Origin of the sequence: Spiroplasma endosymbiont of Panorpa germanica, from assembly GCF_964019765.1 — a bacterium.
GTDB lineage: Bacteria > Bacillota_I > Bacilli_A > Mycoplasmatales > Mycoplasmataceae > Spiroplasma_B.
The window spans coordinates 692,056-749,726 of record NZ_OZ026461.1; the positions used below are offsets into that span (position 1 = coordinate 692,056).

Genomic DNA, 57,671 nt, shown 5'->3' on the forward strand with positions numbered 1-57,671 from the left:
TAATATTAGCACTATTATTGTATTGCATTTTTCAGACATCATACATCGGATTTCTAAAAACACTGCGGATTTGTAAAATTGAAAAAAGTGGATTTAAGCAAAAAAGTGATAAAATTCCTATTGAAACTTTTTTACGAGCTTCAAAATCACTCAGATAAGCTCTTTTTGAATTAGCCATAACATAAACAGTTAGCGGGATAAGAAATGGCACTAAAATAACTGAGATACAACCACTGATAATCAAAAAGACATGTCAGGTAATATTATTTTTATTATGAAAGTTGTCATCAGTAATGATTATGCTAGCAATGTTTTCTCCTTCATTCTCCAAACTTGTTATTTTAATTAATTGAGGAATTATAAAAAAGTTGATTGAAAAAATTGCTATCATTATTAATGCATCTCGATTTTTCTTCAACATTTCAGTTGAGGAGAAAGCCAATATTAATCATAGACTGGCTCAAAAACCTAATAAAAACATCATTGGAGCTGTTAGTTTTACTCAAACAAAATTACGATGACGCAAATCTAAATTATCAAAATTAATTCATCAGTTGGCTAGGGAGGCAATTAGAACAAAAAAGCAGGCAAACGATAAAATAAGCATCAGCATTCCGATCATCGTAAAGACTTTGTCTGAATAAGTATTTTTAAAGATCATCGATTCTTTTTTTCTTAAGAAATTATTTCTAACCATTACTTACCTCCTTTAAATATCTTTTAAAATTTTCTCAACCTCGATGTCATTAAGTGGGAAATGACGAACATTCTTCATAATTTTAAAATTAAGATTACTAAAATTTGCTATTTTTTTTGCTATTTTTTTTGGATTAACGAGTCTATCACTATCACCTTGAATAACTTCCACCTTATCTGAATTTTTACTCAAAGCTTTTCAAAACCTTCTTTGTAAAGTATTGAATTGATAAAACTCTCTAACACTAATAAAACCTGAGTCAGCAAGACTTTTCTTATAATTTTGCATCCCCACATTGTTTTCCATTAAGTCTAAGGGTTCATAATTTAACGGTATAAGTTTTTGAGAATTAAAAATTGTTCCTCAAAAAATTCTAGAATTTGCTTTTGATAAACTTTGATAAAATATTTTATTACTTAAACTAGCTAATATAACTTTTTCAACATTCACTAGTCCCATGACTTCTTGAGTTAATAGCGATCCCAAACCGGTTCCCAAAATAATTAACTTCTGATCTGGATATTTATTTATCAAGTAAGTCACAACTTGTTTGACATCAAATAAGTGTTTACCTAGGTTATGATACTTTTCAATCTCATTTTTACCATGACCTCTTAAATCAAAACTGACCACTGAGGTGGCAGGATTTTTCTTTAACATATATTCTTCAATGTTATCGAATTGTCGTGATGAAAATCCTAGATCGTGAATACACAAAATAATTTTATCCCCTTTTGGATTAATTTCTCCAAACCAGTTTAATTTAAAGTTATCTATATTGATAAATCATTTCTTTTTAATCAGTTCTGGGGCATGGTTTTTTTGATATCGATATTTTAAGCTATTGAAAATAAATAATTTGATAACTAAACCTAAAATTATTATGAATAAAAGGAAACCTAAAGCGGCAAATAAGAATATTGTTATAACTTGAATGAATGTCAATTTAAAGCTCCGTTCTGTACTATTTTTTTAAAATAATATTTTATTCTCTTACAAAAACTCGGTTTAAAGCTAAAACCTCATTATTGTCATTAATATTAATAATAACTCCACAAAATTGACCAGCACCCTTAGCTGGCTTAAAGCGACTCGGAAGACCTGTTTTTTCTTTTCTAATAACATCTTCAGGTTCGACTCCAATAATTGAGTTTATTGGACCTGTCATTCCCAAGTCAGTTATGTATCCAGTTCCTTTTGGCAATATCATTTCATCTGCTGTTTGAACGTGAGTATGTGTTCCAACTAGAGCTGTAATTTTACCATCATAGTTTCAAGCAAAAGCCATTTTCTCAGCACTAGCTTCACCGTGGAAATCTACTAAATGAATATCGCAAGGAGCTGAATTTTGGATTAATTCATCAAAAGCTTGATATGGATTTTCTGCTGGATCCATGAAACTACGACCAATTAGATTTGTGACTCTCACTTTTTTATTTAAACAATTAACAACAATTGAACCTGGTCCAGGTGTGAAGGGATTCATATTTAAAGGTTTTAAAAGATTTGAGTAATTATCAATATAATCAATAACTTCACTATTTTTGAAAATATGGTTACCTGATGTGACAATGTCCACACCATTTTTAATTAATTCCAAAAAATGTTTTTCTGAAATTGACTTACCGTGAGTTACATTCTCTCCGTTACCAATTACTAAATCTATATTATTACTTTCCTTAAATTTAAGCAAATATTTTTCAATCATTTCGCGACCTTTTGAAGCATAAATATCTCCAATCATTAAAACTTTCATTTAAATCTCCTTCTCAATTTTTTTTAAAATTTCTTGGACAACCAAATTGTCATTATCCTTGTACTGATTGATGATGTTTTGTAAATTTTTGAGTAAATTCAATGAACCTATTTTTTGCTCACACTCTTCTAGTAATTTAATGGCATTTTTAATGCTATCAAAAACTGCTGCTCGTGAAATTTCGTGCTCTTCGGCAATTTCTTGTAAAGAAAAGTCCTCAAAGAAATAAAATTCAAAATATTTTTTTTGCTTTGAAGTTAAAAACTCTTTGTAAATATCAAAAAGCTCAACTACAAAATCATTTTTCTCAAAATTATTCACTATCATCATCCATAAAGTCAGCAGCTAAATAATAAACATAGTCATCAACATCAAATGGTTCAATATCATCAATTTGTTCACCAACACCAATCATTTTAACTGGAATATTTAGTAAGTCTTTGATTGCCAGTGCAATTCCACCCTTGCTAGTTCCATCCATTTTGGTTAAAATAATTCCTGTCACATTAGTGGTTTCAGAAAAAGCTTTAGCTTGAGAAACTCCATTTTGTCCCGTGGTTGCATCAATAACTAAAAGGCGTTCATGAGGTGTGTTTTTATATTTACGCTCAATGATATTTTGCATTTTTTCTAACTCTCTCATTAGATGTTCTTTATTTTGTAAACGACCCGCAGTATCAATTAATAGTAAGTCATATTTTTCATTTTCAGCTTTTTCCAGGGCATCAAAAACCACGCTAGCTGGATCTTGGTTAACTTTTTTACCTCTAATTAAATCAACACCACTTAACCTATTATCAACTCACTCTTGTAATTGTTCTCCAGCTCCAGCACGAAAAGTATCTGCTGCCGCAATTAAAACTTTATTATTGTTTTTAGCATAAAAGTTGGCGATTTTAGCTAAACTAGTGGTTTTTCCCGTACCATTAACCCCAACCATCATAAATATGTTCAAACGTCCTTTAACAAAGTTTAATTCTGATTTAAACTTCCCTGAGTCAACATAGGCATCATATAATTCTTCAATTAAAATTTCTTTAATATCTTGGAAACTGTCTTTACGTTTAACTTTCTTTTGAACCGCGTTAGATATTTTCACAACCATTCCCATTCCCATATCAGTGGAAATTAAGATATTTTCCAATTCTTCAAAGAATTCGCTATCTGCCTCTTTATATTTCTTTGAAAGTTTTTTGATGTCTTTTGAAAAACTTAAACTTTTTTTAATTTCGCGATGTTTAATTTTATCTTTTTTCTTTTGTTCTCTTTTATCCTTTAAATTCTGTCAAAAACCCATATATTAAAATACCCCTTTATCTATTTAATTGTATATTATTTTACTCTTAGTTAAAATACCATAAAAAAAACTTTAGCGAACTAAAGTTTATTTAAAATCAACATCATCCACGAAAACTTCATCAAACTTACCAGTTCTAATAAAATTCAAGATTTCCTCAATATTTACTAAGTGGTCTCCTGCACGCTCTAAATTTCTTAGCTCACGAATTGCGTTAATGAAAATTATTGATTGTTTAGGGGCATTCTTCTTAGAATTTTCAATCTCTGATACTAGCAAATCATTTAGTTCAGATAACTGAGAATCAAGGATTTTTCGTAAATCTAGCACCTTTTTTCTTTGATCATTTTCATAATTTTCAAACAAAGTTGAAATAAAGTTTAACATTTGATTCACCAAGTCAAACATTCGTGAAATATAACCAATTTCGATCTCACCGGGTTGATAGTTAATGTAAAACATGCAAACTAATTTTGCATAGTCAGCAATTCTTTCAATTTCACGACTAATTAAAATTGAACCAACAGCCAATCGCAAATCTCCGGCCACCATTTGTTGTTTGGCAATTTTTCAAAGAGCCATATTGGTGAACTTATTTTGTTGTTGGTCTATTAACTTATCCCCAATAATAACTTTATTGGCTAAATCAATATCGCGTTTTTCCATCGCTTCAAAAGCTCGAGCATATTGAGATTTAGTTGATTCAACAAGATTGCTTATATCTTTTTTGATGACATTTACGTCATTATCTAGTATTTTGTTGTATGACATCTAACTTTTATCCAAATCTACCTGAAATGTAATCTTCAGTTTTCTTATTTTTTGGGTTGGTAAATATTTTTTTGGTGCGGTCGTACTCAATCAATTCCCCTGAAAGGAAAAAGGCTGTGTAATCACTTACTCTAGTCGCTTGAGCCATTGAATGAGTTACTATTACTATTGTATATTCTTTTTTAAGTTTTAAAATCAATTCTTCAACCTTTAATGTGGCAATTGGATCTAATGCACTTGTTGGTTCATCCATTAGTAATATTTTGGGACGCATCGCAATTGCGCGAGCAATACAAAGTCGTTGTTGTTGACCCCCAGATAGTCCTAATGCTGAATCCTTTAAGTAGTCTTTAACATCATCTCAAAGGGCTGCTTTTTTCAAAGAATCTTCTACTAATTGATTAATAACTTGCTTGTCGCGAATCCCTTGACTTCTTGGTCCAAAAGCAACATTATCAAAAATTGAAATCGGGAAGGGATTAGCCTTTTGAAAAACCATTCCAACTTCTGTTCGCAAACGAGCCACATTAATTCCTGGTTCATAAATATTAACACCATTCACAATAATAGAACCATTTATGACAATGTTTTCCACCAAATCATTCATTCGATTAATCGATCTTAAAAGTGTTGATTTTCCACAACCACTTGGCCCAATAAAAGCTGTAACTGTATTCTCTTTAATTTTCATATTAATTTTTGAAAGAGCTTGTTTATTTCCCATTGAATAATAGAAATCAAGATCTTCAACTTCAATTACGTTTTCACGATCTTTTAGAGCTACTTTCTTAGGAGCATTAAAAAGCTCAGCTTCATTAATGTGCTTTACTTCAATATTATTTTTGAAGGAAGTTTTTTTAGCTTCGACTTCAGCCGCTTTAGCTTGTTTTTTCAAGTGCTTATTCTCTTTAGCATTTAATTCTTTAGTTGTTAAAACATCTTCAAAAACGTTCGTCGTTTCTGCTGTATGAGTAATATCTTTTTCTTTATTTACTATCATTTTTAGATTTTCCCTCCTTCAAAATATTTTTGATGATTTTTTTGTTGCGCTTATGATTTGCTATTATTATTTTATTCCTTTTTATGTTAAATAATAACAAGAATCGTTTAAATCTAACCGAAATTGAGTGACCAAAGCGTTTAAAGTCATTCTTATAGTTGTGTTTGAAGATTCTCCTAAACACCTCAGCCCAGTATACTCCAAATTTTACTGGTCGGTAACGTGGATCTAATTTTACTGAAATTGTTTTACTAATGTAATTTAAAAATAAAACTAATAACAATGTGACCATGGCAAGTTGGTAAGCAACTCCCATAGTTTTTCCACCACCACCTTCAGCGGCCATCATATAAATTTGTGTTGTCATTGTTGCACCCGGAGATAAAAATCCTTCTGTTGGATATCGTACGGCTGTTCCAAGTGTTAGATAAACCGGAGCTGATTCACCAATAATTCTTGAAATTGCTAAAATAGATCCAGTTAAAATTCCTTTTAATGCGTTGGGGATTACAACTTTAATTAGTGTCATTGTTTTACTTAAACCCATTCCAATTGCAGCTTCACGATAAGAAGCTGGAACAGCAATAATTGCATCCTTAAAAGAAGTAATTAGTGTGGGCAGAATTACTAGTGTCATTGTTAAGCTGGATGCAAAGATTGACATTGGTAATCCCAGGGTAACTATGAAGATTGTAAGTCCAAATACCCCGAATACAATACTTGGTGTTGAGGCTAGAACATTAATTGAAAAGTCAATTGTTTTTGTGAAACGACTTTGAGGACGAGCGTATTCTGCTAAATATATCGCCACTATTAAGGCCAGCGGAAAGGCAAATAACATCGTTGAGAGCACTAAGAATAAAGTTACTAACATGGTCGCAAAAATACCAGCTTTTTGTCCTTCAAATTCAAGGAAATAATTAAAGCCAAAGCCAATAAAACCTTTAATGATAACTGTAGTAATGATTCACAGCGTAAATGATACCACAATTGCGGTGGCTAAAATCATTAATAATTTTTTTCAAAAGCTGTAGAATTTTTTGTATCCCGTCCTCATCGCTGAAGATCTCACCAAAATTCCTAACTTCAAATCTTCATATTGATATTCATGATTTTCATTTTCTTGTTCAGCATTTTTATTAATCATTTTTGAACGACTGCGGTTATTGCGTTTTTTTGTATTAAGATTGGTGATAGCTATTATTGATAGGTTTATGATTATTACTATAATGAACAATACTAAACCAATTGCATAAAGTGCTGACTCATGAGTTGATCCGTGATTTTCAAGCATTTCCAATCCAATTGTTCCCGCTAGAGTTCTAACAGATGAGAAGATAAATCCCAAGAAACCGTCATCTGTATTTAAACCAATTGTTGAGTTACCAGCAATCAAAATTACTGCCATGGTTTCCCCAATAATACGAGCCATTCCGGTAATTATTGCTCCAATAATTCTTGGTCTAGCTGAACGTCTAACAACTTTAAATGTGGTATATTCTTTTGATAAACCCAAACCTAATGCCGCAAAACGATAACCATCAGGAACCGAGTCAATTGCATTAATTGATAAAGTAATCATTGTTGGTAGAGCCATAAAGGCTAAAGTAAATCCAGCGGTCATTAAATTTCCTGGTGAAGCTGCTCCCATTTTAACAAAAATAGTCCCAATTTGATCTAGGGCGAAAAGTCCAAAAACAACTGAAGGTATTCCTGCTAAAAGTTGAATAATAGTAATAATTGTTCTTTTCGATTTTCCTGAAAGATATTCGCAAATGAACAGTGAAGTATAAATGGTTAATGGAACTGCAAATAATAGCGCAATCCCCAACATCGCCAATGTTGAAATAATAATACTAAAAATACCATAACTGGCATCGGGGTCATTATCAGCTCCTGGGCGTCATTTACTTGTAAATATAAATTTAAAAAATCCAAATTCGCTTAAGCTGGGAACAGATTTATAAATAATGAAACTCACTAATAACACCAACATTAAAATAACCAACGAAGTAATCATTATAATAGAAAACTTTGAGGCTGCATCTAGTTTTGAAGTCTTAACTTTTGGTAAACCAGATTTGTTGGGTTTCTTAGGCTTCGGATTTAACTCTACTTTAGTATCGTCAATCTTTGTTGTCGTCATTTAAGTACCTACCTTTAATAAATTAGCGTCCAGCTAATTATCTATTTTGTGGATTTAATACCACTTTTCTAATTAATCCTTCTTGTTTAAAGATATCGATTAGTAAGCCATCGTCGCGTGATTCTTCGATAATTCAAATCAAAAATTCAGTAATGTCATTAATTTTTTTATGATAGCTGTTGAAAATTGCTATAAAAGGTCTTTGAAATTGATAAATTTTATCATGAATTGCCTCAGTGTTATTTGGCATTTCTTTAGATTCTGGATTCTTTAAATCAGTAACCGGGGCGTTTTCTCAATCATCTCCTGAATCAACTGGATTTGCTAAACGAATGTTGTCAACTGCAGTTAATCTAATTCCTGATTCTCTGGTAATTGAAGGTATAAATGCATAAGAAATATAACCAAATCCCCCTGAGGAAACCATTTGCAACATCATTCCATTTGAGTTAACAACGTTAGCAGAAGGCATTTCTTTAACACCGGTTAAACTTGAAAAGGCATCCCTTGTTCCCGAACCATCTTCTCGAGTTATCGGAAGAATTCTAGTATTTGGAACTCTGTCAACAATTTCTTGATCAATTGGTTCAAAGCTATTATCTTTAACGAATTGAGCCAACTCTCTTCATGTACTTTTGTTATCATAAATTTTTTGTAACATTTCCTTTGAACTTGCTTGATCTTTTTTGGAAAAAACAAAGTTTAAGTTTTTTGACAAAATATCATCTCACCCTGATGGGGGATTATAAATGATGGCAATGGCATCAACTGCAAATTCTAAACTAAGAGTATTGTCAAACTTTTCAATTTCCTTCAAAGACATAGCAACACTTGATTGTCCGTTTGTTATTTTATCCTCTTGGGCTGGAGTTTGATTCCACTTACCAGTTGTTAAAGTCGAATCGCTAGCCTCCTTAGAAATAAAACCAATTTCATAACTACCATTTTGAACTCCAACAACTCCTGCTTGACTTCCTGTTGAATTGTAAACAAAATCCTTTTTAGTATCCTTGTAATAAGAATTTGTTAATTTTTGCATAACTGGGTTAACACTAGTGCTACCGCCCAAAATATGGGCATTTTTTGGAATAACCAGGGTTCAAATTCATAATGCTGTTAACAATATAAAAATTGATGATAATCAGATTGCAATTTTTTTTGTCATATTACCTCCATGGGTTATTTAATTTTATTCTTCTTGATTAGTGATTAAATTTTTAGCCTCAACTAACTTAATTTGAACAATTTTAGTAATCCCTTTAGCTTCCATAGTTGCTCCAAATAAAACTTCACAATTTTCCATTGTCCCTGTTCTATGAGTTACAACAATAAATTGTGTATTGTTTGTAAATGATTTTAAGTACTTAGCAAATCTTTCCACGTTAGCTTGGTCTAACGGCGCTTCTACCTCATCTAATATTACCATTGGTATTGGACGTACTTTTAGAATTGAGAATAAAACCGATAGTGCAACCATTGATTTTTCTCCCCCAGAAAGCAAGTTAATATTATTTATTTTTTTACCTGGTGGATTAATTTTAATATCAATTCCTGAGTTTAAAAGATCTTCGGGATCTGTATAAATTATTTTAGCAGTTCCCCCTCCAAATAGAGTGGCAAAAGTTTCAGGCAATGCCAAGTTAACTTCGCTAATAACCTTTTTAAATTGGATAACCATTTGATTGTCCATGTTTAAAATAGCTTCTTGTAGGTTTTTAATACTCATTTGAACATCATTTGTTTCTTTTGAATAAAACTCATAACGATCATTTTCTTCCATAAAGGTTTCAATAGCATCAAGGTTTACATGACCTAGATTTTTTATCTCATTTGATAAGTCTAAAATTTGTCTTCTAGTGTCCTCTTCGTTGGTAATTTCAACTTGAATATTTTCACTAGCTGTTTCAAAAGTAATTCCGTAGTTTTGAACTAAACGATCTGAAGCTGAATTTAGTTTTTCACTAATTAAAGCAGCATCACGCTTTGATTCATATTCTTTTTCCTTTAAAGCACCTAAAAGTTTTCTCTTTTCATTGGCTGATTCATTTAGTGAATTTTGTCGCTCCAAAGATTTGTCTTTTAAAGAACGCGAAACATTTAACTTTTGTTGTAATTCTTCTTTTAAATTATCAGCATCAATAATTTCTTGAGTGATTTGTAGAATTTCTTCTTCTAAAGTCGACATTACACTATTTTGGTTTTCAATATCTTTACCAGTAATGATTCGATATTCCGACTTAGCGTCTTCAATGTCTTGGTTAAGAATTTCAATATTTTTACGAGATGCTCCGATAAAAGATAATTTTTGAGAAATCTCTTCACGTAATTTTTCTGAAGTTGATTTTAAGTTATTAATTGATTGAACAGTTTGATTTTGTTCTTCTCCTAGTTGTAATAACTTTTCTTCAATTTCTTTTATCATTGAAGCGTTGTTTAATGAAGTTATTTTAATTCTTCGAGAACCCCCAACGATTGCTCCGTTAGGTAAAATTCTTTCTCCATCCAAAGTTGAAATATGTAAACGGTAGTTAACCAACTTAGCCATTTCTCTAGCGGCATCAAAATTAGAAACCACAACACTAGTCCCTAAAATATAGTCAATTGCTTTTCTAAATTTATTATCGATTTTAACCAAATCACTGGCAAAACCTACAAATCCGTTAGCATTTTTAATTACAAATTTTTGATCATCTGCAATAAAGTTTGGTTTAATTGTGTCTAATGGTAAGAAGGTTGCATAACCAGCTTTGTTAACCTTTAAGAATCTAATGATTTCTTTTGCTGACTCACCTGAATCAATCACAATATTTTGTAGGGCTGCTTGAATTAGCGAACCAATTGCTTGTTCATGCATTTTTTCAACTGAAATTAAATCTTGAATTGTGCCATAAACTCCTGGCAGGTTATTTTTGTTATTTAAAACACTTTTTACTCCGTCAAATAAATCATCATTTGATGCTTGTTTTTGGCGAATTGATTCAAGCGATGATTCTAGTTTAGCAATCCCGCGATCAATTTGTCCTAGACCTTCGTTTTTAGCATCTAAATCTTTGGTAGTGCTTGAAAGTTGATTATTTAATTGTTCATTATCTAAGCTTAATTTTTCAAGTTTTGTTAATTCTGACTCTAAGTTCATTTTTAACTTTTTATTTTCGCTTAATAGTTGATCTGCTTTAAATTCTTCATTTCCTGTTGAAACGTTTTTTTGTTGATTTTCTAAAGCTAATTTTCTAACTTTTAAATTACCAATCTTTTCAATAATGCTTGTGAACTCATCGTTTAGTTTCACAATTTCTCTTTCACTTTTATAATTTTGCTTGGCTATTTGATTGAATTCGTTTTCTTCGCTTTCAGTTTTTTGCGCCAAGTCCAAAATGCTATTTTTTAATTCTAATTTTTGTTGATTTAAAGAAACTAATTTTTGTTCATAAATTTCAATATCCTTAACCAAAATTGCAATTTCAATGTTTTTTAGTTTTTCAAATTTTTCTTGATAAATTTTAGCCTTTTCTGATTGGTTTTTAAGATTAGGTAACTTTCTTTCAATTTCATTAATAATGTCATTTAGACGATCAAGATTTTCTTGAGTACGTGCTAATTTACGAATTGATTCTAATTTACGTTTTTTATATTTAGCAATCCCTGCTGCTTCATCGAATAATTCTCTTCTTTCATCAGGTTTTGATTCTACAAATTTATTAACAGTTCCCTGAGAAATAATAGCCAAACTAGACTTTGTTAATCCAGTTTCTAAAGCGATATCTTGAATATCTTTTAACCTAACACGATTCTTATTAATGAAAAATTCGCTCTCTTTTGAGATTCTAAAATAACGACGAGTAATTTCAATTTCGTTGTAATCTAAACTTGAAAACTTTCTATCTGAATTATTGAAAGTAAGGGTAACCTCGGCCATATTCAATGGGGCACGATTGGCACTACCAGAGAACACGATATCTTCCATATTATCACTTCGCAATGATTTTGAAGATTGTTCCCCTAAGCATCAACGAATCGCATCATTGATATTAGACTTACCCGATCCATTTGGACCTACAACACCAGTCATTTCATAGTCAAAATTTAGTGTAGTTGGCTCAGCAAATGATTTAAAACCAAATGCCTCAATTTTCTTTAAAAATAGCATATTCATCATCCTTTTGGTAATACCCGTTAATTAACTTTGATAATTATATATTATTTTTTGCTTCTATTAAAAAAATAATACATAATAATTTTTATTCAATATATAAAATAAAAACTATTTAAGAGAAGAAGTTTTCTTAAATAGTTTCTTAATTATTTTTTAAGTTTTAATAAACAGTCCTTAGCTGACATTTGTTCAGCTTCTTGTTTTGAGAATCCCTCTCCAACTCCATATTTTACATCTTCTAAATAAAGCGCAACTCGATAAATAGTTCGATTATGTGAGGTTTGTTTAGAGTCAATTACCTTATAAACTAAATCATGACGGTTTTCTGCTTGCAAGAGCTCTTGTAATTCTGATTTAAAATCAATGTTTTTTGCCATAAATCCAGGTTCGGAAATATATTTTAACATTGTTTGGTTAAGTCAATTATTCAAAACTTTCTCACCCTGATCTAAATAAATAGCTGCAGTAAACGATTCAAAGACATCCGCTAAAATACTGTTTTTTTCAAAACCTTTTGAATTTATTTCTCCAATTCCGAGGCGAATAATCTTACCTAAGTTAATACATCTAGATATTTCCGCTAAAGTTTCTTCTCTAACAGAATTACTTCGATATTTTGTTAAAACTCCCTCTTTTTCTGTGGGAAAGTTTTTAAAAAAATGCAGGCTGACATACATTTGCAGAATAGCGTCTCCTAGAAACTCTAAACGTTGATATGTATAACCCGCCCTTTTTTCATTTGCATAAGAATTATGCGTAATAGCTTCTTCATAAATTTTTATATTTATAGGAATTATGTTAAATTTTTTTAAAAATTCTTTAATTTCCATTGTCTAACTTCCTTTGAATTCCTTTAAAGATTTTCTTAATTTATTATCAACATCATTTTCAATTGCTTCATAAGTCATTCTTAGTGTTGCGTGAAATGAGCGTAAATCACTTGAACCGTGAGATTTAAAAGCTATTTTATTAATACCTAATAAAATGGCTCCAGCGTGATTTTTGTAATCAAATTTGCTAGCCACTTCTTTGAAAGCCGGTTTTAAGCTTAAAGCGGCGATTTTTCTAAAGAAACCTTTTGTTACAGCTTTCTTGATTTCTGAAAGTAATTTCTTACCCATTCCTTCGATTGATTTCAAAGCAATATTTCCAGTGAATCCATCAGTAACAATAATATCAACATCCCCTGAAATTATTTCACGAGGTTCAATATTACCACAAAAATTAATTTTTTTATTTTCTGACAGCAGTTTGTAGGTTTGCAGTTGCAAATCCTTACCTTTCGATTTTTCTTCACCGATGTTTAACAAAGCAACCGAGGGTTCTTTAATTCCTTTAGTTGATTGTAGGTATGCTGTTGCCATAATTGCAAAGTCGATTAGGTCTTCAGGATCATTTTCAACATTTGCTCCAACGTCTAATAATAAAACTACCTTGTCATTTATAACAGTTGGAATTGTTGGCATAAATCCTGGTCTCTTAACCCCTTCAAATTCTTTTAAAATAAAATGACATCCAGCGATGAAACTGGCAGTACTTCCTCCAGTTACTATTGCCCTTGCTTGATCTTTTTCAACCAATTCAATCGCTCTAGCCATTGATGAATCTTTTTTACGGCGTATTTCAAGAATTCCATCTGTCATATTAATAACTTCACTAGTTGGAAAAATTTCATAGCGAGATTCTAATTTCTTAGCTAATTTTTGTTTTTTTAATTCCCCTTCAATTTCAACCTCATTACCAACAAAAATAATTTTCAAGTCTGGTTTTTCGTTCAAAATTTTCATGGCAGCTCCAATTGCTGGTTGTACACCTAAATCAGATCCCATTACGTCAAATGCGATAGTTTTCATTTTGATTTTCCCTCTCGTATATTTCTAAATTGTTATTTAATAATTTTACTATTAAACTTTAAAAAATGTTAATAAAAAAACAAAAACAAGATTTATTCTTGTTTTTGCTTATTCAATTCCTATAATAAAGTCGTATATTTCTTGTCCACCTTCAACAATTTCATATTCAACATCAAAATTCTCATCTAAGAATTTTCTTAAGTCGTTAATGTCGTTGGTTGAAGCATCTAAACCAGTAAATATTGTTAGAATTTCAGTTTTGTTACTTATATTTTTGGCTAAAACCTTATCAAAGACTGATTTTATTGATGGTCCTGAGAAAACTATTTTCCCATCGATCATCCCCATTTTTTGCCCTTCTTTGATATTGATACCATCAACTAGAGAATCTCTAGCCGCTGTTGAAACTGATAAACTAATAACTTCCTTAATTACGCGGTTCAAGTTAGATTCGTTTTTTCTTGGAGTTTCACTTGGGTCGTAACTTAAGAAAGAAACCATTCCTTGAGGTATAGTCTTAGTTGGAATAACAAAAACTTTTGATTTTTTCTCGAGTTCTTTTGCTTGTTTTGCAGCCATAATAACGTTTGAATTATTTGGTAAGATAAACACAGTTTTAGCATCTACAATTTCGATGGCTTTCATAAAGTCTGTGGTTGAAGGGTTCATTTTTGAACCTCCATTTATAACATAATCCACATTTAATTCATTTTTAAAGTAATCAGCAATTCCATCAGATGGAACAACTGCAATTGTTGCAAATTCATTAACTAGATTTCTCTCATTTTTGATTTTGCTGTGATTGCTTTCTTTTTTAGCACCCTTAACTTGACGGTCTGCTTGAATACTCATATTATCAACCTTAATCGAGTTGAAATCACCAAATTGTTGCAAGAATGTTAGTACTTGACCTGGATTCAATGCGTGGGTATGAATTTTTAAAATATCTTCATCTTTTACTGCCACGATTGATGTATTACCATATTCTGAAAGTTGTTGACGAACGCTTTCAACTTTCATTTTAGTAATTCATTCACTTGTAAGCATAACAATAGCTTCAGTACAGTAACCAAATTCATCATCTTCGATATTAAGTGATAAATTTCCACCTTCATTAGTTTCTAGTTTTTTCTTACGAGCAATAACTTTTTCTTTAATTACAACATTTTGCATACCTTCAAAAAATTTGACAAGACCATAACCACCACTATCAACAACACCAACATCTTTTAAAGCTTGTAAAAGGTTGGGGGTATTATTTAAAGATATTGTAGCTGATTCAACAACAGTATTTCAAAAATCTTTGTCTGAAATATTATTATCCAATTTTTGGACTGCATCACTTGTTTCTCTTATTACTGTTAAAATTGTTCCTTCAACGGGTTTCATAACTGCTGAGTAGGCAACTTCTTTTGCTGAAACAAAACTTTTTTTTCATGTTTCAATGTTTAACTCTTCAGCATTTTCCATTCCCTTATAGAAGCCCTTCATAATTTGAGAGAAGATAACTCCTGAGTTACCTCTAGCTCCCATAATTAAACCCCTTGAAAATTTTTGCATTAATTCCCTAAAGTCGCTAAATTCAGTTTTATTTATTTCTGAATATGCATTTGATACAGTTAAATTCATATTAGTTCCAGTATCACCATCAGGCACTGGAAATACATTTAATTTGTCAATGTACGGATAATTGTTGTATAAATTGTTTGCTCCACTATTAATCATAGTTTTTAGCAGCTTTACATTTTTCATTCTATTCACCTTAATGTTTCTTTAAATTAAAAATATATTTCTTGAAATCGAAAATTAAAAGTTGTTATTTTGCCAAGGCATCAACAACAACATCAACATAATAACTATTTGTAAAGTTGGATAGTTTTTCCAACTCATACTTAACACGAATTTGGACTTCGTTTGCAACATCTTTTATGTTAACTCCATTTAATAGTATTATGTGGATTTTTAATCTATGTATTTTTTCGGTGATCGATACTTCAATAGCTTTATCAATTTCTTTAGTTCCTGAAACCAAACCACTTTCCTTGTCAACTTGTGCAAAAGACATTAGACCGGGAATTGTAATTACAGCTTCATTGATAACTTTCAAAGTCTCCTCATTCATCAAATTACTCATAAACTCACCACCAATTATACCAAAAAAAACGCAAAATGTAATTATTTAAACTTTCTTTTGATTTATAAATATATCTTACTACATTTTTTAAATAATTTAGTAAAAAATATTGTAATTATTTCTCATATCTTGTATTATATATTAGTCGTGAGGTGAAAATAATGGCGAGAAAAGATAGTTTGACAGGAAAAGGTCCACTTTCAGGGAATAAAAGATCACATGCTTTAAATGCAACTAGAAGAAAATGAAATCTTAACCTTCAAAAAGTAAAGGTTATGGATGAAAATGGAACTATGATTACATTAAAAGTTTCTGCTAGAACCTTAAGAACTTTAAAGAAAAATGAAAAATTAGTTTAAATAATAAAACCAACAAATGTTGGTTTTTTTTGACTTTAATTTAAAAAACTTGTTATAATTATTTAGGAATTGCCCTCTTGGCGGAATTGGTAGACGCAGCAGACTCAAAATCTGCCGAGGTAACTTGTATCGGTTCGACTCCGATAGAGGGCACCATTCAAAAAACAAAATCTTCTTTTTAAGAAGATTTTTTTTATTTAGTGAGGACCATAGCAATTTTATGATTATTAATAACCAACCCATCTTGGTAAGGAATAAAGCAGTTGGAAATAGCTTGTAAGCTATACGGCTCTAATTTAAGATTTTTAGCTTCATATTTTAATCCCTTAATTGATAAATCTGTTGATGTATCTGAGACAAAGGAAATATATGCATAATCTTGAAGATTTTCAAAAGATATTAAATTTTCACCAGGATTCAAGATTTCGATCAAACTTTTATCTGATAAAATTTCTACATTATACTTAAAAGCAAAATAAAGATTGGCCAAATTCATATCATGTCTTAAATTGGGATTTGAAACATAAATAATTTTGTTAAATCCTAAATCTCGAGCTTTTTTTATAGCAATTTCCCCATCAATAAAATCCTTTTCAGGATTCAAAATCTGGGTATTTAAAGCCTTTTCTTGGATTAATTTTAACTCACTCTCATCAACATGATCAAAATCAGAAATAGCTAAGTCAATTGTTATTTCTTTGGAAATTAAGTCTAAGCAACCTCTTTCGACCCCGATAAAATAACAATTTTGAAACACTTTAAAATCAAGTTTAGTTTCACAAGTAACAACTAGGGCAATTTCATTATTTTTCACTTTCAAGAATTTCCAATCTTTGTTTTATGTCAGCTTGACCAAAAAGATAACTTCCAGCAACCATGATATCAACACCAGCTTGCTTGACTAATTGAGCAGTTTCTCCGTTAATTCCCCCATCAACTTCAATGGTTAAGTTTAATTTATGTTGGTCAATTAAAATTCTCAATTGTGAAATATTTTCAACTGCTCTGTGATCAAATTTTTGACCTCCAAAACCAGGAAAAACACTCATTACCAAAACATTATCTAAAATTGGTAAATACTTTTCAATTTGAGATATTTTCTTATCTGGATTAATAGCTAAACTAGACTTAATCTTATTTCTCTGACAAATTTGCACAAATTCTCTAATTTGCTCATCTGATAAAGCTTCAAAATGCATAGTCATCATTTGAGGCTTACAATCAATAAATGGCTTCAAGAACTCTAGTAGATTTTTCTGCTTGTTTTTTATCATAAAATGAATATCAACATTTATATCAATATTGCTTTTAATATCTTCTAGAATCTTTGGTCCAAAAGTTAAATTAGGGACAAAATCAAAGTCCATTACATCATAGTGAATTCAATTAACTCCTAATTCTTTGATTCTGTTAAGATCTGTTTTTAAATCTCAAAAGTTTGCACTTAAAACACTTGGTGCGATAATATATTTTTTCATTAGTATTTTTTACCACCTTCTATAAGCTTGATTTCCTCAAGCATTTTTAAGTAATCTAAGTAAATAAATTCAGGAAATTGCAATTGACTCACCATTTCTCTAATAAAACATCCTGGAGCTGTTACAAGATGCAAGCAGTCCCGGAATTTACATTTTCCCAGATTTTGCTTAAAAAAGTTATAGCTTTGAGATAATTCCACAGCTGCAACCTCTTTCAACTCAAATGAAGAAAAACCTGGAGTATCAGCAATATAACCTCCATCAACTGGAAAAAGTTCGTTTTTAGTTGTTGTATGTTTCCCTCGGTTTAAAGCTTTTGAAATTTCTTGGGTTTTTTCAGTAAGTCCTGGAATTAAATGATTCAAGGTTGTTGACTTGCCAGCTCCTGTTTGACCTGTAAATACTGAAATCTTATCTTTAAAAATAGTTTTAAATTTATTTCATTCTTGATCGCCCTTAATTTTATTGTTAATTAAAAATACTTCATAACCAATCTTCTCATAACTTCTAATTTGTTCAATAACTAAACTATCTGAATCAATTAAATCAGTTTTGGTAAATGCTAAAATCGGCTTAATTTCTGCGATTTCAATAAAAGCTAAATACTTATTGAGAATATAGCTGGCAAATGTCGGATTTGCCACAGATGTGATGATTACAACTTGATCAATATTTGCAATTCTTGGTCGATGGAGCTCGTTCTTACGTTTTTTAAATCCAACGATTGACCCCTTGAGATTAATTTCGTCAAGAATTTCAAATTCAGCTAAATCACCTACTGTTAGTTTTAATTTTTGATGCCTTAAAATACCAATGGCTTTACATTCATAAATTTTGTCTTCATTTAAAACATAACAATATTCACTAACAATTTTTACAATTAAACCCTGCAAATCATTAACCTCGGCCTTCTTATAATATATTATAAATTGATTTTGTCCATATTTAAAAATAAAAAAAACTAATTAAAAATTAGTTTAAATGAGTGCGAATGTAATGATCAAAGCAATTAGTAGCGCTAAAATGGTTAGAATATAGAAAGTTAAAAATTGGGGTTTAAGGTACTTGGGTAAGCGATCATAATTATTACCAATCTTAATTACTTTTTTTGGCGATTTGTTAGTCTTTATTAAGACGTTACGATTAGATTTTCAAAGTTTGGTCTTATTGTCAGCTTCAGTTCCGATTTCCATTAAATGATCTCTAAACTCTGATATATTAGCCAAGCGGTCTCCGGGATTTTTTTCAATTGCTTGAAGAATTAAATTATTAAGTGATACAGGGATGTTGCTATTAATATTTATCGGAGGAGTTGGGATTTCTTTCACATGTTTGGCTGCTATTATTTCTGGGGTTTTTCCTAAAAATGGCGCTTGCCCTGTTGTTAATTCATAAAGCATAACTCCCAAAGAATACATATCACTTAAAGGGGTTGGTTTTTGGTGGGCTATTATTTCTGGGGGCATATATTTTGGGGTTCCAATTGCTTTAGAAGTTTCTTGACTTTCTTCATCCATCATAATTGAAATTCCAAAATCTCCTAGCTTAACCTGACCAGATTTTGTTAGCAAAACATTGTCTGGCTTAATATCACGGTGAATAATACCAATTTGGTGAGCTTCAATTAGAGCATTACAAATTTGAGAGAAGTTATGTTTAATTTCAGGCAATGTCATTGGTCCAAAATCTAAAAGTCGGTCTTTTAAGGTTCCCCCATTTATCAGTTCTAGAACAATAAATCAGTCTGCTCCATTTTGGATAACATCGTATAATTTTACAACATTGGGGTTTTGCCCCAGCTTTGCAAAGGCCTCTTTTTCGATATCAAAACGCATTTGTGCAGTATCTTTAACAACCATCGCCTCTGCAATAGCCTTAACTGCCACATGTTCCTTGGTGAAAACATCTTCAGCTTCAAAAACAGAAGCCATTCCACCCTTACCGATTGGTCTAACAACATTATAGCGTCCAGCAATTAGGTCGCCTTTTTTGTATTCCTTCATAAATCCTCCTTAAATTATAAAAAGTAGACCTACTATTCTACCTCTATTATTAGAATCGACAGATTATCTGTTGACATATTATCTTTGGCATCCTCAACAATTAAGTGAGCTTTTTCCTTCATTTTCTGTTTAGGATTCATTAAAGTGCTAACAACAATATCTTCGTCCATATAGTCATGAACTCCGTCAGTTGTTAAAATGTATATTCCTTGAGGTTCTTCAATAAAGTATGTATCTATTCTCAATGTTTTAGCTGGTCCTAGAGCACTTGTTAAAACCTTCCAGAAAGTAACTTCTGTTGCTTTATCATACATCCCACTCATTTGAATATCTTTTCTTTCAGCTTCAGGAGTTGAATTTCATAAGTTTTGGTCCTGAGAAACTTGAAACAATCTATTATCAACAACTTTATAAGTTCTTGAGTCCCCGACATTTATTACATATGCTGAGCCATTGGCAAATAAAATTGCTGTTAAAGTTGTTCCCATATCTTTTGTTGTTAAATCTTGATCTGCATAATCAATCATATCATTTAAAATATCAGTAACCGAATTTCTTAATCAACGGTTAATTTGGTTATTATCTAAACCTTCAAAGTTTTGTCCTTGGAATAATTTGGCAAATTTATCTACAGCCATTTTACTGGCTATTTCACCATGAGCGTGTCCACCCATTCCGTCACAAACTATTCCAAAAGCCTGACCTGCTGAATTTTCAAAGAAATCCAAATTATCTTGGTTCATTTTTCGATAGTTACCAATATCTGTTAGTTTTGCGTGTTTATATTTCATTATTTTAAAATCCCTTCTCTGATTGCGCGAAGTTGACCACAAGCGGCATCAATATCTGCTCCAAACTCTTTCCTTACGATGCAATTAATTTTCTTTGATTTCAATGCCTTGAAGAAGTTATCAATATTTGTTGATTTTCTAAAAGGATTCTCATGCACTTCGTTGTAAGGTATTAAGTTAACATAGGCGTTTTTACCTTTAATTAACGCTGCTAGTTGGTGAGCGTTTTCCACGGAGTCATTAACCTTATCTATTAAAATATACTCAAAAGTTATTCTTCGGTTTGTTTTCTCAATATAATAATCAACCGCTTCCATCAATTTAACTAGTGGGAATGCCTTATTAATTGGCATTATTTGATTTCTAATCTCATCATTTGGGGCGTGAAGCGAAATAGCTAGGTTAGCTTGCAGTTGTAAGTCAGCAAAAGCCTTAATTTTGGGTACTAATCCACAAGTCGAAACCGTTATATGTCTAGCACCAATTCCAAATGCTTTTGGGGAATTTAAAATATTAATAAAATCTAATGTATTTTCATAATTATCCAAAGGTTCTCCGATTCCCATTACCACAATATGGCTAACACGGTTTCTACCAGTTGTGTCGTTTGGATACTTATTTTTCAAGAAACGATTAACGTAGTAAACCTGGGCAATTATTTCATCAACCTCTAAATTTCTGATTTTTTTAATAATACCTGAGGCACAAAATGTACATCCCATATTGCATCCAACCTGAGTGGTCACACAAACTGATTGACCATAAGATTGAGGCATTAAAACGGTTTCAATGGACCTATTGTCACATAATTTAAATAAGAACTTAACAGTTCCATCGTTTGATTCTTGGCAAACCAGCTCCTCTAGTAAGTCAGTATTAAAGTTTTCAGATAAATACTTTCTCAAGTCAAGACTTAAGTTTGTCATCTTAGAAAAATCTAATTCATTTTTAGTATAAATTCATTCAAAAATTTGATCCGCATTAAATTTCTTGAACTTATTTTCAGCAAGTATATCTTGCAATTGTTTATTTGTGTATTTTAAAATATTATTCATTGCAAAAATTCTCCTAATTAATTATATCATAGTTGCATCATTAATATTTTCAAAACAAGGAGACAATGAAAATAAAATCCCATAAAAATGGGATTTTATTTCTACTCTTTATTTTTATTAGAGATTAATTTATCATTACTTTTCTTTTTAATAAACGATGATAGGTATCATACTATAGCAATCAAAGTAATAAATCCCAGAACAGCAGATGAAGCGATTATGATAATCATATTCAGACTTAGAGCATTATCGTTTTTATTTTCCTGTAATTTGGCAACAAATTTAAGTTCGTTTTCCCCTTTTAATAAATCAGATTTGCCTTTAACCTTAAATCTTAATTCAGAATTGTTCAAATCTTTCAAATTATTTTCCTTTATTTGTTCAACTGAAAAGTCATTAATCATTTTTATATTGTTATTGTTAAATTTTTCCCTAATTAATTTAGTTATTTTTTCAAACATCATTTCACTTGTAAGACCTCTAGGATCTATTATTATATCCTCGAATTTAACCGCACTAAGATCATGAGTTTTTAAAACATCAGTGTTTTGGACTTGTGAAGGGTTAACTGGTGACGGTATAGTTGGTGTGGGTTTTGGTATAGTTGGTGTGGGTTTTGGTATAGTTGGTGTGGGTTTTGGTATAGTTGGTGTGGGTTTTGGTATAGTTGGTGTGGGTTTTGGTTCCACTATTGATTCTTTTTTTTCAGAATCTAAGTTACCTTTTGCCAATGCTTCTAAATTTAATTCTTCTTTATTTTTATCAGGCTCAGTATTAGTATTTTCTAAAATTTGTGGGTTTTCCTCGTCTTCATTTGCATTAAAAATAACAAACGTGCCCTCTTCTACATTTTGTGAATATATGTCTGCAAAATACTGGTAGGATTTAGGCTCAGCAATTTTATAATCATTCAAACCCTTTATAAATGGTTTGAAATTTAAGTTGATTTTTATTTTAGCCTGGGTTTTATTTAAGATATGTTTTTGATCTATTCCCCTAAATATTCCTGTAAACTCCTGTTCCTTAATTCCCTTTGTAAAATACCGATCCAATATATCTACTTTATTTTCATTTTCTAGTAAATATTCACTTTTGATATTTAATTTTCGATTTAAGACTTCTTTAGCCCTTGATATGATAATTTCTCTAATTTTTTTATCGTTATTTAATGAAAATTGAACGTCAAAATTAATAATAATATCATCTAAGCTAATTTTAGCCAAATCATATGTCTTTTCTTTAACCTTGGGCGCTTCTTCCCAGACATATTCTATTCTAATATTTCTTATGCTGATTCCCGCCATTGATCTAGTATAAATTGTATTTCTTCAAGGATCTTTTCGCATTGATAGTTCTTCTTCTACATTTAATTTTATAGTGCCTCTGGCTTTAGATTGAGTGAATGTCAAAACCGAATTATACTTAACATTACTAAAAGGAGCCCCTTTAGTAACATCTTTAAGTACTAATCTTCTATTATTTAGTTGGCTCAAGTTAATAGATTCTGATCCGCTGGAGTTAGCTTTTTCAAAAGCACCATTTAGTTTAGTTAAATTTCAATCATTATAATATTCAAATTTTAAAAACTGCTTACTTGAATTTTTATTTCAGATTTCGTTTTTATCATAAGTAAAGTTAAAGTCCTTATTTTGAGAATCAACGGGATATGCTTTTTGAAAAAAGTTAGGTCTACCCACAACTTCTAATAACGGAATTGGTGTTCCAAACTTTGATATATAATAATTTTTGATACTTTGATTATCTTTTAATTTTCAATGTGACAAGCCTCTGCCCATTATTTGAGGTAGTTTACTAGTTTTTAATTGTGTATTTTTATTAATTATAACTGCACTTGAGGTGAAAAAACCGGCCATAGCAACCAAGATCAAAAAGACCTGGCAAATTATTACGTGAATTTTTTTCATTTCTTATTTCTCCTACTTATATTTCGCAGAAAAAAATAAGAAATCAAAAATTTCTTATTCTAATAACGTTTTTGTAATCTTGCAAATATAAAAGCCGTCGGTATTTTTTTCAAAACCAAAAATCTGAATTTCTTCCATAATTGTTACGTTCGAATTATTTTCTTGAAGAGCTTTGATTTGGTTTTGGTTTTCATCAATGTTAATTGTGCATGTTGAGTAAACCATTTCTCCTCCAGGTTTTAAAAGTTCAAAAGCTCTTTGAAGAAGCTTTTTTTGATTATCATAGAGACTTTGAAATTGTTCTTTTGAAAATGACTGTAATTTAATTTCAGGTTTTCTCTTCAGAACCCCAAAACCAGAACAAGGCGCATCTAAAACAACGTAATCATATTCATTTTCACCAGGAATTTTAGTAGCATCTTCGTTGATAATTTTGACATTTAAAACTCCAAGTCGTGTGAGATTCTCTTTTATTTTGTCGATTTTTTTTTCTGAAATTTCATATGCAGTTATTTCAGATTCATTATTTGTTAAAGCTCCTATATGGGTAAGTTTACCTCCCGGAGCAGAACACATATCCAAAATTTTGCTATTTGGTTTTGGACTTAGAACCTGACAAACCAAAGCTGAAGCTTCGTCTTGAATTGTTATTTGACCTTCCTTAAATAAATCCGAACTAATAACGCTTCTTTCTGATATTAGAGAATCTTGGCAAAGTTCAGAATATTTAAAATTATATTCATCATGGTAACGTTTAAAAATTTCTTCAATATCACCTTTAAGAGAATTAACTCGAACCGCTATCTTGGCTTTTTGTAAGGAGTTTTCAGCCACCTTAATAGCGACATCTAAACTATAGTCGCGAGAAATCTTCTTAAACAATCAGAAAGGAAAACTCAAACCTAAGGGTTTGATATTTTGTTTGTTTTTGATATTAATTTTGGTTAATTCTTTTTGTTCGGTGATAAATCTTTTTAAAACTCCATTTACAAGACCAGAATAGTTTTTACTAATTTCTTTTGTCAATTCCACCGACTCATTAACAATAGCGTAGTCAGGAATATTTTGTAAGTGGATTATTTGAAAAATGCTCATTCATAAAATAACTTGAATTTTTCTTGGGGTTTTATCTGGATTAATTAATTTGTTGGCAACATATTCAATAAAAATTTTATTTTTAATAGTTCCATAAACTAAAGTGTAAATAAATTGCTTATCAACTGAGCTAATATCCTTTGCCTTGCTAATCTTGGCTAACAAAACATTGGAGAATTGCTTAGAGATTAAAACCTCAAAAAGGATTTCTAGAGCTTTTTTACGACTGTTCATCTTATCCCTCTAATCTAATTTCGTTTGTTTTAAGCTAAAAAAGTCAACTTCTAGCATTAATTTTTCAATTTTTTTACTAATAAAGTCCTTATCCACAATACTATTTATAAAGCCGTGGGCTAAAACATCTTCGTAAATGCGATCACTTAATATCACAGTTAAGTGATTTAAGAAGTCAAAATCCTGGTTTTTTACCCTATGAGTTGAATCAACTTGTTCTAAAACATTAATTTTTCAATTTTCAACAAAATACAAGTAACGCATTGTCACTATTTCTTTAACAACATCGAATAAATATCAATAACGACTTTGACGCGCATCGCTTGAAAGTGCATTTTCCTTTTGAAGAACATCTTTGATTTTGTCAACCGCATTAACTAAGTTATCATTTTCGATGACATACTGATAATGTCATTTTAGCGGAATTTCTAACAATGCTTTATCCATTCGCTGTTTAATAATTTTTGAACTCTCTGTGCCACGTTTTTTAATTCTGTTTTTTAATTCTGTCAGACTTGGGGGCATTAGAAAAATTGATAGAATCTCTTTATTTTTATCTTTATCTAAAACTTGCATAGCACCTTTGACTTCAATTTCTAAAATGACATTTTTACCTGCTTGAATTTGTTCATAAACATAAGATTTAGGGGTTCCATAAAAATTACCAATGAATTCTGCATATTCAATAAAAGCATCTTTTTTGATTTGTTCTTCAAAGTATTCTCTGGTTACAAAAAAGTAATTAACCCCATCGACTTCACCTTCTCTTGGAGCTCTGGTGGTCATTGAAACTGAATATGTAAGATTTAAATTTTTGTCTTGGAACAATTCATTATTAACACTTCCCTTACCAACTCCGCTTGGACCAGATAAGATAATTATTCTACCAGGTTTATTTTTCATTTAATTATCCTCCAATCTGAATAGGTAAAAATGTTTATTCTTAAAATCTTTATACTTCAAGAGATTTAAATGCTTTATCTTATCTAAATCTAATTTTTCAGGAGCTTCAGTTAAGATAACTCCATTGATTGCTAAAATATTTTGGTGCGCAATTTTATCAAAAAACTCATAATAATAATTAATTTGGGGAAATGGTGGATCTAGATAAATTAAATCAACTTGTTTTTTATTTTCTCCCAAATAATCAAGGACCTTTTTAAAATCTCAATTAAAAATCTTAAATTCACTTTCACTAATATTTCGTAGATTTTTTTTAACTACCTCCAGGGCAGGTTTATGTCAATCATTAATATAGGCAAATTTAACTCCTCGACTTAAACCCTCAATAGATAAAGCTCCACTTCCAGCAAATAAATCCAAAGAAACTTTATCTTCATAAATAAATCAATTTGATAAAATGTTAAACATATCTTCTTTAACACGAGCACTGGTTGGTCGAGTATTTTGTCCCTCAAGGGCCACTAATTGTCTTCCTCGATATTTTCCACTGATAACTTTCATTTTGCACCTACTATTTCCTAATTATACTAAAATTAGTCTACTAAGACTATTTTTTATGCGATTAAAATGAAAATATTGCTATAATAAAAAAAGTAAGAGGTTGAGAAAATGGATATGACTTATAAAGAATTGCTACAAGCGGAGCGCCCTTCAAATCAATGGTTAGTTAAAGATGCCAAACCAGAAATCATTCGCGCGCAAAGCATGGATGTGCAATGACCACTGAGTTTGGAAAACCAAATAGTAATGAAAAAACTAATTGATTTTGTGAGAGTAAGTCAATGTAAAACCTTGAACCAGAAAACTAATGGTGATTATCTAAGACCCGCAGTTGGTTTAGCAGCACCCCAAATCGGTAGCAATACCAATATGTTCTTCGCTCGTTTTGAATGAGGAAAAGAGGAACCCGCTGAAGAGTTTGCTATTGTCAACGGAAAAATCACAGCTTCAAGTCCACAAATTGTAGCACTTGATGGTGGTGAAGGATGTTTAAGCGTTGATAGTGACCATAGTGGTATTGTTCCTCGCAGTTATAAAATTAGTGTTACTGGAATAGATTACTTTACTGGTGAAAAAATTGAACTTAATTTAAGGGGTTACAAATCAGTTGTCTTTCAACATGAACTACAACACAATCAAGGTAAGTTATATTATGATTTAATTAATAAAAGCGACCCTGAGTTTGTTGGTCAGGATTGAATACTGTTATAAAATTCTTTGAGCAAAAAGTGCTCATGAAGAAATTTCAATAATTCTTTGAGAAATTTTGATTAAGTTTTCGTCATTGGTAAAGGTCTTACTTTCAAATTGTTCATTATTGATATTTAATTGGTCAAACACAAGTTTAATGGTTTGGCTTTTTTTATTGACAGAAATAAGAACCTTGCAGGCTAAATTAATTAAAAAACCCTCATAAATTTTAGTTAAATCAGTTGTCTTGATATCTTTTTTAAATAACTCAAGTTCTTTTATAAAACCCTCCAGAAAAATATCAAAATCTGCTTGATTTTTTCTGATAAAAATTGGGGTAACAGCTGATTTACTTTTTATTATTGGTATGAAACTAAAATCCATTTGATCATTTAGAGAAACTATTAAAATTTCAATAATAGTTGCTAATTTGTTAGAAATAATTTGGTCAATTTTTTTACTCTTTAATTCTAAATATTCATTAATCAAAATCAAAAGTTTTTCATTTAATAAGCTATCAACTTGTTTAAATAATTCAGTTTTTCAAGACATTTATTTTACTCCATTCATTTTGAGTTTTCACCGCGACAGAAATTATTCAACTCCTCAGCCTGGTTTAGCAGTTTTTCACTTAAAACGTCGTTACCAAATTGTGTTTTAATAAAATGCATTTTAGTTTGATGTGGGTTTTTATTCGCTAAGGTTTTTTTACGATGATTTCTTTGTGACTCTAGTTTACGATCAACATTTCTAGTTCTTTTAACACGACTTAAAAAACGCGATGTTAAAAATCAAAGGACTAAACTGGTAAAAAGACCGCCTAAAATTCCTGAAAGCGTGTCCAAGGCGAACTGTTCTCATTGTGCTTGACTAACTAAAAGTACTAAAAATCCCATAATATTTCTCCATAATTGATTATAAACACTTTTAAGAAGGCAAATCAATTATTAATACAATAAAATAATAATCAATTTAATATTAATTTATGATACTATCTAAATAAGTTATGCATACTAACAAGACAACAGTTTAAATAATAAAAAACTTGTAAATTACAATTTAAAATGAGAGGAAATTAAAATGAAAGATATTAAAAATAACGAAAAAGTTGTTGAAACAACTGATCAAAGTGACTCGTCAATTTGATCGATTAAAACAAATACTAGTAAAATGCACTTGAAAAATAACAAAATTCCAACTAAGGTTTTTGCTTTAGGTGGTCTAGAAGAAATTGGTAAAAATACTTATGTAATCGAACACGATGATGAAATCATTATGATTGATGCTGGTGTAAAATTCCCAGATCCAGGTATGTTGGGTGTTAGTGCGGTAATTCCAGATTATTCTTATCTAAAAGAAAATAATCACAAACTAAAAGCTTTATTTATTACTCACGGTCACGAAGATCACATTGGAGGAATCCCCTATTTAGTTAAGCAAGTAAATATTCCAATTATCTACGCTCCCGAATTGGCAGCAGCCTTAATTAGAGATCGTTTAAAAGAACATAAACTGTTAAATAAAACAATCATTAAAGAGTATGTGGAAAATGATGTTTGAAAATCAGCTAGTTTTGAAGTATCTTATGCGGCTTTAAATCACTCAATTCCTGATGCTTTTGGGATTTTTGTGGAAACTCCTAACGGTAATATTTTCTCAACAGGAGATTATAAATTCGACTGAACCCCACTAGGACACAGCGCCAATGTGAGTCGTTTAGCAGAAATGGGTAATAAAGGTGTGGAAATGCTTTTAGCTGACTCAACTAATGCTGAAGTTGAAGGATATACTTTAGGTGAAAAAAAAGTTATTGAAAACATTGATGCAATATTTTTGAAATCAAAACAAAGAATCATTATTGCCAGCTTTGCTAGTAATGTTCACAGAATTCAACATATCGTTGAAACAGCTAATAAATATGGTCGTAAAATCGCTGTAATTGGTAGAAGTTTAGAACGTATTATCAAAATAATTCGTCAAATGGGTCACTTAAAAATTAGTGAAAAAGCCTTTATTAAAACTCAAGATATCAACAATTTTCCAGCTAATAAAGTAATGATTATTTGTACTGGAAGTCAAGGAGAACCAATGGCAGCTCTCTCAAGAATGTCACGTGGAGAACATCAATCAGTTAATATAATTCCTGGTGATACTGTTATTTTATCTTCATCACCAATTCCTGGTAATCGTGCAGATGTTGAAAATGTTGTTAATAAACTTACTCGTTTAGGAGCTTTGGTTATTGAAAACTCTCCTGAAAATCGAATTCATACTTCAGGACATGCCAGTCAAGAAGAACAAAAATTACTATTTACCCTACTAAAACCTCACTACTTCATGCCAATGCACGGAGATTATCGAATGCTTAAGGTTCACGGTCAAACCGCTGTTTCTGTTAATGTTGCAGAAGATAACGTCTTTGTTGTTGCAAACGGAGATCAAATCGAAATGTTAAACGGTAAAGCGCAAATCGGTAAACGTGTTGCTGCGGAAGCCATTTACGTTGATGGTAAGGATATGACAGGACAAGCAAGTAATATTATCCGTGAACGTGATATTTTAAGTAAAGACGGTTTAATGGCTGTTGTGGTTTCAATCGATTCTCAACAAAATAAGCTATTGTATCAACCAAAAATAATTTCTCGCGGAAGTTTTTATGTACGAGAAAGTGGTAATTTAATTAATGAATCTATTAATATTGTAACTAATGCAGTGATGGAAGTTTTAAACTCACCAAAACCCACATTTGGAGCAATTAAATCAGCAATTAAACAATCACTTTCACCATATATCTTTAAATTTAAACGAAGAAACCCACTAATTATTCCAGTAATTTTAAATAAGAAGTAATTCTATTAAACTGGTCAAGCATTTATTATTTATAATAATGCTTTTTTAATGAAAAAATGGAGGAAATATGAAAAAAGATACTAGAATGGGTCTTCCTACTCTAATTTGACTTGGTTTTAGCTTTATTGCTGGTATTACTTTTACTGCCAGTTTCGCCACAATTGTTGGAAGTAACAATAGCGAAGCGGCCAAAGGAGTCGGAATCCATATTTTATGAATTTTTGCCATCGAAGGTTTAGTAGCCTTTGTATGTGCTTGAGCATTCGCTCGTCTTATCAAAGTGCACCCCACAGCAAATGGAGGTGCTAGTCAATATGTTAGAACCGCTTTTGGAGACTTTTGAGGTCTATTCATGGGACTAATCAACTACGCAGTAATCCCGCTTGTCGCAATGGGTCTATTAGTAACAATGGTTAGAAATAACTTTGGTACAGGATCTGTAATCCAATTATTTGGGGAAAACGGTTTGTGAGGTTCTTGAGGTAAATTATACTTAGACCTTATCTCTCTAGGGATTTACTCAGTTGCCGCAGCAATTTTGTTTTTTGGAATCAGAAAGTATAAAATTGTGGCTAACGTAATTGGTTATATGACTTGATCGATTACTATTTTAATTATGGTTGTGGGGATTATAGTTTTCTCTGGAAATGGTTTTAGTGGCCTAGAATTCTATTCGAACCCAGACAATATCGATTTAACGTTCTTTAATTTTAACAACGCGTTTGTATCTTGCTTTTTTGCCTTTTGTGGTTTAGAAAGTTTTATTACCGTTGGTAACAACATTAAAAATCGTGGTAAAAATATGCCCATTGCAATGACAATTATCATGATTGCTACAACAATATTTTATATTGTGTTTACCTTAATCTTAATGGGAGCTGTTAATGCTGGATTTGAAGAAAATCCCAATATTCAAGTTTTTGGACAATCTAGCCCCTTTTTAAAAGCATTTGGGGGATGAATTGTTATCCTTTGTACAATTTTAATGAGATTCAACTCTAACCTGCAAGTTACTCTATTTGGGGGTAGCGCTTTAGAACCAATGGCTACACAAGGTTTCTTACCTGAAAAAATCTCTACTAAGAATAAAGAAAATGTTCCAGTTGCTGGGGTAATTACTTCAATTAGTATTGTGGGAATAACATTTGTGTTATTCATGTTAATACCCGATATTATTGAAGGAGCCACTGGTAATTCATCACCATTTGACTATGCAACAATTGCAGCGGCAACCTCAATTATGCTAATTTCAGTTTATTTGATGGTTTTGGGAACCGTTTTAATTCAAGGAATGCGCAAGAGAATCAAAACCACTTGATATGAAAATACGGGTTGAATTATCGCTTTAGCTTTCTTGGTCTTACAGTTCTTTATGTATTTCTTTGATAGAATTAGACAACTAGTTAAAGGTATTAATAGCACTGGTGTTTCTGACATCCTAGGAGCTATCATCCCTATCATTTACTTCGTAGGAGTAATTGGGGCGATATTCGCTATTTACTTCTTATACTACAAACCAAAACGAGATAAATGATTAACAACCCCTCAAGGAGTTGCTAAATTAGAAGAAATCAATTTAAACTTTAGAATTCTAAATGAAGAAGAAATCCAAGCAGTTATGATCGAGGAGAAAAAACTAGATGATTACTGACTTGAAATCAATAATCAAAGAAAAAAAGAAAAAAAGAAACAATAGTTAAAAATTTGAACTCATGTTCAAATTTTTTTAATTATTTTACACATTGTTTAATATTTGTGATATATTCAGTTAAATAATCAACCAAAAAATTACTAATTTTAATTTAAATTATATTGATATCAATAATAATTAATATCAAATAAATTGAATAATTTAATATTTATGTAGTAAAATATCTTTATGAAAGGAAGGAATTGAATATGGGATATGTTAGATCTAGGATAATATTGTATAACTACATTGGTATGTTTTTTGCATTATTATCATTTGGTTTATTATTTACTGCCCTATTTGGAAACGTTGAAGGCTTCCAAATAGCTATGAGTGATTTTCAACCATTTGAACAGGCCTTACTAGTTTTCTTAGTTGCCTATATGTTCTATCAAGTTTGAAAAACAATCTTTTTTGGATTTACAATAATCAAATTTGTTAAAACTAAAAGTGACGATGATATCATCGCTAACCGTTTTATGCTAGCAGTATACAGCTTAACGTTGGGAGGTTTTCTAACACCTTGAATGTTAACTAAAATACCAAACGTTGAATCAAATTCAACATTAAATCCAAGAAACGAGATTGCTAAAGTCTATACTAAAAACTACGTTATTGGTGGATTAATCCTTATTGGATCTTACTTTGCAGTTGGAGCAAGCTTAAATGTGAGCTTATTTGCGGATAATAATTCTCAACTAGTTAGTTATATAGTTTTAGGTATTGCTGGAGCAGCAACATTTTTAGGATTAATCGGAGGTATCTTTTACTGGAAGAAAAATTCAGCTGAAGCTTATGAAAAAAACGGATTTATGAAATTTATTGCCGGAATTTTCATAGTAATAGTTACATTTGAATTAATGATTAAAATTATTTCAGCTTTCTTGACTATTATTCAAGCAATTGTTGATATTTTAAATTCAAACGACCGAAACTTCTTTATGAAACTGTTAATTTGAATGAATAGTTTAATTACTATTATGTACTCGGTTTTCTTGATAAAAATTTGTTGAGCAACAATCAAAGGAATTTGAAGTAAAGATGGTGTTACTATGAAAGAATTTGCAGGATTAACAAACGCTGAGGAAAAACAAGGAAAAACTCCTGAGTGAAAAACTAAATAGAAAATTAATATATTTAACTTATTAAAATAAGTAGATAAAATTAAATTCTAATTTACATAACTGTAAATATAATCACGTATAATTTTAAAAAAACCGACCTAATGGTCGGTTTTTTATTTCTAGTATCTAACTTGACTTTTAGATATTAACTTATTGAAATGGTTTTATACTATAGTTTTGAAATTAAATATGGATTTTTCAGCAAAGGAATAAAAGCGTAAAGATTAACAATTAGCTTAAATCGCTTGAATTCTTTTTCTGGTAGATAGTGGATTGCCATATCACACATTTGTTTACCCACTGATTCAAAAATAAACGCTAAAGAAATTCATGAAATCAAAATCAAACCAAGGGCAAAATAGTTAACTATTTGAAGTCAAAAATCAATTCATCCTAATGTACCATCATCTAAACCATTAGAAGTTGCTAGAACCATTATCATACTGGTCACACCTAGAAAAAAAGCTAAAATGTGAAAACCTGACATTCATCAAAGGCTACGACGAAATTTCGAATTACCTTCTCTGGTTTCAACTATTAAAATGTAGCTAAAAAATAAATTTAAAACTGAAGAGAGGTTTTGTGATTCTAATTCCCAGGGTTTTACCTTGTACTCCTTTGAAATTGGATTGTAGTTTTTAAAGGGCATTCTGGTTTGGGATTTCTTTAAAGTAACCGTTTTAATATCTTCATAGCCGTTATCATTGTTTAACTCTTCCAACAATGACTTATAGACCTTTTCAGTCTTACCTTTTCAAGCCACAAAGTAGTTAATTATTAATCCAATAAAGTAAAGAATTAGTGAGAAGCCAAGAAAAAATCAGGTAACAAAAGTAACTCCAACATTTAAATCTGACATCCATTCAAATCTTTCGTTTGTAAACATAATATATCCTCTTTTCTAATTAATAAATAAATCACGGGGCCTGGTAATAATTAATATTGCCAAATCGATCCACTAATGGTTTTGCAATGATTAGTTCTCTATTAAAAGAATCTAATCGATAAAAGTATTTTCCTGCTAGTGGTTTTTTAGTTTTACTTTCGTTTAAAAATGAGCAATAGGTTTTGCCATTTTCCTTATCTGATAGTAAAAAAGCTTCTTCACTAAAAGCAGCAATTTGCTTTTCAAAGATACTATCTTCATAGACCTCGATATTCTCATAATTTTTATCACTTATTAGAACTTTAAAATCATCTGTTAAAATTACTAAATTATTTTGCAGCTCACAAACTTTTTTAATCTTTTCTTTAATCTCGATCGTATTTTCTGTTGATAAATCTAGTTGAAAGACTTCCCCTGTGGAGTTGTTTTTAGTAAAAACAAGGTTTTCATTTAATATTGGCGAAATAATGGTTTTGTTTTCAAGCATTTTAATACTATCGATAAGTTCAAATTCACCATTGTATTTATTTGTATAGGTTGTAGTTTGCTCATCTGTTTTATTCACGAAAGTAATCAAGTAACCAAAATCATGGAAAATAATGTTTTGAATAAAATCTGAACTCTTTAAACAAATTTTCAAATCCGTTTGACTTGCCCCAATTGCTGTGGTATGTTTCATTGTTGGGTGTGCCAAAAAATAACGACCAAAAGGTTTTTTAATTTTAACCTCTTCAACAAGTATTTTCTTTTCGATTTTTAATAATAAATTAATCCCATTGTTAAAATTACTATCAGTAAAGTAAACTTGATCATGAATTGGAAAGAAATTAGTAATTCAGAAAAAATCATCAAAGACTATTTTTGAAATATTTTTCATCATATTTTCATCGCTCATATTTACCCCCATTAAATATTATTTTATCGTAAAACCCGCTATTTTTTTCAAAATATTAAAAGTAATTTTCTTAGATAAATATTTGAAGAAAATAAAAACCAATCAGGTTTTAACACTTGATTGGTTTTTGATTAAGCAGCTACTTTAGCTTGCTTCACTTTTTTGTTAGTTGTAATTTCTTCTACTGATTTACTTTCAGATTTAACTTTATTTTCATCAGCCAATTTTCAGAATCCTAAAATTAATGCCATTGTGAAAGTACCGATTATAATTGCTAATAAGTATAATGAAATACCCATTCCAATTGCTAATCCTTTATTTCCACTAAACATTGCAGCTTTTGATTCCAATAATGGGAAGACAAATATTCCTCCGTGAGGAGCTGCTAAAGTGATTGTAAATGCCCCAACGATTAATCCTGTTATTAATCCTCCAGCCATAGCTGATAGAGCAACACGTTTTGGATCTTTAACCATGAAAGGAATTGCACCCTCTGAGATAAAACATGCTCCCATTAATCAGTTAGCTTTTGCAGCATCACGATCTTCAACAGATCAAACTTTTTTAAATAATACAGTACATAGTGCTACTCCCAGTGGAGGAATCATTCCCCCAGCCATTGCAGCGGCCATAATTACAGATTCACTTCCACCTTCAGTTAACAATCCACCTTGTGAAACTGGTGAAATTGATAAAGTTCCTAGTGTGTAAGCGATTTTATTGATTGGTCCACCCATATCAACACACATCATAAACCCAATAATAGCACCAAGCAATATTAGTAGGTTTACTCCTCCAGTTTTTGAAGGATCTGCTAATGCTGTCAATCCTTTTTGAATTCCAAGCATTACATAACCTAGCGGAATGTTAATTGCAAACATTGCAGCCCCAATTCCTAAAAGTGATAGAACTGGAACAAAAACTATATCTCTAACTCCAGTTCATCCTTTTGAAACTTTTCCGAATGCTTTACTTCATCCAAATACAATGAAGGCTGCTATATAAGCTCCTACCATGGCTCCGATAAACCCTGAAGAATATGGAATCCCACTAGGTAATAATTTACCTCATAGATTTCCTCAACCAGTGGTTTGGTCACCATAAACCATTCCATCTCCATTGGCCAATACTCCGGCAACAAAACCAGGCATTAACCCTTGTGGACCTACAATTGAAAAACAAATGTAAGCTGCCAAAATTGGTACCATGGCTCCCATAGCAACTTTTCCTAGACCTGAGAATCAACCAGCAACTGGGTTAATAGTTCCATAGTCACCCCCAGCTGATGCATTTCCAGCGGCAAAATCAATTAAGAATCCAATTCCTAATATAATTCCCCCAGCCACAACAAATGGTAGCATTTTTGAAACCCCACCAAGAAGATTTCCTTTGATATCTCTAAATTGTTTTAGTGAAAAACTTCCTCCACCTTGTGAACCACTATTGGCTTCACCTTGGATTTTAGTAACTTTTTCACCTTTGCTGAATCCTTCAATTAGTTTTTCAGCATTATAAATAACGTCTTTGGTATTAGTTTTAATAACATCAAAACCATTAAAACGTCCCATTCCATCGATTTGTTTATCAATAGCAATAATTCTAACTTTTGCATTTTCAATATCTTCTGCTGTTAATGAATTTTCAGTTCCACGACGTCCTTGAGTTTCAACTTTTACAGTTAATCCCATTTTCTTAGCAACTTCAACCAATTTTTCAGCTGACATATAAGTATGTGCAATTCCAGTTGGACAAGCTGTTATACCAACAACATCATAGTGTTGTCCGGCTTTTAATTGTTTTTCTTCTTTTTTTGGTGCTCCAAATACCTTCTCTAAATCGGCGATCTTCTTAGCTTTCATTAGAGCTTTTTGATTTTCTTCTTTCATTAAGTAAGTTGATAAATCAGATAATACCGATAAATGTTCTTCACCGTTTTTACCATTAGTCATTATCATAAATACTAATTTGGTTGGTTTACCGTCCAAACTTTCTCAATCAACTGGGTTTTTTAGGTTGGCAAATGCCACACATGTTTGGTTAACTGATTTATCCAAAGCATGGGGAATCGCGATTCCATCACCAATTCCAGTTGATCCTTGAGATTCACGTTTTTTGATAGCTGTTACAAATGCTTTCTGGTTATTAATGATATTTTGTTCAGCTAATTTTGCTGCTAAAAAATCGATAACCTCTTCACGAGTTTGTAGATCTACATCAAAGAAACTAGTTTGGGCACTAAATAAATTTTTTAGTTCCATAATTATCTCCTTTTAAATTTTGTTAACTTTAATCTCATTGATTAAAGCGTTGATTTCAGCCTTAGTTGCTAACCACTCTTTAAAAGCAGTGGCAGCTCCACTGGCTGCAGCCAATTTTAGACATTTTTCAATGTCAAGGTTTTGGCTAATACCGTGAGTAAATCCTGCAAGCATACTGTCACCAGCGCCCACAGAGTTTACTAATTTACCTTTAGCAATTCCTGTTTGATAAATTTCTTGATTACTTGTGAAGTAATAACTTCCATCACTTCCCATACTTAATAAAATGTTTTGGGCTCCTAATTTTTGAAGTTCTTTAATCATTGATTTGATTTCATCAAAATTATATTCTTTGATTGGCAAGTTTAAAATCCCGCAAATTTCATCAATATTTGGTTTAATCAAAAATGGCTTGCATTTTAATGCTTTCAACATTACAGTTCCAGTTGCATCTAAAATAAATTTAGCATTAGCTTCATTGGCAACTGCTCCGATTTGAGCATAAATATCATCAGGAATTCCTTTGGCAATTGATCCTGCTGCTACGATAATATCAGCTTTGGTTACTTTTGCTTTTAAATAATCTAGCATTTTTTTTCACGTATCTGGGATTGTTGAAAACCCCAAACCGTTCAATTCTGTTTCTTCTTTAAAACTTAAGTTTTTAATTTTATAGTTGGTGCGGGTTTTACCAGGATTGAAAAAGAAATTACTTGATAAATTAACTTCTTTAAATTTATCTAAAAAGATATTTTTATTTTCATCCCCCATAATTCCTGTTGCTTCAACTTGATTTTCTAAATTATTTAGAATAATAGCAACATTAATTCCCTTACCTCCAATTACTTGATATTCATTTTGATAGTAATTGGTTTGTTTAATGGTAAGATTATCAGCTTCAATTATATGGTCTATTGCAGGATTTAAAGTGATTGCATATATCATTTCCTAATCCTCGCTTATTACTGTTACTTCTTTTTTACTGGCAAATTTAATAAATGATTTTGAATTAAATTTGCTGCGATCTGCTAATGCAAATGCAAAGCGAGATTGCTTGATCGCCTGCTCTTTAACCTGGGCTTCATCATCATCGGTTGTATAAAGGTTATACTCATTATCAACCGCATTGGCCCCAATAAAGGCTAAATCAAAAGAATATTGTTGAATTGATTTAACAGCCTCAAAACCAATGATGGCCCCGGTTTTAGGTTTAAAGCGACCTCCAAGAATGTGAACATAATTGTTACCATTTTTTGTTAATTCTTGAGCGTTTATAATTGAATTAGTTAAAATTCTAAGTTCTAATTCGGGTTTAATAATTTGAGATAAATAATAAGTGTTTGAACCAGCATCTAAAAAAATAGTTTCCCCTTTTTTGATGCAATCCAAAGCTTTAGCAGCAATTTGTTTCTTAGCAATAATGTTTTCAACTAGTTTTTCGTCTAACATTTCTTCAGCAACGTTTTTGTCTCTTAGTGGTTTAGCTCCCCCATGAACTCGGATAATAAGTCCTTGTTCTTCAAGTTCGAGCAAATCACGACGTACTGTTGTGAAAGGAACATTTAATTCTTGTACCATATCTTCAACAATTGATAGTTCACGACCATTAATATAGTCTAATATTAAAGTTTGTCGTTCTGCTTTTATCATTATTTCACCCTATTTCATTATATCAAAACTCAAAGAAAAAAACCAAAAAAAACCAAAAAAAACCAATTTTTTGAATTGGTTTTTATCTAAAGTGGTTTTAGCGAATTAAAATAGTTTTTGAAGGTTGAAGGGTTAAAAAGTAAATAAACCCATATGGGGGTAATAACAGCATTGCGAATCTAACATCTTGGTAAAAATTATTGCTATTTTTGCGAATAATTAAGACTCAAGTTAAAGCTGCTAGAAACATAACTGAAAATAGCACCCCATTTATTACTAACATATCTAAAATTAAATACTCTCAATTTGAATAATAGACAATCTCAGCATATTGGAAAAAAACCATAAATAATGCAAAAATGTTCAACAATCCCGATAGAACAAAAGCTAAAATAAAAAATACCTTTTCATTAATTTTTTGAGTCCCTATATTTATGAAGAAAAAATTATAAGTTTTTTCTACTAAAGCACGACAGAAATTTGCATAATTTCTACAATAATACAGCCACGATAATGCCGCTAAAATTAATAAAACCATTGTAACTATTAAATAAGATAATCAGGGAAATTCCACTATTTGGGGAATTGTTCAAAAAAGACACAACACAAACACGAAAGTTTGAAGAATTAATGCCATTATAATCCCTGGTATTAGTTGATTTTTCAACTCAAGACACACCCTTTTACTTCTTTCTTTATCTTGAATTAATTTTATTATAATTAGTTTTTATTGACTGTCAACGTAATTTCAACTAATCTTATTTTAAATTATTATAATATCTTTAAACGCACTAAATTAAGTAACACCTCAATCCACTAGCTTAAAATTTATTTATGACTACAAATTTGGCTTAAAGCTTTAGTATAAATTAAGAGTTGTTTTTGAAATTCATCTTTGTAAACCCACTCATTAACTCCATGCAAGGTTAAATTTTTTAAATTTAAAGCTCCCCCAAAAGCCACTGCGTTATTGATTTCTTTGGCATAAGTACCCCCACCAATTGCACATGGTGGAGTTTCATTATCTCCTGTTACTTCAAGGAAAGCCTCGTGCATAATTTTTAACATTCAATGATTCTTATCAAATAAAAAACCTTGGTTAAAATGATGAGTGTTTACTTGAAGATTAAATTTCTCTAAAACCTTTTGCAAAGGCGCTATAATCTGGCTTTCATAATCTATTGTTGCGGGAATATCCAATTGTAGGGCAATTCTTTGGCTTTTAAGACCAATTTCCACAATTGATAAACCAAAAGTCAGAGTTCCTGAATCATCTTCTAAAGCACCAAAAATGGCTTTTAAATCATAATTATTAAGTAAATAGCTATTTATAAAATCAATCATTTGACCCTTTATTTTGGTTTCTCTTAGAGATTCAGTTAATAGCATAACCGGACTAATTCCCCAATCTGGTAAACCAGCGTGAGTTTGCTTACCAATTATTTCTATACCATTGTTTAACAAATTGTGGACAATACCACGTTTATTTAAACTCTCAAGTAAGATTTTGGAATTGGTGCCACTAAAAGTAGCCTTTCCATCCACGATGTTATAAGTATCCCCTGATTTAATTTCATAATCAAGTTCTTCTTCCCCGGTAATGTTTATTCAAGCTAAATGTTTTTCTCCAAAGACATAGGGAAAACAAGCATCAGGAACATAACCTAAGTCTGGTTGGCCAAAATCGTTGAGATATTTTTTAACACAGCGATTTTCATTTTCTTCATCAAGACCAAAAAATAATCTTATTTTGTATTCACTTTCAAATCCACTATCTTTTAAATATTTAACAGCCATAATATTATTGACCGTTGGTCCTTTATCATCAAAGGTTCCTCTTCCATAAAGTTTTCCTTGTGATTCATTTAATTCAAACGGATCAAAAGTTCACTCATCGATATTTCCTGGATTGACAACATCAAGATGGCAAAAAATTACAAAAATTTTCTCCCCCTCACCAAAATCAGCAAAACCATAATATTTCTCCTTATCTTTGTAAGTTGTAAATCCCATATTTTGACAAGTGTTTAAAATAAAGTCCAGAACTTTATCGTTTTCAAGTCCAAAGGGATTGTTATGATCGCTCAGGTCCATTACAGAAGGAAAGCGAATTAGCTCTCTTAATAAGTTGATACTGTCTTGGAAATACCTTTCTTTTAATAAGTTAAAATCAATTTTCATATTTACCACCTTTCTGAATTATCTAATCACAAATTTAAAAAAAATGTTGATTATCATTGACTAATTTGAAAACAATAATATGATTATGGCGAAAGGAGTATTAAAAATGTTTTATGTAAGAAACTTATGAAGCTTGGTTAAAATTAATTGAAAGCTTTTAATAATTAGAACTGTCATAGCGTTTGTCGGACTGTTTTTGGCAAGTCTTGGAACTAAGATTTATTTACCTCTAACTGTTGGTTCGGGTAACGTAGACTTAGCGATTTTCTCACTTTTGGCAGTATTCATTCCTGGAGCGATCCAAACTACAAATGGGGATACCACCAAAATTGGCAAAGTTGATCCGAATATTAATGCTAACAATTACTACTTATACTTAATGTTATTTTATTTCATTCTATTATTATTAGTAATTTTATTTACTGTATTACAATGTGTAAGAGACTATAAAAAGAATAAGGACCGCGAAATTATCTCACGAGCAATTATCTTAATTTTTGGAGATATTGTTTTAATGTTTGTGGGTCCCTTATTTTTGCAAATCCACCAAGGATACTTTGAATATTCTGGTTTCCAAAACTGACTAATTGATATATCTCAACAAAAATCACCAGCTAGTTATTTAGCTATGGTTTGAGTATTTTTTGGAGCCTTTGTGCTTTATTGCTTTGGTGTCGCTATTTTGGTCTGATCAAGAGTTTTCAATGGACCATACAACTCAGTGGCTACACAATTTATGGCACTTACAAAATGGAATTATTTACAAAGTCGTATTTTGTGAGATGTTATCATTTTTCTTTTTGGAATGACATTATTGCTATCAACACCAAATTATTCTTGAGAAGTCAAAGTTGCATTTTTCTCAAATTACTTAGTTTTTGGAATGATAATCTTTACTTTTGGAACAGGTCTAGCGATAAATTTCTTCCTCCCTATTTTAAGAAAGATATGGGACCACGATAAAATATTTTTAAGCGTCCAAGAATACGAAAAAAGATTAAAAGCAATTGAAGAAATTAATTCGCAAAACTCAAAATCAGCATCTATGAAATAATTGGATTCGATTCTAAATAGAATATTTTTTTTGAATTACATTATTAATGTAATATAATAATTTTATATTTATTTAGAAAAAGAGGTATTTATGAATTGAGCAAATCGTATAACAATGATTAGATTATTGTTGATTCCAATCATTATTATATTAATGATTATCCATCAGTTCCCAGGAACCCCAATGTTTTCAGTTTGAAATCAGACAATCAATGTTGGACAAAATTATCAACTCCCAGTGGCCTATTTAATAGCGGGAATATTATTTATTATAGCGGCTTTGACTGACTTTTTAGACGGTTATGTTGCTAGAAAATTCAACCAAGTAACCACATTTGGTAAATTCTTTGATGCAATAGCTGATAAAGTTTTAACTAACACTGTTTTAATTGTTTTTGCTTGTGCAGGAATCGTACCAATTTGAATGGCTATTATTTTAATAGCAAGGGACTTTATCATTGACGCAGTTCGTCAAATTTTGGCAACAAAAGAAGTTGTCATGGCAGCAAACCAAATGGGCAAAATTAGAGCAGCTATGGAAATGATTGGAATGTCATTACTATTCTTCGTTGGATTTAGAATGTTTAACGGTTCACTTCAAGGCAACGGTGCTTTTGATGAATTTGGATGAATAAACCAAGTAGCATTAATCCCAATGTATATAGCAACAGTTTTATCAGTTTTATCAGCAGGAATTTATATTGGAGCAAATCGTAAACAACTATTTGATACAACAGTAATTTCTAAAAGCGATAAAAAGGAAAAAGTTAATGAAAAAAAATAAAACAGAACCAAATTCTTGAGCAATAGTCACCGGGGCTAGTAAAGGGATTGGATATGGTTATTGTGAGCAGTTACTAACGCAAGGTTGAAACATTATAGCCGTTGCTAGAAATACTGATCCACTAAATCATTTATCTAAAAAATTTCCCAATCAGACAATTCTAAAAATTAATTTAGATTTGAGTAACCTTGATAATTGTGATGAATTGTTTAAGTTAACTAAGGACTTGGATGTTTCTTTATTAATCAATAACGCAGGTTATGGTGTTTTAGGAGACTTTCAATCTTCAAACTTAGAAAAAGAATTGAATATGTTAGATTTAAACATCAGATCACTTCATAAATTAAGCAAAATTTATGTAAATCATTTCTTTAATAAACAGAAAGGTCGTATCATTAATATAAGTAGTGTGGCAGCTTTTTTGCCAGGACCTGGATTTGCCAGTTATTATGCCTCAAAGGCTTATGTTTTAAACTTAGGTACAGCTATTAACTATGAGTTAATCAAAGGAAAGTCAAAAGTTAGACTAATTACTATATGTCCGGGACCAATTAAAACCGAGTTTTGAAATCGCAGCAAAGGTGAAACTGGCACTTCAAAATCAAATACAGAACTTAAAAACAAATCAGTTGATAAATTTGTCAAAAGTAGTTTAAATAAGGCTTTAAAAGCTAAGCGTAGAAGTTACTTTATCATCGGCTTCAATAATATATTCCTAAATAAAATGTTGAATATTGTCCCCAAAAGTTGAGCGATGAGAGTAGTCTACAAATATAATAAGAAGAAAAATAAATAAAAATTATCCAGGGTTCTGGATAATTTTTATTTATTTCAATCAGCCAAAGGTTCTTTCAACTGCTGATTTCCATCCTTTTAATAAGTTTTCTATTTCTTTTGGGGTTTTGGTTTTTGTCAAAACCACACTATCTTTTGTTAATTTCTGAATTTCATTGATGTCTTTTCAAAATCCCACAGCAATTCCAGCTAAATAAGTAGCCCCCATTGCAGTAGTTTCGATGTTATCTGGTCTGATAACTTGAGTTTGAGAAATATCTGCTTGGAACTGCATTAAATAATCATTTTTGCTAGCTCCTCCGTCAACCTTAATCATTTTAATTTCTTGTTTTAAATCTTGAGCCATCGCTTGAATAACATCATTTGACTGATAGGCCAAGGATTCTAAAGTAGCACGAACAATATGTTCTCTTTTAGTTCCTCGATCTAATCCAAAAATAGCTCCTCGTGAATAACTATCTCAATATGGTGAGCCCAATCCTGAAAAGCTGGGAACAACATATACTCTTTGGTCATCATTAACTAAGCCAGCATACCACTCGGTTTCTAAGGAATTATAAATTATTCTCAAGGAATCTCTCAATCATTGAATAGCTGCTCCCGCAATCATAACCGAACCTTCTAAGGCATAAGTAACTTTGTTATTCATGTCCAAAGCAACGGTTGTTAATAATCCGTTTTCTGATTTGATTGGAGTTTGACCAGTATTCATTAAAATAAAGCAACCAGTTCCATAAGTATTTTTAACCTCACCTGGTTGTAAACAAAATTGACCAAATAGTGCTGATTGTTGATCTCCAATTGAAGAAGCAATCGGCATTTGTGTAAAGTCGTTACGACTTAATAATCCTGGAAATGTACTGCCATATATTTCAGAATTACTTTTTACTGTAGGTAAAATTTCTTCAGGAATATCAAAAAGTTCTAGTAAATCTTTATCTCATTTTTTTTCATGAATATTGTAAAGCATTGTTCGTGAAGCATTAGTAGAATCTGTCACAAAAGACTTACCTGCAGTTAGTTTAAAAATTATTCAAGTATTTATGGTCCCAAACATCAGTTTTTTCTCTTTGGCTTTTTGACGGGCTCCTTCAACATTATCCAAAATTCATTTGACTTTGGATGCTGAAAAGTAGGGATTAATAATCAGACCGGTTCTCTCTTGAACAAATTCCTTGTGAGTTTTTAATAACTCTTCACAATAGTCGTTAGTTCGACGATCTTGTCAGACAATGGCATTATAAATTGGTAGCCCGGTTTCCACATCTCAAATAACAACAGTTTCACGTTGATTGGTAATTCCAATTGCAGCTACTTGATCGGCTAATAGCTTTTTCTTATTCATGGCCTGAATTAGAGTTGTTCTTTGACTATTTCAAATTTCAACAGGATCGTGTTCAACCCACCCAGATTTTGGAAATAACTGGGTAAATTCGGTTTGGTCTTGAGAAACAATGTCTCCCTTTTGATCCACAACAATAGTTCTCACACTACTTGTTCCTGAATCTAGTGTTACAATATATTTTTGTTTCATGTTTGACTCCTTCTAGTTCATAGGTAGGATTGATTTTTGATAAGGTTGATAGTCTTTTTTAATTTCAAACTTGTCTTTGCTAGTTGATTTTAAAATATCAATAACATAGTCAGCAATTGCTGGGGCTGCTGAAATTGCTGGGGATTTAGTACCCGCTACATTTATGAAGTTGTCATCTTTTATAGCGGGTTTAATATAAAAGTCTTCACTACTTGGTTCAATTGGTCTAGATCCTGAAAATGTCATACAAGTCTTTTCTATTTTTAAATTAGGAATTAACTTGCGTCCAATTTCTCCAATTTGATTGAATTTTTCTGGTGTTACTAATCGGGTTTCGCTTTTTAAAACCCCTTTTTGTGCTGTTGGTCCCACCAATAAATGACCATCTAAGGTTGGAGCTACAATTACCCCTTTACCATGGATGGTTGGCACCATAAAGATAACTGAGCTAACTACACTAGCTTCGCTTTTTTCTAGAATTCGATACTCTCCACGCAAGGTCTCGAGTTTGAAATCAGGATAACCCGCCATGGCAGCGATTTCATCAGCATAGTGGCCAGCTACATTAATAATTTTGCTAGCATAATAAGTTTTGTCCCCATTAACAGTGATTTCAAAAACATCATTTTGCTTAGCAATTTTGCTGACTTTTGAATTCACTTTCAATTCTGCATGATTGGTAATTGCATTTTCAAATAAAACTTTACTCAATTCCACAGGGTCGATAGCAATGGATGAATTGCACAATAAACCCCCAATAATATCAGGATTTAAGTTTGGCTCAATTTTTATTATTTCTGCTTTAGTTAAAATTTGCATTTCTTTAGCTTCAAGTCCATTTGTGATGCCTCGATCGTAAAGCATTTTGACATGTTGCATTTCTTCATCATTAAAAGCTACAACTAAGGAATTAATTCTTTGATATGGAAAGTCCAATTCTTTGATTCAATCCTCATAACGTTTTTTTCCTAAAAGATTAAGTTTTGCATTCAACTTACCTGGAGTCGGGTCAAAGCCCCCATGGACTAATCCAGAATTACCTTGCGAGGTTTCCATAGCCACTCTCTTATTAGCTTCTAAAATTAAGATTTTTTTATTATACTTTGATAATTCTCTAGCGATGGCTGCACCAATTATACCTCCACCAATAATACAAAAGTCATAATTTTTATTTTCCATAAATTTACCTCAAACTAATGTTTAAATTAATTATTAAAATGCCAAGAAGACAGCTCCAATCACAATTCCTCCCAGACTTGGTGCCACAATTGGAATTCAACTATAAGATCAGTCTGATTTTACTTTAACTGCCTTATTATAAGGAATTAACTGGTGAACAATTCTAGGACCTAAATCACGAGCAGGATTAATAGCATAACCAGTAGTTCCACCAAATCCTAATCCGATTCCAATAACAACGATACCAACTAATATTGGTCCCATAAATTCAAAGTCTTGCAATCATCCTCTTGAAGTTGATAGGATAGCTGCAACTAAAACTGCAGTGGCAATAAACTCTGTAAATAAATTTGAAAAGACATTACGATTAGTTGGTCCAGTACTGTGCATTGCTAAAACTAAGTCCCCACGTTTTTCAGAGTGTGATACATGAATATGGTTCATATAAATAATATCTAAAATAATTTGACCTATGATAGCTCCAAGAGTTTGTGCTATTAGGAATATCGGTAATAGTTCCCAACCCCCCACATTGGTGGTTCAATTGTTAACAACAAAAGCTAAAGTTACAGCCGGATTTAAGTGGGCCATTCCACCAAGAGCTGAAGAAATGGTTGCTGCAATAGTTACTGCAAAACCTCAACCAATGGTTATTGCCAATCAACCAGCATTTTCACCTTTAGTACCTTTTAAAATTGAGTTAGCAACTATCCCGTTACCAATCATAACCAAAATCATTGTTCCAAATAATTCTGTTAAAAATACTGTTGTCATTATTATTCTCCTTTCAATTACTTATTGATACACAATTATATTATTCCAAAATATTATAAAATCAAAGAAAAAAGCATAAAATAATTAATTTATAAAATTATAATCTTACTTTAGTAAGGTAAAAGTTTTTAGGCATAAAAAAACCTCATTGGTTTTCAATAAGGCTTTATTTAACTATTTGTTTTGAATAGCTTCAACACCAGGTAAAACTTTACCTTCCATGTATTCAAGAGAAGCTCCCCCACCAGTTGAGATGTGAGTAAATTTTTCTTTAAATCCAAGTTGGATGGCTGCTGCTGCTGAGTCTCCTCCACCAATTAAAGTGAAAGCTCCTTTAAGGTTGGCAATCGCTTCACAAACTGCTACAGTTCCTTTTTTGAAGTTTTCCATTTCAAAAACTCCCATTGGTCCGTTTCAAGCAACTGTTTTAGCTCCTGCTAATTCTTTTTGGAATAGTTCAATTGATTTTGGTCCAATATCTAATCCCATTACATCATCGGGTAAATCAACCCCTGAGAAAGTTGGTTTAACATCTTTGAATTCAGTAGCGTTTGCTGAATCAATTGGTAAAATAATTTTCCCGTTTGATTTTTTCAAATATTCTTTTGCTAAGTCGATTTTATCAGCTTCTAAAAGAGATTTTCCGATTTTATGCCCTTGAGCAGCAAAGAATGTATAAGCCATTCCTCCCCCAATAATGATCTTGTCAGCTTTAGTTAGAAGATTGTCAATAACTCCGATTTTATCAGAAACCTTAGCTCCTCCAATGATGGCTACAAATGGATGTTCAGGTTTATCAACACCTTGTGCCAACATTTCTAATTCTTTTTGAACTAAAAAACCAACACAAGATTCTTTAATATTACTTGAAATTCCCACGTTTGAAGCATGAGCTCTATGAGCTGTTCCAAATGCATCATTTACAAAAATATCTCCCAATCCAGCTCAATATTTACCTAATTCGGCAGCATTTTTGCTTTCTGCTTTAACAACTTCGTTGTTTTTAACATCTTCAAAACGAGTGTTTTCCATTAAAAGGATTTCCCCTTCTTTTAAATCACTGATTGCTTTTTCAAGTTCTGCTCCACGAGTAGTTGGTACAAAAACAACTTTTTGGCCAATAGCTTTTTCTAAAGCTATTGCAATTGGTGCTAATGATTTTTTGCTTTTATCATCTTCAGCTTTAATACGGCTTAAGTGTGATAATAGAACAATTTTCGCCTTGTTTTTAACTAAATGTTTAATAGTTGGAAGCGCAGCTTGAATACGATTATCATCTGTAATTACTCCGTCTTTCAATGGTACATTGAAGTCAACACGTACAAGAACTTTTTTTCCTGCAACGTTTACTTCGTTTAGAGTTTTTTTATTCATTTCTTTTCTCCTTTTGCTTAACAATTATATTTTAATTGAAAATTAGTCATTTAATTCAAAATAATAAAATATCTATGGAAAAAAATTTACTTGGAATTTTTTACATAAAAAAAACACCCTAGAGGGTGTTTTGTAAATAAATCATTTGATTTAGATTTGATTATAATGAAACAACGTGTTCAATTACTCTTACAAATTGTGAAGTAAATGATGCTTCGTTGTCATATCATGAAAAGATTTTGTACATTTTTTTACCATCTACATCAATTAATCTAGTCATAGTTGCGTCAAATACTGATCCAAAGTTTGAACCAATAATGTCTGATGAAACGATTGAATCGTCTCTGTATTCTAGAGCCATTCCTAATCCTTTTTTATCAGCATCAATTGCTTTTTTAATAGCAGCATTGATTTCTTCTACTTTAGGTGATTTAGTTAATTCGATTGATAAGTCTACGATTGAACCTGTAATAACTGGTACACGTAATGCTAATCCATCTAATTTACCATTCAATGTTGGTAATACTTTACCAATAGCTGCAGCAGCTCCTGTGCTTGTTGGAATAATATTTCATGATGCTGCACGCCCACGACGTAAGTCGCTGTGAGGTAAGTCTAATAATTTTTGGTCATTAGTTACGGCATGAACTGTAGTCATTAAACCTTTAACAACTCCGAATTCTTTATCAAGAATTTGTAGTACGGGTGCTAAACAGTTAGTTGTACATGATCCTGCTGATGCAATAACATCATCTTTTGTTAAATCAGTATGGTTTACACCAAACACAACTGTTTTTAAATCACCAGTTGCTGGTGCTGAAATCATAACTTTTTTGGCTCCAGCTTTAATATGTGCTGATGCTTTTTCTTTATCTGTATAGAAACCAGTTGCTTCAACAACTAAGTCAATTCCCATTTTACCTCAAGGTAATGCTGCTGCATCCCTTTCAGCTAAAACTTTGATACTTTTTCCATCAACAGTAATTGAATCTTTTGTAAAAGAAACTTTACCTTTTTGGAAATATCCATGAGCTGAGTCATGTTCTAATAAGTATGCTAAAGTTTTTGGATCTGTTAAGTCGTTAATTGCAACGATTTCAACATTTTTTGACTCTCATAATTTTCTGAAAGCAAGTCTTCCGATTCTTCCGAATCCGTTTATAGCGATTTTTTTCATTCTAATCTCCCTTTTGTTCTACAATAGTTATTTTATACTTATTTGGAAATATTAAGTAAATTATGAACCAATAATTTTTTGTTTTTTTTATCACTTTTGGTTTTTTTGATAGAAATTTTTCCGTTAACTATGACGCTTATTTTCACCCATTATCATATGGTCTTGGGTAACAAGCCCTTTAACACGTTCCACAAAACGATCGGTTTTAGTTTTGATGATTTCACGATCACTGCAATTGATTTCTGCAACTCCATAAATAACATCTAATTTATTCAAACTAAAATTAGCTGAGAAAAAAGTAGTTTTTTTATTTTCCATACGATAATTCAGCAAGGTGAATAAGATTTCATCTCGAGAATAAGCAGTAACAACTTCTCCTCCAATGTCATCAATAAATAAACAATCCACATTCATCAAGGTTCTTAAAAGATTTTCCTTTTGGGTTTCATTATTTGAAAATCCATCTTTAATAGTTTTGATCAAGTTGGAAACTGTGATAAAAGCCACTTTTTGTTTTAAAGCAAACTGGTTGGCAGTTAACTGTAATAAAAATGTTTTTCCCACTCCTGGAAGACCTGATAAATAAACCCCTTTTTTATAGTCATTTTTGATAATATCTGAAACAATTTCTAAATACTTAATTCGAGAATTATCAACAACTTCTCCCTTTTTGATTTTGCTATGATAACTCATTAATGTTTCAGGATTGTCATCAACATCATAATCACTGTAAATGAAGTTTTTCTTAATTTCATAGTTCTTATTTGATTTAATCCAATGAGCACAGTGTTTGCTGCCCGCATAAAACATTTTGTGATTTCACTCTAAAAAAGGTTGATAACCTTTTGGAGTTTGTAAACAATCTTCTAGTTTTCCCTCTTTGCACTCATGATAGTTTTGAATAAAATTCTCAAGAAAATTTTGGTTAGCTTGGGTATCTGATTTGGAGATATTATTATCATTCATAAATTTCTTTAAAGATTCAAATTGATTAATACTACTAATCAAATCCGCTATTTTCATTTTTTCAACTCCTATCAAATAAGTTTAGATTGGTAAGGTTGAGTTTCATTATTTGAATCTCAATCAATAGATGCAACAATTTCCTTGAATCTGTTATCCGCTTTTCTGGTTGTAGTTTTCTTGGCTTGATTATTCTTAATTGATTCTTTGTGAGCTTGTTTTAAGTAGTTCATCAAATCCAGAGTTTTATCGATTTTCAATTCCTTAACAGACTCAGCAATTTTTAATAAATAGTTACCAACAATTTCATGTGAGTTTTTATAGTATGAGAACTCCAACAAGCAGTTAATAATTCCGTTTGAAAAACTAAAATCATTTTGAAGAGTCTTAATAATGTTTTTTGAAGAATTCGTCAAAACTTTACCATCTTTTAATAACTCTAAATAACTAATAGGATCTAATTCTTCCATTTCGCGACATTTTTTAATTGCAACATTTTCTGGACTATTATCTGATAATTTTACATTTTTAATCGTAATAAAATCAAACAATGTTTCAGGTTCTAAAATCTCATTTTCATAATCATAACAACTTAAGATAGCCTCTAATACTTGACTAGAATTTAGTTGATAAAGACTGGTGATTTTATTCAAAGTGTCTTTATAGGCAACTGTATTCAAATTCAAGGTGATATTTTTAGTTTTTAAAGCTGCGTTAATTTCGGCCATTGAAATTTTATTTTTTAACTCATTGATACGAATTTTTTTCAGCTTCATCACACTTGGGGTAAGCTCTAACAAACTAATAACATCTTCTTGGAATACATTTGAGAAAGTGGATTTTTCCTCAAAATATTCTTCAACTGCAATTGAATCATCTCGGAAAATATATGTAACAACTTCAAATTCTTCTTTTCCAATTTTTTTCAATAATGCCTTAGAAAAAATCTCATCCTTTAAAAACTCACCCGGTTCTAAAGGAGCATAAACATTGAACAATTTTTTTGTTTTGTCCTTTTTGGTCATTATTTTTAAGAGTCCCATCGCTGATAATTTTTCAATATCCTTCTTCAAATTAGCCTCAGTTGAACAACTAATTTTAGCCAATCTTGATGTATCAAATTCCTTCTTTTTAAACTCTTTTTGCAGTCCTGACTCATTAACCAGACAATTAAAAAGAGCAAAAGCCCCACTCCCAATTATCGGCAAGTAAAGATATTGCAAAGTTCTTAAATCATAATTGCTAGCATTATTTTTAAGATTAATTTTATAACTAAAGTTTTCCATGAATTTTTGATACCAACCTTTTAAATATTTTAAGATAACAAACCTGTAATCGGCATAAAATAGTTATATTAGAATAATTTGTAAATAAAAAACCTGCAAAAGCCAATAGAATAAGTCGGTTTTTGAGGTTTTCCACATTTTAACATTGATTTATCTACAAAATTTGACAAGCAGGACAGTAATAAGTTCCTCTCCCGTTAACCTTGATTTTAATAATAGTTGTTTGGCAATCTTTGCACGGTTTACCAACTCGGGTATGAGCTTTTAGATAATTTTGAAATTTACCATCAATTCCGTGAGCCGATTGATAAGTGTCAATAGTTGTACCTCCAAGCTCAACTGCCTTATTTAGAATAAAGCGTGATGCTTTGATAATTTGTTCAAAATCATCTTTATCCAGTTCGTTCCCACATTTTAAGGGGTTGATTTTAGCTTCAAACAAAATTTCGTCAGCATAAATATTACCAATTCCTGAGGTAATAGTTTGATCTAGGAGAATCGTTTTTATATGTTTACGAGATTTATTTATTTTTTGAGCTAAATAGTTAGCACTAACAATTTCGCTAAATGGTTCAGGACCAACGGTTAGTATTGGTTTTTGCTCTCGAAAGTCTTTTTCATCTTGTCAGTGCAAAGTCCCGAATTTTCTTGTATCATAATAGGCTAGTTGCATTTCATCATCGATAATAAAGATAGCTTCTTGGTGTTTGATATTAGTTTGTGAATCTCTGGGTTCATAAAATCACTTACCTTCCATTCTCAAGTGAGAAATAAGCACTTTATCATCCAAATGAAAAACAATGTGTTTAGCAATTCTTTCAATCGAGTCAATCACTCTTCCTGTAATCTGATTTTCAAATTCTGTAATATTTTTGGGTTGTTTCAATAAATTAGGATACACTATTTTAGCGGAAGTAATTTTTTTACCTACCACTAATTTTCTTAATGTCCTAACCACGGTTTCGACTTCTGGTAATTCTGGCATGTTTCTCCTTTATTTTAACTCAAATCAGTTTTTACCCTGACTTGAGCTGATTTCTAATTCAACTGCGACTTTATCTTGTAAATTCATAATTTCAAAGAGTTTTTCTAGAGCTAAGCCCATTTCCTTGATAATAATTTCTTTGACAAATTTGGACTCTTCTTTTAGTACATAGAAAATAATTTCATCGTGGATTTGGGCAACCATTGTAGATTTTAGATTATGCTTTTTGATTTGTTCATCAATATTTATCATCGCTAATTTTAAGATGTCTGCTGCACTCCCTTGAATTGGTGCATTTAAAGCAGCGCGCTCACCAAATTGACGCACTTGGTAATTAGAGCTCAATAATTCGTAGATATAGCGGCGGCGCTTGGCGATAGTTTCTACATAGCCACATTCTTTGGCTTGTTGAATCAATTTTTCCTTATAAACCAATATATCAGGGAATGACTGAAAATAAGCCTCAATGAACCTTTTTGCTTGGTTTATTGGGATGTTCAGGTCGTTTGAAAGACCAAAATCACTTAATCCGTAAATAATCCCAAAATTGAAGATTTTAGCAGTTCTTCGCATTTCGCTATTTACTTCTTGATCTTTGGGAATATTGTAGATTAGTCGAGCCGCTTCAGTATGGATATCCCTTTTTTGAGCAAAAATATCAATCATATTTTTTTCTGGGGCTATTTGCGCTAAAACTCGTAATTCAATTTGAGAATAGTCAAAACTCTGGTATTCTCATTCAGGTTCACAAGTAAAAATTTTTCTAACCTCTTTTTGGTCTTCATCCCTAATAGAGATATTTTGTAAATTGGGTTCAATTGAACTTAGTCTTCCTGTTGTTGTTAAAGTTTGGTTGTATATTGTGTGAACTTTATTGTCTGGGAAAATATATTTTTCAAAACCTTTCAAATAAGTTGAATAAAGTTTTGAAAATTTTCGATGTGATATTATCATCCCCACAACAGGGTGTAAATTAATGATTCTTTCTAAGGTTTCGCGATCCGTGCTCCCTTTGCTGTTATCTGGTAATTTTAGGCTATTGTACAGCAATTCTTTTAGCTGCTTAGTTGAACTTATATTAAAATCACTTTCAACAAATTCGCTCACTTCATTTAGGATTTCATTTTCTACCAATTCTATCTTGTTCTTAATATTTTGGGTTTGAAGTTCTAATTCCTGACGATTAATATAAACTCCTGATTGCTCCATAGCATATAAAACTTTACCAAATTTTAAGTCAATTTGTTCATATAATTTCATTAAGTTTTGAGATTCAAGAAACTCAAATGCAATTGTTTTTGATTTAAATAAGAACTCTGCTTTACGAGCCAAGTATTCAAACTTTTTGTCTTCTTCGACAAAAGCTGTTTTCTTAGCTCCCCTACCAAAAACTTCCTCTGGTTCTTCAATTTCAAATTCCCCAACAATACTTCTTAGGTGGTTTGAAAAAGTTGATTTTGTAGAGCTATCTTTGATATAACCAATTAGCATTAAATCATATTCAATCGCATCCAGACTGACTTGGTAGTTACATCTTTTTAAGGCTGTCACTGCAGCTTTGAAATCATAAAAGTATTTTTTTCTATTTACATTTAATAAAAACTGATTAAAGTGTTCATCTAAAGTTGGTTGATCTCAATTAAATAAATCAACTTCATTTGCACTTGATAAATTCAAAATGAAATTACCTTTTTCATTGCTAATTGAAATCCCAATTATATCTGATTTATGGTAATTGGTATCCAAGAGTTCAACAATAATGGCATTTTCTTTTCCTTCAAGTTGAGGGTCTCATTTATCTAGTACTTGATACTTGATTTTTTCTACTTGATTAATATTATTAACTCTGTTTGAAAGTCTTTTTACCAAGGAAAACATTTCATATTTGTTCAAGAAGTTGATTATTGATTCGATATTCAAAGCCACTTGTTGGCAAACAAAGCTTTCAATTTCAACATCTTTTTTAATTGTGGCAATTTCTTTTGATAACAGCGCCATCTCTTTTGAATCGATAAGTTTTTTTTGAGTAGCTCCTGTGATTCGATCTATATTTTCATAAACTCCTTCAAGGGAGTGGTATTTTTGCAATAAGTTAATTGCCCCTTTTTCTCCAATTCCAGCAACCCCTTTAATGTTGTCACTTGGATCACCCATAATTCCTTTTAAATCAGGGACCTGACTGGGTTTAACAAATCATTTCTCTAAAAGTTCTTCTTCTCCGAAAACTAATAAGTCACTAACTCCTGTTTTTGGAACTAATATTTTAGTTCTTTCATTGATCAATTGGAACATATCCTTGTCACTTGTTAGTATTTCAATTTCGAATTTTGAATCCTCTTCAAAAAGTTTTAAAGCAATACTTCCGATAATATCATCTGCTTCAATATTTTCAATTTCAAAATAAGAGATATTAGCCTCTTTTAAAAATTCTCTTACAATTGGAAACTGGGAAACCAATTCATCTGGTGTTTTGCTACGACCAGCTTTATAATCTGGCATTTTATCATGTCGAAAAGTTTTCTTACCTTTATCAAAGGCTACAATAACATCAAAGTAGTTGTTGTCATTCAGCAAACTTGAAAGCATATTAACAAAAGAGTAAACTGCATTTGTGGGAATTCCCGTTTTAGTTCTTAAGATGTTTCCAGTATATGCTGAAGCAAAGTAAGCACGAAAAATTAGAGAGTTACCATCAACTAGTAGTATTTTTTTAGTTTTCATAATTATCATCCATTCCTTTTTAGTTTAACAAAAAAAAGCGATTTTATCGCCCTTTTTAAGTTGTTGAAAAGATTTTAAAGATTTCGTTAAGAATTCCTGTAACCTTGTTGTTATAAATCTGAGTTCTAATTTCTCCAACCATAATAGTTCCTTCGGTAATTTGATTTTTGTATTTTTCAAAAGTTGAGGCAAACATAGTTACATCTAAATGACTAGTTTCATCTGAAATATCCAAAAAGACCATTTCTTTATTATTCTTATCAAAGTGAATTTTATAACTATTGATAATAAACAGAACCGGACTTTTCATATCCCCTTTATTTAGGCTATTAATCAAGCTTAGACGTTCTGAATTAGCCATTTTACTGCGAATGACTTGCATTGGGTGTGCTGATAAATAGAAACCTAAGGAATCTAATTCGTAAAACGATGTATTAATTAATGAATCGTTTTTGACTTCTAGTTCTGGAAAGGTAAAGGGGTTTATTTTTTCTATGTTTTGATTTAAGTCGGCAAATAACAAAATTTTCTCTTGGTTAGAAATTAGTGTTTCTCGAGAGAAACCAAACTTATCCAATGCCCCGGCTTTTGCCAAGTTTAAAAAAGTCGTATTGTTCAAACCTTTTTTAAAAGTCTTTGAACAAAAATTAAATAAGTCGTTAAAAGCTGTTTTGTCTAATTGCTTTAAATCTGCTAAGTTTTTTACAAACTCGATTCCAACTTGTTTAATAAGAATTAGTGGTAAAAAAATCCCTCTTTCGTTTCCATAATAGCCCAATTTAACGTTTTGGACGTTTGGTGGGATTAATTTTATATCAAACGACCTTACCTCATCTAAATATTTACTGGTTTTAGCCTCATTACCGATGCTAGAGTTTAACAACTCACAATAAAATTCTGCTGTAAAATTTTGTTTTAAATAAGCTAATCAATAACCAATGTATGAGTAAGCAATTGCATGAGATTTGTTAAATCCATAATTTGCAAATTTTAAAATTCATGCTCAGATTTCTTCGGCTTTTTGTTGTGAATAACCTCCTTCGAGAGCACCTTTAATAAAATCTTCGTATTCCTTAGTCATTAATTGCAGGTCTTTTTTACCCATCGCTCTTCGGACAATATCAGCCTTAGCTAAACTAAATCCCCCAACTCTTTGTAAAATTTGAATAACTTGTTCTTGATAAACAATTATTCCAAAAGTTGGTTCTAAAATATCAACTAAAGACTTTTCTAAAATTTCATAACCTTTTTGAGAATTCTTATTTTTTATATACTCGGGGATATTTTCTTGAGGTCCTGGACGAAATAGCGCTGAGGCAGCCGCTATGTCTGCAATTGATCCAACTTGCATTTTAAAAATTGTATCAGTCATTCCTGGAGACTCTAATTGAAATATACCCGTTGTTTTTCCAGCTCTCAAACTTTGAAATGTCTCCAAATCATTTAGCGGGATTTTAGAAAGACTAATATTTAATTTACGGTTTTGATTTACTGATTTTAAAATATTATTAAGAGTTGTTAAGTTTCTTAATCCCAGTAAGTCTATTTTTATCAGTCCCAAGTCTTCTAGGTGATTCATTGAGAACTGGGTTTGATTCATTCCGTTGAACCCAACTTTTAATGGGACGATTTCTCGCAAGTCAACATCACAAAAAACTATACCAGCTGCATGGGTTCCAGTTTGTCTTGGTAGTCCTATTAATTTTTTAGCAACTGGGTAAATTCCTTCATTCTCTTTTAAGAATATTTTTAATTTTGAGAAATTTTCAATTGCTCCATCTAAATCTCTTAAATACTCATTGCCAATTGGTTTGGTAATGTCGTTAATGGTTTCAGCAGAAATACCAAAAACTCTTGCACAATCTCTAAGAGCATTTTTTGTACCAATAGTTTGGTAGGTTGTAATTGAGGCTACATTGAAGCGACCATACTTTTCAAAGATATATTCAATTACCTCATCACGTCTATCGTCTTGAAAGTCAATATCAATATCTGGTAACGATATTCTTTCGGGATTTAAAAATCTTTCAAAGATTAATCCATTTTCAATCGGATCAATTGTAGTAATTTGTAATAAGAAAGATACTAGCGAACCTACAGCACTTCCTCGACCAGGACCAACTAAGATTCCTAGATCTTTAGCTTTTCTCACAAAGTCGTAAACCACCAAGAAATAGTCTGAAAAACCCATTGAAAATATTGTACTTAGCTCACTTTCCATTCGATCAGAATATGTTTTAGGTATTCCAGATTGCTTTTTAAAGTTCATAAAGTAACCCCTTAAACTTTGCTCACAAATCAATCGTAAATAATTATCTGAAGGGATATTTTTAGGATTGGGATATTTAATTAAATGACTTCTTGATTCAGTAAATAAATCGAAATTACAGTTTTTGCTAATGTACTCCATGTTTTTTTTGTGAACCTTAATATTAATAAATTTTTCAATCTCCTTATCGCTGTAGTAATATTTATTATTATCTATTCTAGATTGTTGTGAGATTAGTATATTATCTTTTATGGCTTTTAAAATTTTAAAAGCTTGAAAATCGTTTTTTTGTAGATATTTAATTTCTTGACAAAAAATTAACTGATTTTCATATTCCATATC

At 31.1% G+C, this 57,671-nt stretch carries 51 protein-coding genes and 1 tRNA gene (2 of these 52 only partly in view); 9 read left to right on the plus strand and 43 right to left on the minus strand.

Features of this window, described 5'->3' with window-relative positions:
• From AACK87_RS03145 to AACK87_RS03210, 14 genes are all read right to left on the minus strand, one after another.
• Positions 1 to 697 carry the 5' portion of a hypothetical protein gene (locus AACK87_RS03145; RefSeq protein ID WP_338971459.1) on the minus strand. The gene continues 689 nt to the left of window position 1, outside the view, so the window shows 697 of its 1,386 coding nt (coding positions 1-697); its start codon is at positions 695 to 697; its stop codon lies beyond the left edge, outside the window.
• A gap of 12 nt (positions 698 to 709) precedes the next feature.
• The gene (locus tag AACK87_RS03150; RefSeq protein ID WP_338971462.1) at positions 710 to 1,642 is read right to left on the minus strand and encodes a serine aminopeptidase domain-containing protein; all 933 of its coding nucleotides are present in this window, start codon (positions 1,640 to 1,642) and stop codon (positions 710 to 712) included.
• A 40-nt stretch (positions 1,643 to 1,682) separates the two neighbouring features.
• On the minus strand, positions 1,683 to 2,453 hold the full coding sequence (locus tag AACK87_RS03155; RefSeq protein ID WP_338971465.1) for a TIGR00282 family metallophosphoesterase: 771 nt from the start codon (positions 2,451 to 2,453) through the stop codon (positions 1,683 to 1,685).
• Positions 2,454 to 2,774 (minus strand): YlxM family DNA-binding protein, encoded by a 321-nt coding sequence (gene ylxM / locus AACK87_RS03160; protein WP_338971468.1) that lies wholly within the window; start codon positions 2,772 to 2,774, stop codon positions 2,454 to 2,456.
• Positions 2,767 to 3,750 (minus strand): signal recognition particle-docking protein FtsY, encoded by a 984-nt coding sequence (gene ftsY, locus AACK87_RS03165; protein WP_338971471.1) that lies wholly within the window; start codon positions 3,748 to 3,750, stop codon positions 2,767 to 2,769. Before ftsY ends, ylxM begins: the two co-directional genes overlap by 8 nt.
• An 87-nt stretch (positions 3,751 to 3,837) precedes the next feature.
• On the minus strand, positions 3,838 to 4,521 hold the full coding sequence (gene phoU, locus AACK87_RS03170) for a phosphate signaling complex protein PhoU (RefSeq protein WP_338971473.1): 684 nt from the start codon (positions 4,519 to 4,521) through the stop codon (positions 3,838 to 3,840).
• Positions 4,522 to 4,528: 7 nt separating this feature from the next.
• Complete coding sequence (gene pstB / locus AACK87_RS03175; protein ID WP_422397184.1) at positions 4,529 to 5,521, minus strand: phosphate ABC transporter ATP-binding protein PstB; 993 nt, start codon at positions 5,519 to 5,521, stop codon at positions 4,529 to 4,531.
• A complete protein-coding gene (gene pstA / locus AACK87_RS03180; RefSeq protein ID WP_338971475.1) occupies positions 5,508 to 7,667 on the minus strand; it encodes a phosphate ABC transporter permease PstA in 2,160 nt (719 codons plus the stop codon). The genes pstB and pstA overlap by 14 nt, the downstream gene beginning before the upstream one ends.
• 37 nt (positions 7,668 to 7,704) lie before the next feature.
• The gene (ptsS, locus tag AACK87_RS03185; protein ID WP_338971478.1) at positions 7,705 to 8,832 is read right to left on the minus strand and encodes a phosphate ABC transporter substrate-binding protein; all 1,128 of its coding nucleotides are present in this window, start codon (positions 8,830 to 8,832) and stop codon (positions 7,705 to 7,707) included.
• Positions 8,833 to 8,856: 24 nt separating this feature from the next.
• On the minus strand, positions 8,857 to 11,814 hold the full coding sequence (locus tag AACK87_RS03190) for an AAA family ATPase (RefSeq protein ID WP_338971481.1): 2,958 nt from the start codon (positions 11,812 to 11,814) through the stop codon (positions 8,857 to 8,859).
• A 152-nt stretch (positions 11,815 to 11,966) separates the two neighbouring features.
• Entirely contained in the window at positions 11,967 to 12,650 is a 684-nt protein-coding gene (rnc, locus tag AACK87_RS03195) for a ribonuclease III (protein WP_338971483.1), read from the minus strand.
• Positions 12,651 to 12,653: 3 nt separating this feature from the next.
• Positions 12,654 to 13,673 (minus strand): phosphate acyltransferase PlsX, encoded by a 1,020-nt coding sequence (gene plsX, locus AACK87_RS03200; RefSeq protein WP_338971486.1) that lies wholly within the window; start codon positions 13,671 to 13,673, stop codon positions 12,654 to 12,656.
• 108 nt (positions 13,674 to 13,781) lie between these two features.
• A complete protein-coding gene (locus AACK87_RS03205) occupies positions 13,782 to 15,425 on the minus strand; it encodes a DAK2 domain-containing protein (protein WP_338971489.1) in 1,644 nt (547 codons plus the stop codon).
• Between the two features lie 64 nt (positions 15,426 to 15,489).
• Positions 15,490 to 15,807, minus strand: coding sequence for an Asp23/Gls24 family envelope stress response protein (locus AACK87_RS03210; RefSeq protein WP_338971492.1), 318 nt, complete (start codon positions 15,805 to 15,807; stop codon positions 15,490 to 15,492).
• A 161-nt stretch (positions 15,808 to 15,968) separates the two neighbouring features.
• Between AACK87_RS03210 and rpmB the strand changes: the two genes are divergently transcribed.
• The gene (rpmB, locus tag AACK87_RS03215) at positions 15,969 to 16,166 is read left to right on the plus strand and encodes a 50S ribosomal protein L28 (RefSeq protein WP_115558247.1); all 198 of its coding nucleotides are present in this window, start codon (positions 15,969 to 15,971) and stop codon (positions 16,164 to 16,166) included.
• Between the two features lie 71 nt (positions 16,167 to 16,237).
• Positions 16,238 to 16,322: transfer RNA gene (locus AACK87_RS03220), tRNA-Leu, on the plus strand.
• 37 nt (positions 16,323 to 16,359) lie between these two features.
• On the opposite strand, the gene AACK87_RS03225 is transcribed toward AACK87_RS03220, so the two are convergent.
• The 10 genes from AACK87_RS03225 to rsmD form a co-directional block, all read right to left on the minus strand.
• Complete coding sequence (locus AACK87_RS03225; RefSeq protein ID WP_338971496.1) at positions 16,360 to 16,980, minus strand: thiamine diphosphokinase; 621 nt, start codon at positions 16,978 to 16,980, stop codon at positions 16,360 to 16,362.
• Positions 16,970 to 17,644 (minus strand): ribulose-phosphate 3-epimerase, encoded by a 675-nt coding sequence (gene rpe, locus AACK87_RS03230; RefSeq protein WP_338971499.1) that lies wholly within the window; start codon positions 17,642 to 17,644, stop codon positions 16,970 to 16,972. Before rpe ends, AACK87_RS03225 begins: the two co-directional genes overlap by 11 nt.
• A complete protein-coding gene (gene rsgA / locus AACK87_RS03235; protein WP_338971502.1) occupies positions 17,644 to 18,537 on the minus strand; it encodes a ribosome small subunit-dependent GTPase A in 894 nt (297 codons plus the stop codon). The genes rpe and rsgA overlap by 1 nt, the downstream gene beginning before the upstream one ends.
• An 84-nt stretch (positions 18,538 to 18,621) precedes the next feature.
• Positions 18,622 to 19,647, minus strand: a complete 1,026-nt coding sequence (locus AACK87_RS03240; RefSeq protein ID WP_338971504.1) for a serine/threonine-protein kinase — start codon at positions 19,645 to 19,647, stop codon at positions 18,622 to 18,624.
• A gap of 32 nt (positions 19,648 to 19,679) precedes the next feature.
• A complete protein-coding gene (locus AACK87_RS03245; RefSeq protein WP_338971507.1) occupies positions 19,680 to 20,438 on the minus strand; it encodes a PP2C family protein-serine/threonine phosphatase in 759 nt (252 codons plus the stop codon).
• Entirely contained in the window at positions 20,438 to 21,493 is a 1,056-nt protein-coding gene (rlmN, locus tag AACK87_RS03250) for a 23S rRNA (adenine(2503)-C(2))-methyltransferase RlmN (RefSeq protein ID WP_338971510.1), read from the minus strand. Before rlmN ends, AACK87_RS03245 begins: the two co-directional genes overlap by 1 nt.
• A 101-nt stretch (positions 21,494 to 21,594) precedes the next feature.
• Positions 21,595 to 23,418: a hypothetical protein gene (locus tag AACK87_RS03255; protein WP_338971513.1), complete on the minus strand. Its 1,824-nt coding sequence runs from the start codon at positions 23,416 to 23,418 to the stop codon at positions 21,595 to 21,597.
• A gap of 54 nt (positions 23,419 to 23,472) precedes the next feature.
• Positions 23,473 to 24,747 (minus strand): 16S rRNA (cytosine(967)-C(5))-methyltransferase RsmB, encoded by a 1,275-nt coding sequence (rsmB, locus tag AACK87_RS03260; RefSeq protein WP_338971515.1) that lies wholly within the window; start codon positions 24,745 to 24,747, stop codon positions 23,473 to 23,475.
• Between the two features lie 9 nt (positions 24,748 to 24,756).
• A complete protein-coding gene (gene gmk, locus AACK87_RS03265) occupies positions 24,757 to 25,650 on the minus strand; it encodes a guanylate kinase (RefSeq protein ID WP_338971518.1) in 894 nt (297 codons plus the stop codon).
• Positions 25,651 to 26,211 (minus strand): 16S rRNA (guanine(966)-N(2))-methyltransferase RsmD, encoded by a 561-nt coding sequence (gene rsmD, locus AACK87_RS03270; protein ID WP_338971520.1) that lies wholly within the window; start codon positions 26,209 to 26,211, stop codon positions 25,651 to 25,653. It lies immediately after the preceding gene.
• 108 nt (positions 26,212 to 26,319) lie between these two features.
• On the opposite strand from rsmD, the gene AACK87_RS03275 reads away from it, so the two are divergent.
• Entirely contained in the window at positions 26,320 to 26,922 is a 603-nt protein-coding gene (locus AACK87_RS03275; RefSeq protein ID WP_338971522.1) for a peptide deformylase, read from the plus strand.
• Here AACK87_RS03275 and AACK87_RS03280 read toward each other — a convergent pair.
• Positions 26,917 to 27,453 carry a hypothetical protein gene (locus AACK87_RS03280; RefSeq protein WP_338971525.1) on the minus strand — a complete coding sequence of 179 codons (537 nt, stop codon included), beginning with the start codon at positions 27,451 to 27,453 and terminating at the stop codon, positions 26,917 to 26,919. The two genes, AACK87_RS03275 and AACK87_RS03280, sit on opposite strands and share 6 nt — an antisense overlap.
• Before the next feature lie 5 nt (positions 27,454 to 27,458).
• Positions 27,459 to 27,797 (minus strand): hypothetical protein, encoded by a 339-nt coding sequence (locus tag AACK87_RS03285; protein WP_338971528.1) that lies wholly within the window; start codon positions 27,795 to 27,797, stop codon positions 27,459 to 27,461.
• A gap of 184 nt (positions 27,798 to 27,981) precedes the next feature.
• Here AACK87_RS03285 and AACK87_RS03290 point away from each other — a divergent pair, with 184 nt between their 5' ends.
• From AACK87_RS03290 to AACK87_RS03300, 3 genes are all read left to right on the plus strand, one after another.
• A complete protein-coding gene (locus AACK87_RS03290) occupies positions 27,982 to 29,751 on the plus strand; it encodes a ribonuclease J (RefSeq protein WP_338971530.1) in 1,770 nt (589 codons plus the stop codon).
• Between the two features lie 67 nt (positions 29,752 to 29,818).
• Entirely contained in the window at positions 29,819 to 31,447 is a 1,629-nt protein-coding gene (locus tag AACK87_RS03295; RefSeq protein WP_338971532.1) for an APC family permease, read from the plus strand.
• 248 nt (positions 31,448 to 31,695) lie between these two features.
• A complete protein-coding gene (locus AACK87_RS03300) occupies positions 31,696 to 32,565 on the plus strand; it encodes a hypothetical protein (protein ID WP_338971534.1) in 870 nt (289 codons plus the stop codon).
• A 169-nt stretch (positions 32,566 to 32,734) separates the two neighbouring features.
• Here the strand turns inward: AACK87_RS03300 and AACK87_RS03305 are convergent, their stop codons facing one another.
• The 7 genes from AACK87_RS03305 to AACK87_RS03335 all read right to left on the minus strand — a co-directional run bounded on the left by AACK87_RS03305 (position 32,735) and on the right by AACK87_RS03335 (position 40,435).
• Complete coding sequence (locus AACK87_RS03305; protein WP_338971537.1) at positions 32,735 to 33,451, minus strand: hypothetical protein; 717 nt, start codon at positions 33,449 to 33,451, stop codon at positions 32,735 to 32,737.
• Between the two features lie 19 nt (positions 33,452 to 33,470).
• The gene (locus AACK87_RS03310) at positions 33,471 to 34,346 is read right to left on the minus strand and encodes a hypothetical protein (protein WP_338971539.1); all 876 of its coding nucleotides are present in this window, start codon (positions 34,344 to 34,346) and stop codon (positions 33,471 to 33,473) included.
• A 131-nt stretch (positions 34,347 to 34,477) separates the two neighbouring features.
• Entirely contained in the window at positions 34,478 to 36,604 is a 2,127-nt protein-coding gene (locus tag AACK87_RS03315; RefSeq protein ID WP_338971542.1) for a fructose-specific PTS transporter subunit EIIC, read from the minus strand.
• A gap of 12 nt (positions 36,605 to 36,616) precedes the next feature.
• Complete coding sequence (gene pfkB, locus AACK87_RS03320) at positions 36,617 to 37,549, minus strand: 1-phosphofructokinase (RefSeq protein ID WP_338971545.1); 933 nt, start codon at positions 37,547 to 37,549, stop codon at positions 36,617 to 36,619.
• A gap of 3 nt (positions 37,550 to 37,552) precedes the next feature.
• Positions 37,553 to 38,254 carry a DeoR/GlpR family DNA-binding transcription regulator gene (locus tag AACK87_RS03325; RefSeq protein ID WP_338971548.1) on the minus strand — a complete coding sequence of 234 codons (702 nt, stop codon included), beginning with the start codon at positions 38,252 to 38,254 and terminating at the stop codon, positions 37,553 to 37,555.
• A gap of 97 nt (positions 38,255 to 38,351) precedes the next feature.
• On the minus strand, positions 38,352 to 38,792 hold the full coding sequence (locus tag AACK87_RS03330) for a hypothetical protein (protein WP_338971551.1): 441 nt from the start codon (positions 38,790 to 38,792) through the stop codon (positions 38,352 to 38,354).
• Positions 38,793 to 39,082: 290 nt separating this feature from the next.
• Positions 39,083 to 40,435: a Sapep family Mn(2+)-dependent dipeptidase gene (locus tag AACK87_RS03335; protein WP_338971554.1), complete on the minus strand. Its 1,353-nt coding sequence runs from the start codon at positions 40,433 to 40,435 to the stop codon at positions 39,083 to 39,085.
• A 106-nt stretch (positions 40,436 to 40,541) separates the two neighbouring features.
• Between AACK87_RS03335 and AACK87_RS03340 the strand changes: the two genes are divergently transcribed.
• The 3 genes from AACK87_RS03340 (at position 40,542) to AACK87_RS03350 (ending at position 43,068) form a co-directional block, all read left to right on the plus strand.
• Positions 40,542 to 41,489: an SPE_1075/MLC_0560 family membrane protein gene (locus AACK87_RS03340; RefSeq protein WP_338971556.1), complete on the plus strand. Its 948-nt coding sequence runs from the start codon at positions 40,542 to 40,544 to the stop codon at positions 41,487 to 41,489.
• 90 nt (positions 41,490 to 41,579) lie between these two features.
• Entirely contained in the window at positions 41,580 to 42,272 is a 693-nt protein-coding gene (gene pgsA / locus AACK87_RS03345) for a CDP-diacylglycerol--glycerol-3-phosphate 3-phosphatidyltransferase (protein WP_338971558.1), read from the plus strand.
• Complete coding sequence (locus tag AACK87_RS03350) at positions 42,259 to 43,068, plus strand: SDR family NAD(P)-dependent oxidoreductase (protein WP_338971561.1); 810 nt, start codon at positions 42,259 to 42,261, stop codon at positions 43,066 to 43,068. Before pgsA ends, AACK87_RS03350 begins: the two co-directional genes overlap by 14 nt.
• Positions 43,069 to 43,098: 30 nt before the next feature.
• Here AACK87_RS03350 and glpK read toward each other — a convergent pair whose 3' ends face one another.
• The 10 genes from glpK to dnaE all read right to left on the minus strand — a co-directional run.
• The gene (gene glpK, locus AACK87_RS03355) at positions 43,099 to 44,601 is read right to left on the minus strand and encodes a glycerol kinase GlpK (RefSeq protein ID WP_338971564.1); all 1,503 of its coding nucleotides are present in this window, start codon (positions 44,599 to 44,601) and stop codon (positions 43,099 to 43,101) included.
• Between the two features lie 12 nt (positions 44,602 to 44,613).
• Entirely contained in the window at positions 44,614 to 45,780 is a 1,167-nt protein-coding gene (glpO, locus tag AACK87_RS03360) for a type 2 glycerol-3-phosphate oxidase (protein WP_338971567.1), read from the minus strand.
• Positions 45,781 to 45,813: 33 nt separating this feature from the next.
• Entirely contained in the window at positions 45,814 to 46,557 is a 744-nt protein-coding gene (locus AACK87_RS03365; protein ID WP_422397205.1) for an MIP/aquaporin family protein, read from the minus strand.
• A 171-nt stretch (positions 46,558 to 46,728) separates the two neighbouring features.
• Positions 46,729 to 47,928: a phosphoglycerate kinase gene (locus AACK87_RS03370; RefSeq protein WP_338971572.1), complete on the minus strand. Its 1,200-nt coding sequence runs from the start codon at positions 47,926 to 47,928 to the stop codon at positions 46,729 to 46,731.
• A gap of 160 nt (positions 47,929 to 48,088) precedes the next feature.
• Entirely contained in the window at positions 48,089 to 49,105 is a 1,017-nt protein-coding gene (gene gap / locus AACK87_RS03375) for a type I glyceraldehyde-3-phosphate dehydrogenase (RefSeq protein ID WP_338971575.1), read from the minus strand.
• A 123-nt stretch (positions 49,106 to 49,228) separates the two neighbouring features.
• A complete protein-coding gene (locus AACK87_RS03380; RefSeq protein ID WP_338971578.1) occupies positions 49,229 to 50,128 on the minus strand; it encodes an ATP-binding protein in 900 nt (299 codons plus the stop codon).
• A gap of 11 nt (positions 50,129 to 50,139) precedes the next feature.
• Positions 50,140 to 51,354: a DnaD domain protein gene (locus AACK87_RS03385; protein ID WP_338971581.1), complete on the minus strand. Its 1,215-nt coding sequence runs from the start codon at positions 51,352 to 51,354 to the stop codon at positions 50,140 to 50,142.
• 154 nt (positions 51,355 to 51,508) lie between these two features.
• The gene (gene mutM, locus AACK87_RS03390) at positions 51,509 to 52,339 is read right to left on the minus strand and encodes a DNA-formamidopyrimidine glycosylase (protein WP_338971584.1); all 831 of its coding nucleotides are present in this window, start codon (positions 52,337 to 52,339) and stop codon (positions 51,509 to 51,511) included.
• A 9-nt stretch (positions 52,340 to 52,348) separates the two neighbouring features.
• Positions 52,349 to 55,060, minus strand: coding sequence for a DNA polymerase I (polA, locus tag AACK87_RS03395; RefSeq protein ID WP_338971590.1), 2,712 nt, complete (start codon positions 55,058 to 55,060; stop codon positions 52,349 to 52,351).
• Between the two features lie 55 nt (positions 55,061 to 55,115).
• Positions 55,116 to 57,671: the 3' portion of a DNA polymerase III subunit alpha gene (dnaE, locus tag AACK87_RS03400; protein WP_338971593.1), read on the minus strand. The gene runs 456 nt beyond the window's last position; 2,556 of the gene's 3,012 nt are visible here — the last part of the coding sequence; its start codon lies beyond the right edge, outside the window — the gene reads right to left on this strand; the stop codon is at positions 55,116 to 55,118.